55 protein-coding genes (1 of these 55 cut by a window edge) are annotated in these 55,039 nt (G+C 67.4%); 30 read left to right on the top strand and 25 right to left on the bottom strand.

Annotation, left to right across the window (positions count from 1 at the left end):
• The 4 genes from N5J73_RS11625 to N5J73_RS11610 all read left to right on the top strand — a co-directional run.
• On the top strand, nt 1–216 hold the 3' portion of the coding sequence (locus tag N5J73_RS11625) for a roadblock/LC7 domain-containing protein (RefSeq protein ID WP_049446748.1). It extends 201 nt beyond the left edge of the window; 216 of the gene's 417 nt are visible here — the last part of the coding sequence; the start codon falls outside the window, past its left edge; the stop codon is at nt 214–216.
• Nucleotides 217–269: 53 nt separating this feature from the next.
• Nucleotides 270–629, top strand: coding sequence for a hypothetical protein (locus N5J73_RS11620; protein ID WP_005419760.1), 360 nt, complete (start codon nt 270–272; stop codon nt 627–629).
• 167 nt (nt 630–796) lie between these two features.
• Nucleotides 797–2,527: a bifunctional isocitrate dehydrogenase kinase/phosphatase gene (aceK, locus tag N5J73_RS11615; RefSeq protein WP_049446746.1), complete on the top strand. Its 1,731-nt coding sequence runs from the start codon at nt 797–799 to the stop codon at nt 2,525–2,527.
• Nucleotides 2,528–2,607: 80 nt separating this feature from the next.
• Nucleotides 2,608–3,498, top strand: a complete 891-nt coding sequence (locus N5J73_RS11610; protein ID WP_049446745.1) for a TonB-dependent receptor — start codon at nt 2,608–2,610, stop codon at nt 3,496–3,498.
• 39 nt (nt 3,499–3,537) lie between these two features.
• Here N5J73_RS11610 and N5J73_RS11605 read toward each other — a convergent pair whose 3' ends face one another.
• From N5J73_RS11605 to trxA, 3 genes are all read right to left on the bottom strand, one after another.
• Nucleotides 3,538–5,112, bottom strand: a complete 1,575-nt coding sequence (locus N5J73_RS11605) for a sensor domain-containing diguanylate cyclase (protein WP_049446743.1) — start codon at nt 5,110–5,112, stop codon at nt 3,538–3,540.
• Between the two features lie 209 nt (nt 5,113–5,321).
• The gene (rho, locus tag N5J73_RS11600; protein ID WP_049446741.1) at nt 5,322–7,079 is read right to left on the bottom strand and encodes a transcription termination factor Rho; all 1,758 of its coding nucleotides are present in this window, start codon (nt 7,077–7,079) and stop codon (nt 5,322–5,324) included.
• Nucleotides 7,080–7,308: 229 nt separating this feature from the next.
• The gene (gene trxA / locus N5J73_RS11595; RefSeq protein ID WP_005411275.1) at nt 7,309–7,638 is read right to left on the bottom strand and encodes a thioredoxin; all 330 of its coding nucleotides are present in this window, start codon (nt 7,636–7,638) and stop codon (nt 7,309–7,311) included.
• 510 nt (nt 7,639–8,148) lie between these two features.
• Between trxA and rhlB the strand changes: the two genes are divergently transcribed.
• From rhlB to N5J73_RS11555, 8 genes are all read left to right on the top strand, one after another.
• On the top strand, nt 8,149–9,873 hold the full coding sequence (rhlB, locus tag N5J73_RS11590; RefSeq protein WP_049446740.1) for an ATP-dependent RNA helicase RhlB: 1,725 nt from the start codon (nt 8,149–8,151) through the stop codon (nt 9,871–9,873).
• Nucleotides 9,874–9,977: 104 nt separating this feature from the next.
• Complete coding sequence (gene ftsE / locus N5J73_RS11585; RefSeq protein ID WP_005419728.1) at nt 9,978–10,664, top strand: cell division ATP-binding protein FtsE; 687 nt, start codon at nt 9,978–9,980, stop codon at nt 10,662–10,664.
• Nucleotides 10,665–10,667: 3 nt separating this feature from the next.
• The gene (gene ftsX, locus N5J73_RS11580) at nt 10,668–11,615 is read left to right on the top strand and encodes a permease-like cell division protein FtsX (RefSeq protein ID WP_049446738.1); all 948 of its coding nucleotides are present in this window, start codon (nt 10,668–10,670) and stop codon (nt 11,613–11,615) included.
• Nucleotides 11,616–11,622: 7 nt separating this feature from the next.
• Nucleotides 11,623–12,465 carry a response regulator gene (locus N5J73_RS11575; RefSeq protein WP_005414663.1) on the top strand — a complete coding sequence of 281 codons (843 nt, stop codon included), beginning with the start codon at nt 11,623–11,625 and terminating at the stop codon, nt 12,463–12,465.
• Nucleotides 12,462–13,175: a uracil-DNA glycosylase gene (gene ung, locus N5J73_RS11570; protein WP_080354849.1), complete on the top strand. Its 714-nt coding sequence runs from the start codon at nt 12,462–12,464 to the stop codon at nt 13,173–13,175. The genes N5J73_RS11575 and ung overlap by 4 nt, the downstream gene beginning before the upstream one ends.
• Nucleotides 13,176–13,453: 278 nt before the next feature.
• On the top strand, nt 13,454–14,329 hold the full coding sequence (rpoH, locus tag N5J73_RS11565) for an RNA polymerase sigma factor RpoH (protein WP_032129545.1): 876 nt from the start codon (nt 13,454–13,456) through the stop codon (nt 14,327–14,329).
• A 177-nt stretch (nt 14,330–14,506) separates the two neighbouring features.
• A complete protein-coding gene (locus N5J73_RS11560; protein ID WP_049446761.1) occupies nt 14,507–14,890 on the top strand; it encodes a type II toxin-antitoxin system RelE/ParE family toxin in 384 nt (127 codons plus the stop codon).
• A complete protein-coding gene (locus N5J73_RS11555; RefSeq protein ID WP_019338970.1) occupies nt 14,874–15,206 on the top strand; it encodes a DNA-binding transcriptional regulator in 333 nt (110 codons plus the stop codon). The genes N5J73_RS11560 and N5J73_RS11555 overlap by 17 nt, the downstream gene beginning before the upstream one ends.
• A gap of 76 nt (nt 15,207–15,282) precedes the next feature.
• Here N5J73_RS11555 and purD read toward each other — a convergent pair whose 3' ends face one another.
• The 3 genes from purD to purH are packed head-to-tail and all read right to left on the bottom strand — an operon-like array spanning nt 15,283 to nt 19,103.
• Nucleotides 15,283–16,566 carry a phosphoribosylamine--glycine ligase gene (gene purD, locus N5J73_RS11550; protein WP_049446734.1) on the bottom strand — a complete coding sequence of 428 codons (1,284 nt, stop codon included), beginning with the start codon at nt 16,564–16,566 and terminating at the stop codon, nt 15,283–15,285.
• Nucleotides 16,567–16,624: 58 nt separating this feature from the next.
• Nucleotides 16,625–17,503 carry a hypothetical protein gene (locus N5J73_RS11545; RefSeq protein WP_010481053.1) on the bottom strand — a complete coding sequence of 293 codons (879 nt, stop codon included), beginning with the start codon at nt 17,501–17,503 and terminating at the stop codon, nt 16,625–16,627.
• A gap of 16 nt (nt 17,504–17,519) precedes the next feature.
• Complete coding sequence (purH, locus tag N5J73_RS11540; protein ID WP_049446732.1) at nt 17,520–19,103, bottom strand: bifunctional phosphoribosylaminoimidazolecarboxamide formyltransferase/IMP cyclohydrolase; 1,584 nt, start codon at nt 19,101–19,103, stop codon at nt 17,520–17,522.
• A gap of 223 nt (nt 19,104–19,326) precedes the next feature.
• Here purH and N5J73_RS11535 point away from each other — a divergent pair, with 223 nt between their 5' ends.
• Genes N5J73_RS11535 through N5J73_RS11510 form a run of 6 tightly spaced genes read left to right on the top strand, consistent with a single transcriptional unit; the run spans nt 19,327 to nt 25,127 of the window.
• The gene (locus N5J73_RS11535) at nt 19,327–19,944 is read left to right on the top strand and encodes a CDP-alcohol phosphatidyltransferase family protein (RefSeq protein WP_010481057.1); all 618 of its coding nucleotides are present in this window, start codon (nt 19,327–19,329) and stop codon (nt 19,942–19,944) included.
• Nucleotides 19,945–19,978: 34 nt separating this feature from the next.
• Nucleotides 19,979–21,730 (top strand): bifunctional alpha/beta hydrolase/class I SAM-dependent methyltransferase, encoded by a 1,752-nt coding sequence (locus N5J73_RS11530; RefSeq protein ID WP_049446730.1) that lies wholly within the window; start codon nt 19,979–19,981, stop codon nt 21,728–21,730.
• Nucleotides 21,731–21,753: 23 nt separating this feature from the next.
• Nucleotides 21,754–23,058: a phosphatase PAP2/dual specificity phosphatase family protein gene (locus N5J73_RS11525; RefSeq protein WP_279940963.1), complete on the top strand. Its 1,305-nt coding sequence runs from the start codon at nt 21,754–21,756 to the stop codon at nt 23,056–23,058.
• A complete protein-coding gene (locus N5J73_RS11520; protein WP_049446727.1) occupies nt 23,055–23,492 on the top strand; it encodes a hypothetical protein in 438 nt (145 codons plus the stop codon). Before N5J73_RS11525 ends, N5J73_RS11520 begins: the two co-directional genes overlap by 4 nt.
• 13 nt (nt 23,493–23,505) lie before the next feature.
• Nucleotides 23,506–24,135 (top strand): lysophospholipid acyltransferase family protein, encoded by a 630-nt coding sequence (locus N5J73_RS11515; protein WP_049446725.1) that lies wholly within the window; start codon nt 23,506–23,508, stop codon nt 24,133–24,135.
• Entirely contained in the window at nt 24,132–25,127 is a 996-nt protein-coding gene (locus tag N5J73_RS11510; protein WP_049446723.1) for a phosphatidate cytidylyltransferase, read from the top strand. Before N5J73_RS11515 ends, N5J73_RS11510 begins: the two co-directional genes overlap by 4 nt.
• Before the next feature lie 136 nt (nt 25,128–25,263).
• Here N5J73_RS11510 and fis read toward each other — a convergent pair whose 3' ends face one another.
• The 3 genes from fis to prmA all read right to left on the bottom strand — a co-directional run bounded on the left by fis (nt 25,264) and on the right by prmA (nt 27,378).
• A complete protein-coding gene (gene fis / locus N5J73_RS11505; RefSeq protein WP_005419706.1) occupies nt 25,264–25,539 on the bottom strand; it encodes a DNA-binding transcriptional regulator Fis in 276 nt (91 codons plus the stop codon).
• A gap of 114 nt (nt 25,540–25,653) precedes the next feature.
• On the bottom strand, nt 25,654–26,415 hold the full coding sequence (locus tag N5J73_RS11500) for a DUF3426 domain-containing protein (protein ID WP_049446722.1): 762 nt from the start codon (nt 26,413–26,415) through the stop codon (nt 25,654–25,656).
• 42 nt (nt 26,416–26,457) lie between these two features.
• Entirely contained in the window at nt 26,458–27,378 is a 921-nt protein-coding gene (gene prmA, locus N5J73_RS11495) for a 50S ribosomal protein L11 methyltransferase (protein WP_049446720.1), read from the bottom strand.
• A gap of 164 nt (nt 27,379–27,542) precedes the next feature.
• Between prmA and N5J73_RS11490 the strand changes: the two genes are divergently transcribed.
• Both N5J73_RS11490 and N5J73_RS11485 read left to right on the top strand, forming a co-directional pair.
• Nucleotides 27,543–28,511 (top strand): hypothetical protein, encoded by a 969-nt coding sequence (locus N5J73_RS11490; protein ID WP_049446718.1) that lies wholly within the window; start codon nt 27,543–27,545, stop codon nt 28,509–28,511.
• The gene (locus tag N5J73_RS11485) at nt 28,508–28,882 is read left to right on the top strand and encodes a hypothetical protein (RefSeq protein ID WP_049446717.1); all 375 of its coding nucleotides are present in this window, start codon (nt 28,508–28,510) and stop codon (nt 28,880–28,882) included. Before N5J73_RS11490 ends, N5J73_RS11485 begins: the two co-directional genes overlap by 4 nt.
• A 133-nt stretch (nt 28,883–29,015) precedes the next feature.
• Here N5J73_RS11485 and accC read toward each other — a convergent pair whose 3' ends face one another.
• The 5 genes from accC to N5J73_RS11460 form a co-directional block, all read right to left on the bottom strand.
• Complete coding sequence (gene accC / locus N5J73_RS11480; protein ID WP_049446715.1) at nt 29,016–30,383, bottom strand: acetyl-CoA carboxylase biotin carboxylase subunit; 1,368 nt, start codon at nt 30,381–30,383, stop codon at nt 29,016–29,018.
• Between the two features lie 10 nt (nt 30,384–30,393).
• Nucleotides 30,394–30,873, bottom strand: coding sequence for an acetyl-CoA carboxylase biotin carboxyl carrier protein (accB, locus tag N5J73_RS11475; protein WP_049446713.1), 480 nt, complete (start codon nt 30,871–30,873; stop codon nt 30,394–30,396).
• Nucleotides 30,874–30,926: 53 nt separating this feature from the next.
• Nucleotides 30,927–31,352, bottom strand: a complete 426-nt coding sequence (locus N5J73_RS11470) for a lysozyme inhibitor LprI family protein (RefSeq protein WP_049446711.1) — start codon at nt 31,350–31,352, stop codon at nt 30,927–30,929.
• Nucleotides 31,349–31,798, bottom strand: a complete 450-nt coding sequence (aroQ, locus tag N5J73_RS11465; RefSeq protein WP_049446709.1) for a type II 3-dehydroquinate dehydratase — start codon at nt 31,796–31,798, stop codon at nt 31,349–31,351. Before aroQ ends, N5J73_RS11470 begins: the two co-directional genes overlap by 4 nt.
• A gap of 350 nt (nt 31,799–32,148) precedes the next feature.
• Nucleotides 32,149–32,877, bottom strand: a complete 729-nt coding sequence (locus N5J73_RS11460; RefSeq protein ID WP_049446707.1) for a DOPA 4,5-dioxygenase family protein — start codon at nt 32,875–32,877, stop codon at nt 32,149–32,151.
• A gap of 165 nt (nt 32,878–33,042) precedes the next feature.
• Between N5J73_RS11460 and N5J73_RS11455 the strand changes: the two genes are divergently transcribed.
• A complete protein-coding gene (locus N5J73_RS11455) occupies nt 33,043–33,870 on the top strand; it encodes an isocitrate lyase/phosphoenolpyruvate mutase family protein (protein ID WP_049446704.1) in 828 nt (275 codons plus the stop codon).
• Nucleotides 33,871–33,903: 33 nt separating this feature from the next.
• On the opposite strand, the gene N5J73_RS11450 is transcribed toward N5J73_RS11455, so the two are convergent.
• Nucleotides 33,904–34,434 (bottom strand): hypothetical protein, encoded by a 531-nt coding sequence (locus N5J73_RS11450; RefSeq protein WP_049446702.1) that lies wholly within the window; start codon nt 34,432–34,434, stop codon nt 33,904–33,906.
• Nucleotides 34,435–34,560: 126 nt separating this feature from the next.
• Here N5J73_RS11450 and N5J73_RS11445 point away from each other — a divergent pair, with 126 nt between their 5' ends.
• Nucleotides 34,561–35,157: an NAD(P)H-dependent oxidoreductase gene (locus N5J73_RS11445; protein WP_049446700.1), complete on the top strand. Its 597-nt coding sequence runs from the start codon at nt 34,561–34,563 to the stop codon at nt 35,155–35,157.
• A gap of 16 nt (nt 35,158–35,173) precedes the next feature.
• Nucleotides 35,174–35,767, top strand: a complete 594-nt coding sequence (locus tag N5J73_RS11440) for a TetR/AcrR family transcriptional regulator (RefSeq protein ID WP_049446699.1) — start codon at nt 35,174–35,176, stop codon at nt 35,765–35,767.
• Between the two features lie 5 nt (nt 35,768–35,772).
• On the opposite strand, the gene N5J73_RS11435 is transcribed toward N5J73_RS11440, so the two are convergent.
• Nucleotides 35,773–36,567, bottom strand: a complete 795-nt coding sequence (locus N5J73_RS11435; RefSeq protein WP_049446697.1) for a D-alanyl-D-alanine carboxypeptidase family protein — start codon at nt 36,565–36,567, stop codon at nt 35,773–35,775.
• A gap of 118 nt (nt 36,568–36,685) precedes the next feature.
• On the opposite strand from N5J73_RS11435, the gene N5J73_RS11430 reads away from it, so the two are divergent.
• Complete coding sequence (locus N5J73_RS11430; protein ID WP_049446695.1) at nt 36,686–38,239, top strand: alkaline phosphatase; 1,554 nt, start codon at nt 36,686–36,688, stop codon at nt 38,237–38,239.
• Between the two features lie 42 nt (nt 38,240–38,281).
• Nucleotides 38,282–38,848 carry a GIY-YIG nuclease family protein gene (locus N5J73_RS11425; protein WP_049446694.1) on the top strand — a complete coding sequence of 189 codons (567 nt, stop codon included), beginning with the start codon at nt 38,282–38,284 and terminating at the stop codon, nt 38,846–38,848.
• A gap of 7 nt (nt 38,849–38,855) precedes the next feature.
• Here the strand turns inward: N5J73_RS11425 and N5J73_RS11420 are convergent, their stop codons facing one another.
• Nucleotides 38,856–38,999: a hypothetical protein gene (locus tag N5J73_RS11420; protein ID WP_162838398.1), complete on the bottom strand. Its 144-nt coding sequence runs from the start codon at nt 38,997–38,999 to the stop codon at nt 38,856–38,858.
• Between the two features lie 98 nt (nt 39,000–39,097).
• On the opposite strand from N5J73_RS11420, the gene N5J73_RS11415 reads away from it, so the two are divergent.
• On the top strand, nt 39,098–39,997 hold the full coding sequence (locus N5J73_RS11415; RefSeq protein WP_049446692.1) for a LysR substrate-binding domain-containing protein: 900 nt from the start codon (nt 39,098–39,100) through the stop codon (nt 39,995–39,997).
• A 60-nt stretch (nt 39,998–40,057) separates the two neighbouring features.
• Here the strand turns inward: N5J73_RS11415 and N5J73_RS11410 are convergent, their stop codons facing one another.
• The 3 genes from N5J73_RS11410 to N5J73_RS11400 all read right to left on the bottom strand — a co-directional run bounded on the left by N5J73_RS11410 (nt 40,058) and on the right by N5J73_RS11400 (nt 42,809).
• On the bottom strand, nt 40,058–40,774 hold the full coding sequence (locus N5J73_RS11410) for an ABC transporter substrate-binding protein (RefSeq protein WP_049446691.1): 717 nt from the start codon (nt 40,772–40,774) through the stop codon (nt 40,058–40,060).
• A 62-nt stretch (nt 40,775–40,836) separates the two neighbouring features.
• On the bottom strand, nt 40,837–42,360 hold the full coding sequence (locus N5J73_RS11405) for a carotenoid oxygenase family protein (RefSeq protein ID WP_049446689.1): 1,524 nt from the start codon (nt 42,358–42,360) through the stop codon (nt 40,837–40,839).
• 26 nt (nt 42,361–42,386) lie between these two features.
• Nucleotides 42,387–42,809 carry a DUF2141 domain-containing protein gene (locus N5J73_RS11400; RefSeq protein ID WP_049446759.1) on the bottom strand — a complete coding sequence of 141 codons (423 nt, stop codon included), beginning with the start codon at nt 42,807–42,809 and terminating at the stop codon, nt 42,387–42,389.
• A 156-nt stretch (nt 42,810–42,965) separates the two neighbouring features.
• Here N5J73_RS11400 and N5J73_RS11395 point away from each other — a divergent pair, with 156 nt between their 5' ends.
• Genes N5J73_RS11395 through N5J73_RS11385 form a run of 3 tightly spaced genes read left to right on the top strand, consistent with a single transcriptional unit; the run spans nt 42,966 to nt 45,095 of the window.
• Nucleotides 42,966–44,066, top strand: a complete 1,101-nt coding sequence (locus N5J73_RS11395) for a histidine kinase (protein WP_049446687.1) — start codon at nt 42,966–42,968, stop codon at nt 44,064–44,066.
• The gene (locus tag N5J73_RS11390; RefSeq protein WP_088479103.1) at nt 44,063–44,701 is read left to right on the top strand and encodes a response regulator transcription factor; all 639 of its coding nucleotides are present in this window, start codon (nt 44,063–44,065) and stop codon (nt 44,699–44,701) included. Before N5J73_RS11395 ends, N5J73_RS11390 begins: the two co-directional genes overlap by 4 nt.
• 22 nt (nt 44,702–44,723) lie before the next feature.
• Complete coding sequence (locus N5J73_RS11385) at nt 44,724–45,095, top strand: VOC family protein (protein ID WP_049446683.1); 372 nt, start codon at nt 44,724–44,726, stop codon at nt 45,093–45,095.
• A gap of 65 nt (nt 45,096–45,160) precedes the next feature.
• On the opposite strand, the gene N5J73_RS11380 is transcribed toward N5J73_RS11385, so the two are convergent.
• Nucleotides 45,161–46,000 carry an arylamine N-acetyltransferase gene (locus tag N5J73_RS11380; RefSeq protein ID WP_049446682.1) on the bottom strand — a complete coding sequence of 280 codons (840 nt, stop codon included), beginning with the start codon at nt 45,998–46,000 and terminating at the stop codon, nt 45,161–45,163.
• Between the two features lie 202 nt (nt 46,001–46,202).
• On the opposite strand from N5J73_RS11380, the gene N5J73_RS11375 reads away from it, so the two are divergent.
• A complete protein-coding gene (locus N5J73_RS11375; RefSeq protein ID WP_049446680.1) occupies nt 46,203–48,743 on the top strand; it encodes a methyl-accepting chemotaxis protein in 2,541 nt (846 codons plus the stop codon).
• Between the two features lie 121 nt (nt 48,744–48,864).
• Here N5J73_RS11375 and N5J73_RS11370 read toward each other — a convergent pair whose 3' ends face one another.
• The 4 genes from N5J73_RS11370 to cutA form a co-directional block, all read right to left on the bottom strand.
• The gene (locus N5J73_RS11370) at nt 48,865–51,387 is read right to left on the bottom strand and encodes a sulfite reductase flavoprotein subunit alpha (RefSeq protein ID WP_049446679.1); all 2,523 of its coding nucleotides are present in this window, start codon (nt 51,385–51,387) and stop codon (nt 48,865–48,867) included.
• 406 nt (nt 51,388–51,793) lie between these two features.
• Entirely contained in the window at nt 51,794–52,357 is a 564-nt protein-coding gene (locus N5J73_RS11365; protein ID WP_049446677.1) for a TlpA disulfide reductase family protein, read from the bottom strand.
• A complete protein-coding gene (locus N5J73_RS11360) occupies nt 52,354–54,738 on the bottom strand; it encodes a protein-disulfide reductase DsbD (protein WP_049446676.1) in 2,385 nt (794 codons plus the stop codon). The genes N5J73_RS11365 and N5J73_RS11360 overlap by 4 nt, the downstream gene beginning before the upstream one ends.
• On the bottom strand, nt 54,735–55,039 hold a 305-nt coding region (gene cutA / locus N5J73_RS11355; RefSeq protein ID WP_279940958.1), incomplete at its 5' end, for a divalent-cation tolerance protein CutA. The genes N5J73_RS11360 and cutA, both read right to left, overlap by 4 nt.

Below are 55,039 nucleotides of genomic sequence, written 5' to 3'. Positions count from 1 at the left end.
GCTGCAGCGGTCGGGCGCGAACTGGTGCTGGGCGATCTGCAGACACTGATGCTGGAAGCCGCAGGCGGCAAGGTGCTGATGCTGGCGATCCAGGCCGACGGGCGTGCACCACTCCTGCTGATGGCGGCCTGCGACCAGCGCAGCGTGATCGGCCAGGTGCTGTGGCAGAGCAGGGAATGTGGCCAGGCGATCCTGGCCGAACTCGGCGGATCGTGAGCCCGGCCGCAGGGGAACGAGGGGCTCGAACCAACATCGACAAGGGGTGCGACGTGGCTGGATTGAATGAATCGTTGAACGCACTGATGGGCATCGACGGCGCGCAGGCGGTGGCGCTGGTTGACTACGAAAGCGGCATGCTGCTGGGCGAAGCCGGTGCCGGCATGGACATGGAAGTGGCCGCCGCCGGCAACACCGAAGTGATCCGCGCCAAGATGAAGACCGCCGCGTCGCTGAACCTCAACGACAGCATTGAGGACATCCTGATCTCGCTGGGCAAGGCCTACCACATCATGCGCCCGGTGGCGAAGAAGAAGGGCCTGTTCTTCTACATCGTGCTGGACCGCACCAAGTCCAACCTGGCGCTGGCCCGGCGCAAGGTGCAGGACGTGGAGGCCGAACTGGCGATCTGAGCCGCCGGCTCTTGTAGAGTCGAGCTTGCTCGACTGCTTCTGCCCCTGCCTTCTGTAGAGTCGAGCCATGCTCGACTTCGGCCGAAAGCAGTCGAGCATGGCTCGACTCTACACAAGTCACCCCACGCCGGCGTATGGTGGATGCCCGTCTCCCTGCCGAGCCGTGCATGTCCCAGCCTGACATCGCTGCCGAACTCGCGCCGCGTATCGCCGGCGCCATCCGCGATGGTTTCGAGCAGTACCACGCCCGCTTTGCGGCAATCACCGCCCGTGCACGGCTGCGTTTCGAGCAGCGCGACTGGGCCGGTGCGCGTCAGGATGCGGTCGAGCGCATCGCCCTGTACGACCTGTGCATTGCCGAGCAGATGGATGCGCTGCGTCGCCTCGCCGGTGACGCGATCGGCGAGCGCGCGTTGTGGCTGCAGGTGCACGCCCAGTACAGCGCGCTGCTGCAGGGCCTGATCGACGCCGAGCTGTACAAGACCTTCTACAACACGCTGTCGCGGCGCCTGTTTGCTACCCGCGGCGTGGACCCGGCGCTGGAATTCATTGCTTTCGACGTCGAGCCATCCGATGCCATCACCCATCCGGTGGCACGGCATACCTATGCGGTCTCGCCGACGCGGCCGGTGGAGGCGTTGCAGCGGGTGCTGGCCGACTATCGCTTCGACATCCCCTATGCGCACCAGCTGCGCTGCGCCGCGGCCATCGTGGTGCGCCTGCAGGATGATCTGGCCCACTGGGGTGACACGCCGGTACGCAGCATCGAGCTGCTCGACACCGTGTTCTACCGCGAGCGCCGCGCCTACCTGGTCGGTCGCGTGTTCGGCGAGCATCGCTTTTCGCCGTGCGTCATTGCCCTGGTCAACGACGAGCGTGGCCTGCGTGCCGATGCAGTGCTGACCCGTCGTCGCGATGTCGCCCACCTGTTCGGCGTGTCGCGCAGTTATTTCCAGGCCGACCTCGCCACGGTGGGTGACGCGGTGGTGTTCCTGCGCAGCCTGCTGCCGGGCAAGCCCATCGATGAGATCTACACGGTGCTGGGCCGCGCCAAGCAGGGAAAGACCGAGCGCTACCGCACCTTCTTCCGCCACTTCAATGAGCATCCGCAGGAGCGGCTGGTGCACGCCGAAGGCACGCCGGGCATGGTCATGGCGGTGTTCACCCTGCCCAGCTACCCACTGGTATTCAAGCTGATCCGCGACCGTTTCGCCTGGCCCAAGGCGATGTCGCGGCAGCAGGTGGAAGAAAAGTACGCGCTGGTGTTCAACCTTGATCGTGTCGGCCGCCTGCTCGATGCACAGCCCTATCGTCATCTGCGCTTCCCGCGCGAGCGCTTCGCGCCGGCCCTGCTGGGTGAACTGCAGCAGCAGTGTGCGCAGAGCGTGCGCGTCGATGGCGACCAGGTGGAGGTTTCACTTTGCTACGTGCAGCGCCGCTTCCGTCCATTGAACCTGTATCTGCGCGAGCAGGGAGGCGAAGCCGTGCGCGCGGCGGTGCTCGACTACGCTCAGGCCATCACCGACATGGCGCGCAACAACATCTTCCCCGGTGACATGCTGCCGAAGAACTTCGGCGTATCGAGGCATGGTCGGGCCGTGTTCTACGACTATGACGAGCTGTGCCTGGTCAGCGACTGCGTGTTCCGCGCGTGGCCGCAGCCGCGTACGCCGGAGGAGGCCATGGCCGACGAGCCTTGGTTCCATGTCGGTCCGCGCGATGTGTTCCCGGAGCGCTTCGGCCCGTTCATGGGCCTGCCGGCGAGCGAGTTGGCCGCGGTGCGCGAGCACTACCCGCACCTGTTCGATCCGGGCTGGTGGCAGGGCCTGCAGGAACGCTTCGCCCGTGGTGATTATCCGGATACGCCGCCCTACGCGACGGCCCATCGCCTGGCCTGAACGGATTGGCGTGAACCGCCTGCCGGTCCGGTCCGGACTGCGGTACGCTCGGCGCTGACTTCATCACCACGGATCCGGCAATGATGCGTTCCCCCCTGTTCCTTGCGCTGGCCCTGGCGTTCTCCGCCGGTGCCCCCCTGCTGCCAGCCGATGCCGTCGCCCAGAACGCGCGCGCCGTGCGCGCCACGGCCGAAATGAGCATGGCACTGTCGGGCAGTATCGACGTCGCGGCCGACGGTTCGGTCAGCAAGCTGGTCCTGGACCAGCGGGCAATGCTCGCACCAGGCATCGCGTCGTTCGTGGAGGGCGCCATCCGTGGCTGGCAGTTCGAGCCGACCCTGCACGATGGCAAGCCGGTGGCCGTCCACGCGCCACTGCGGGTTCGCCTGCGTGGCAAGGAGCAGAACGACGGCAGCTACCAGATCAGCATGACCAGTGTTGATTTCAGTGAATATGATCCGAAGGCTACCGATTCGGTGACCCAGAAGCACACGCCGGCACCGCGCTATCCCGAGGATGTTTTCCGCAATGGCGGGCAGGGTGACGTGCTGCTGCTGGTCAAGGTGGCCCGCGACGGCACCGTGGCCGACGTCATTGCCGAACAGGTGAACATGACCGTCGTAGCGCCGGAGAGGACCATGGCCAAGATGCGCGACCTACTCGCCAAGGCCAGCATCGGCGGCGCGCGCAAGTGGACCTTCGTCCCCCCGACCACCGGCGAGGACAGCACGCTGGATTCCTGGACCGTGCGTGTGCCGGTCACCTTCGCCCTGAACAACAGCGACAACGGCCAGCCGGAACGCTATGGCCGCTGGCGTGCCTTCATCCCCGGCCCGCGCCAGGCGGCACCGTGGCGCAAGCCGGACGCTATCGAACAGGCGGGCAGTGATCTGCTACCGGCCGGGGGCGTGTACATGGTCGATGGCACCCAGCGCGGCCTGCGCCTGCTGACGCCGCTGGCCCAGCGCTGAGCCCGCTGCGGTGAAGCGGTCGGCCAGGCCGGTCGCTTCTCAGTCCGCGTACGGGTAGACCACCACCCGGTTGCGGCCCTGTTCCTTGGCCATGTACAGCGCCTTGTCGGCCAGCCGCAGCGCCTGCTCGGCATCGACATGGAAGCTCGGGAAGTGGGCCACGCCCAGCGACACGGTGATGGTGCCGACCGGTTCGAACGGATGATCGGCGATGTGCTGGCGCAGGCGCTCGCCAGCGTGGCGCGCCGAGTCGGTACTGATGCCCGGCAGCAGCAGCAGGAATTCCTCGCCACCGGCGCGGCAGAGCAGGTCGCTGTCGCGCGAGTAGCGGCGCATCTGGTCAGCAATGTGGACGATGGCGTTGTCGCCGACGTCATGCCCGTAACTGTCGTTGATCGACTTGAAGCGATCGATGTCCAGCGCAAGGATCGCGAACGGGATGCCCTGCACCTGCAGCGCATCCAGCGCCTGCTGCAGGCCGCGACGGTTGAGCAGGCCGGTCAGCGGGTCGGTACGGCTGGCACGGTTGAGCGTGCCGATACGATCCTGCAGGGCGTTGAAGCTGTGCAGCACCGCCTGCTTGAGCTGGGCAACCTCGAAGTACCACGCGCGGATGCCGCTGACGTGGTTGATCGCGTTGCCGGTGTCCTCGCCCCCCTGCACGTTGCGCGCCAGCTGCCACAGCGGCATCGAAATGCGGCGCGCGAACCACCAGGTGACCAGCAGCGACAGCAGGCCGAGCGGAATCGCATTCCAGATCACCGCGGTCATCAGCCGCGACAATGGCTGCAGGGTGGCCTCGGTCGGGCGCTGCGCGATGATACCCCAGCCGGTGGCCGTTACCGGTGCGTAGCCGGCCAGCATCGAAACGCCCAGGTTGTTGCGCACCTGCTGCGCACCGCGTTCACCGCGTACCACCGCCTTCACCGCCGGGTTGCCAACCACGTAGTCACCCACGCGCTTGCCATCGGCGTGGTACAGCAGGCGGCCATTGCGGTCCACCACGTATAGATAGGAACCGTCGCGGTAGTAGTGCTTGCCCAGCAGCGTGTGCAGTGCGCTGCGCTGGCGTAGGTACAGCGTGCCGCTTACATAGCCGCGATAGCGGCCCTGGCGGTCGAAGATCGGGTGCGACAGCGACACCAGCAGCTTGCCGGTGGCCGACTGGTAGGGATCGCTGATCATCGGCTGGCGCGCTGCAAGTGCTGCGTTGTTGCCGACACTGTGCAGCACCTCACCCTGCAGCTGCAGGGTCTGTGGCGAGGTGGCGATCACCAGGCCGTCGGCGTCCACCACCAGCGAGGAGTTGAAGCTGCTGGACTGCAGCTGAAGGCGGCTGGCTTCATCCTGGGCCTGCTTCGGATCAAGGTCGTCCTCACCCAGGCGGGTCGCGGCATAGGCCAGCTGCTGCTGTGCGGCCAGCAGGAAGTTCTGGGTGGTCTCTGCCAGTTTGGTGGCATAGACGCGGTTGGCTTCCAGTGTGTTGCCGACCAGCTGGTCCCGCTGCACGCGATAGCTGGCCAGCAGAGTGTTGGCCAGGGCGATGATGGCGCTGAGCAGGGCCAAGGCGAGGATCAGCTTGCCCAGGTTGAGGCGGGGAGACAGCGTTCGCATGCGTCGACGGATCCGGCAGGAGGCTGGACCCGACCGGTTCTCCGGAAGGGGCGACAGCGGGAATCGGTGGCCGGGCCCACGGGGGCCGGGCAGGGTATCGCGCGGATTATCGCCAAAAGCGGGCGCCAGCGAAGTGAAGTGCGTCGCCCTGCAGGCAAAAAAAAACCTGCCGCAGCGAGCGGCAGGTTTCTTCCGATGCAGCGCCGGGGTCAGCGCTTCATCGAACCGAAGAACTCGTCGTTGGACTTGGTGTTCTTCATCTTGTCGAGCAGGAACTCCATCGCGGCCATTTCATCCATCGGATGCAGCAGCTTGCGCAGGATCCAGATCTTCTGCAGCAGTTCCGGTTCGATCAGCAGGTCTTCTCGGCGGGTGCCGGAACGGTTGATGTCGATGGCCGGGAACACGCGCTTTTCAGCGATGCGGCGGCTCAGGTGCACTTCGCTGTTGCCGGTGCCCTTGAACTCTTCGTAGATCACCTCGTCCATCTTCGAGCCGGTGTCGACCAGCGCGGTAGCGATGATGGTCAGGCTGCCGCCTTCTTCCACGTTGCGCGCGGCACCGAAGAAGCGCTTCGGGCGGTGCAGGGCGTTGGCGTCCACACCACCGGTCAGCACCTTGCCCGAGCTCGGCACCACGTTGTTGTAGGCGCGGGCCAGGCGGGTGATCGAGTCGAGCAGGATCACCACGTCCTTCTTGTGCTCGACCAGGCGCTTGGCGCGCTCGATGACCATTTCGGCCACCTGCACGTGGCGCGCGGCCGGCTCGTCGAAGGTCGAGCTGATGACTTCGCCGCGCACGGTGCGCTGCATTTCGGTCACTTCTTCCGGGCGCTCGTCGATCAGCAGCACGATCAGGTGCACGTCCGGATGGTTGGTGGTGATGGCGGTGGCGACCTGCTGCATCATCATGGTCTTGCCGGCCTTCGGCTGCGACACGATGAGCGAGCGCTGGCCCTTGCCCTGCGGTGCCATCAGGTCGAGGATGCGGCCGGTGATGTCTTCCGACGAACCGTTGCCACGCTCCAGGGTGAAGCGGCGGCGCGGGAACAGCGCTGTCAGGTTCTCGAACAGCACCTTGTTCTTCGACGCTTCGATCGGCTCACCGTTGATGGTGTCGACGATGTTCAGCGCGAAGTAGCGCTCGCCGTCCTTCGGGAAGCGGATGCGGCCGGAGATGTGGTCACCGGTGCGCAGGTTGAAGCGGCGGATCTGGCTGGGCGAGATGTAGGTGTCGTCCGGGCCGGCCAGGTAGCTGGCTTCGGCCGCGCGCAGGAAGCCGAAGCCGTCCGGCAGGATTTCCAGCACGCCATCGGCGGCGACGCCGTCACCGTGGCGGGTCAGCACCTTCAGCAGGGCGAAGATCACATCCTGCTTGCGGGCGCGCGCCACGCCTTCGGAGATCTGCAGCTGCTCGGCGATTTCCAGCAGCTTCTGCGCCGGCATGCGCTTGAGGTCGCTCAGCGAGTAGACCGGGAAGCCCTCAGGCACGTTGGCGTGCGGGCGCGGCACGAACGGCTGCTGCTCGCCGCCATCGTTGGGCAGGCCGTCGTCGCGGAAGCGGTTGTTGCGGTCACGGTCGCGGCGGTTGCGGAAGCGGTCGCGGCGGTTGCCCTGACCTTGCCCCTGGCCCTGGCCCTGCTGGCCGTTCTGGTTGTACGGGTTCTGGCCCTGGTTCTGGCCACCGCCCTGGGGGTTCTGCTGGCGCGGCTGGCCGGATTCGCGACCCTCACCGCCTTCGCCGCCGCCACTGCTGGCAGGGGCCTCGGCGGCGGGCGCGCTCGGTGCGGGGGCGGCTGCAGCCGGTGCCGGCGCTTCGGGCGCGGCGGCCAGCGGCAGGGTCGGCTGCGCCGGAGCGGCGCTGGTTTCGGCGGCTGACGGAGCGGCAGCCTTGGCTACGCGGGGCTTGCGCACGCGCTTTTCGGCGGGCGCATCGGCGCTGCCGGTTTCGGAAGTGTTATCGGACAAGAGCGTTATTCCTCGCTTGAAGGTGCGAGCGCCCGGCTGGGGCGGCGAACGTTGGGAATGGGTCTGGAAGAAACTGCGTCCAGAGGGTGCGGCACGCGAACGCGGCCGGATATGCCGACACTATCATCGGCCTGCGGCGCCGTGCAAGGGTCACCGGGAACAACATTCATCATGGGCGCGGGGCGCCCCGCCGGCAGCCGTGGTCCACGGCTGCCGGGGAACAGCAGGATCAGGCCAGGGCCTTGTCCAGCAGGCCGGCCAGCTGGGCCTTGCCCACCGCACCGATCTGCTCGCCGACCTTCTCGCCGTCCTTGAACACGACCAGGTACGGGATCGAACGCACGTGGTACTTGGCGGCCAGCGCGCGGTTGTGGTCGACGTTGACCTTGGCGATCTTGGCGCGGCCCTGGTAGGCATCGGCCAGCTCGTCCAGCGCCGGGGCGATCATCTTGCAGGGGCCACACCACTCGGCCCAGAAATCGACCAGCACCGGTTCCTTGGAATTCAGCACTGCGCTATCAAAGTCGGCGTCGCCGACATGTACAACCTTGTCGCTCATCTTGGTTTCTCGTCTTGGATTGCACCCGGCCATGCCGGAGGTGGGTGAACTGGGCCATGCCCGGTGGCGCGACCCTCGTCGTTGCCTCGCGGCGCACTGCCGCGGTGCGTTCGGCGGGATGCCTGGACGCTCACGGCCGGAAGTGTACCCCTATCGCAGGGCAGGGACAGGCGCCGGCTGGAACCCAGCGTATCGTGATCGCTTCGATGCCCGGTATGTGTCGGATTTCACTGTCTTCCTGTAGATGGGGCTGGCAGTGGGCGACACCAGCGGCCCTGGCCGGGCCGTTCAAGTCCGGTGTGGTTGGGTGAAGGTCGCCGTCTCTTTGTCTTATGAGACGGGTCATTCCGGTTTGCTGGCCCGAGTGCGTTAAACTGGGGCATTGTGCGGCGCGCGGACCGGGTGGTCCCAGCCTGCCAACCCGCCGCAGGGGCCGCAGTTTGCGACGGTGCCCCTAGACGATGAAGTGCCAGCCGCCCTACGGGCCGGCGGCCATACCAAGACGGACACATGAGCGACAAACCGCTGACCGATTTGACCTTCTCCTCCTTCGAGCTGCATCCGGCCCTGCAGGCCGGCCTTGAAGGAGCCGGATTCACCCGCTGCACGCCGATCCAGGCGCTGACCCTGCCGGTCGCGCTGCCCGGTGGTGATGTTGCCGGCCAGGCCCAGACCGGCACCGGCAAGACCCTGGCCTTCCTGGTCGCTGTCGTGAACCGCCTGCTGACGCGTCCGGCCCTGGCTGACCGCAAGCCGGAAGATCCGCGCGCGCTGATCCTCGCCCCGACCCGCGAACTGGCCATCCAGATCCACAAGGATGCAGTGAAGTTCGGCTCCGACCTGGGCCTGCGTTTCGCGCTGGTCTACGGCGGCGTGGATTACGACAAGCAGCGCGAACTGCTGCAGCAGGGCGTGGACGTGATCATCGCCACCCCGGGCCGCCTGATCGACTACGTGAAGCAGCACAAGGTGGTATCGCTGCACGCCTGCGAGATCTGCGTGCTGGACGAAGCCGACCGCATGTTCGACCTGGGCTTCATCAAGGACATCCGCTTCCTGCTGCGCCGCATGCCCGAGCGCACCACCCGCCAGACCCTGCTGTTCAGTGCCACCCTCAGCCACCGCGTGCTGGAGCTGGCCTACGAGCACATGAACGAACCGCAGAAGCTGGTGGTTGAAGCCGAGACCATCACCGCCGCGCGCGTGCGCCAGCGCATCTATTTCCCGGCCGACGACGAGAAGATTCCGTTGCTGCTGGGCCTGCTGTCGCGCAGCGAAGGCGCGCGCACCATGGTCTTCGTCAACACCAAGGTGTTCGTCGAACGCGTTGCCCGTTCGCTGGAAAAGGCCGGCTACCGTGTCGGCGTGCTGTCCGGCGACGTGCCGCAGAAGAAGCGCGAGAGCCTGCTCAACCGCTTCCAGAAGGGCCAGCTGGAAATCCTGGTGGCCACCGACGTGGCCGCGCGCGGCCTGCACATCGATGGCATCAAGTACGTCTACAACTACGACCTGCCGTTCGACGCCGAAGACTACGTGCACCGCATCGGCCGCACCGCGCGCCTGGGCGAAGAAGGTGATGCGATCAGCTTCGCCTGCGAACGCTACGCCATGGGCCTGCCGGACATCGAGGCCTACATCGAGCAGAAGATTCCGTCCGAGCCGGTCACCAAGGAACTGTTGACCCCGCTGCCGCGCCCGGAACGCCCGGCTCCGGCTGCAGGCGAGGAAGGCGAGGACAACGAAAGCGTCGGCCAGATCTTCCGCGAAGCGCGCGAAGCCCGTGCCGCCGAGGAAGAGCGTCGGGGCGGTGGCCGTAGTGGTGGCCGTTCCGGCGGTGGTGGTGGCCGTGGTGGCCGTGACGGTGAGCGCAGCGGCGAACGCCGCTCGCGTGGCCCGCGCAAGCCGCGCGTGGAAGGCGAGCAGGGCGCTGCCGCCCCGGCCGCCGGCGCCGAAGGTGCCACCGCCCAGGCTCCGCGTCCGCCGCGCCCGCCGCGTGCCGAAGGCGCACCGGAAGGTGCGGTGGACGGCGAGCACAAGCCGCGCAAGCGCCGTCGTCGTCGCCATGGCCGTCCGGTCGAAGGTGCCGAGGGCGTGCAGAGCGCCGCCGGCAATGGCGCCAGCCCGGTCACCCCGGTGCAGGTGGTGGCCAAGCCGGTGCGTACGGCTGCCGATACTGGCGATTCGTTCCTGACCCGCATTGGCCGCAAGATCCGCCGGATGCTGTCGGGCAGCTAAGCCGGTGGCACCCGACCGTTGGTCGGGTGGCTTGAAGGGCGTGCCGACCAACGGTCGGCACCCACCGTCTCCACGACGTCGCGCCGGTCCTGCATAATCGGGGCATGAGTGTCCTGCGCTTCGACAATGTCAGCAAACAGTACGCCGGTGGCCACGAGGCGCTGACCGATGTCAGCTTCGAGGTCGCACCGGGCGAGATGCTGTTCGTCACCGGCCATTCCGGTGCGGGCAAAAGCACCCTGCTCAAGTTGATCCACCTGGACGAGCGGCCCAGCCGCGGCGCGGTGGTGTTCGACGAGCGCAACCTGCTGAAGGTGCGCGGCGGCGACGTGCCCCGGCACCGACGCGCGGTGGGAGCGGTCTACCAGGACCATCGCCTGCTGATGGATCGCTCGATTGCCGAGAACGTGGCGCTGCCCCTGATCCTGCGCGGCACCCGCCGCGGCGACATCAACAAGCGGGTGCGTTCGGTGCTGGAGCGGATGGGCCTGGGCCATCGCGAGAAGGCGCTGCCCTCGCAGCTGTCGGCCGGCGAGCAGCAGCGCGTCGGCATCGCCCGCGCCATCGTCGGTGAGCCCAAGCTGCTGGTGGCCGACGAGCCGACCGGCAACCTCGACCCGACCCTGGCGGCGGAGATCATGGCCCTGTTCGCCGAGCTGCCCTCGCGCGGCACCAGCGTGCTGGTGGTCAGCCACGACCTGCCGCTGCTGCGCCGCATGCGCAAGCGCGTGCTGATCCTTGACCACGGCCGGCTGGTGGATGACATCTCGCCGCAGGACCTGGCGGAGTAATCGATGGCGAAGAACGAAAACAGCGAAGCCGCCGCCCCGTCCCGCGTGGGCGTCTGGTTCCAGCATCACGTGCACAGCGTGGTGTTCAGCCTGGGCCGCGCCTGCCGCAAGCCGTGGGCGACCCTGCTGACGGTGATGGTCATGGCGCTGGCGCTGGCCCTGCCGCTGGGACTGTCGATCGCGCTGGACAACCTCAAGCAGTTCGCCGGCAGCGTGCAGCAGTCGCGCGACATCAACGTGTTCCTGAAGGGCGACGTCGATGGTCCCGGCGCGCTGCGCCTGGCCGGCCAGCTGCGCGACCGTGATGACGTAGCCGAGGTGAACGTGCGCACGCCGGAGCATGGCCTGCAGGAACTGCGCGATGCCGGGCTCGGCGAGGCGATTGATGCACTCAACGACAACCCGCTGCCGTCGCTGCTGGTGATCACCCCGGGCCAGGGCAAGGACGACGCGCGGCTGGCGCGCGCGCTGGAAAGCCTGCCCGAGGCCGACCTGGTGCAGCACGACGCACTGTGGCGCCAGCGCCTGGATGCCTGGCTGGCGTTCGGCGCGCGGCTGGTGCAGGTGCTGTCGGTACTGCTCGGCGTCGGCGCCGCGCTGGTGGTCGGCAACACGGTGCGCCTGGACATCCAGGCCCGTCGCGAGGAAATCGGCGTGCTGCAGCTGCTGGGCGCCAGCGATGGCTTCATCCGCCGCCCGTTCCTGTACCTGGGCGCCTGGTACGGCCTGGGGGCCGGTGCGGTCGCGCTGGCCCTGATCGCCGCCGCCGGTGCCGCGCTGCGCGTGCCGCTGGCCGAACTCTCGCGCAGCTACGGCAGCCCGTTCGTGCTGCATGGCCTGGACCTGCTGCATGGCGGTCTGGTTCTGCTCGGCACGCTGTTGCTGGGCTGGCTGGGCGCATGGCTGGTGACCGGCCACTTCCTCCGCCAGACCCGCCCGACCGACACCTGAGACCGGCATGCAACCGCAAGCGTTGAAGCACCTTGAAGGGCCCGCGACGCGGGTGATGGTGGTCGATGGCTCGAAGCTGGTGCGCAAGCTGATCGCCGACGTCCTGCAGCGTGACCTGCCGGGCGTGGAAGTGATCGGCTGCGACAGCATCGAGGACGCGCAGCAGGCGCTGGCGCAGGGCCCGGTGGACCTGGTGACCACCTCGTTGACCCTGCGCGATGGTGACGGCCTAGCTCTGGCGCGGATGGTCCGCGAAGCGGCCGGCCAGGCCTACGTGCCGGTGATCGTGGTTTCCGGCGATGCCCAGCAGCATCTGGAGCAGCGCCGCTTCACCGAGTACGTCACCGATTATTTCGACAAATCGCTGGGCCATGAGGCACTGGCAACCTTCATCCGTGGCTACGTGCAGCCGCAGACCATACCCGGCGCGACCATCCTCTATATCGAGGACAGCCGCGTGGTCGCCGAGGCCACCAAGCGCATGCTCGAGCGCCAGCAGTTGAACGTGCTGCACGTGGTCAGCGCCGAAGAAGCATTCACCCTGCTCACGGCCGAGTCGCTGGGCCGCAGCCGCCACCGCATCGACCTGGTGCTGACCGACGTCACCCTGAAGGGTGAACTGAGCGGCCGCGATGTTGTGCAGCGCGTGCGCGTGGACTTCGGTTACGGCAAGCGCCGCCTGCCGGTGCTGGTGATGACCGGCGATGGCAACCCGCACAACCAGACCGGGCTGCTGCAGTCCGGTGCCAACGACCTGGTGCTCAAGCCGATCGAAGAACGGCTGCTGGTCACCAAGGTGCTGTTCCAGCTGCGCCTGGCCCGCTTGAACGATGGACCCCTGATTCGATGATGGATGAAGCAGCCGACACCCCGACGATCCAGCTGGAACCGAGCTGGAAGCAACATGTAGGCGATTACCTGTTGCAGCCGCAGATGCGCGAGCTGTCCAGCTTCCTGCGCCAGCGCAAGGCCAGCGGTGCGGCGGTGTTCCCGCCTGGCCCGCAGATCTTCGCCGCGTTCGACGCTACCCCGTTCGAACAGGTGAAGGTGGTGATTCTCGGCCAGGACCCGTACCACGGTCGTGGCCAGGCGCACGGCCTGAGTTTCTCGGTGCCGCCGGGCGTGCCGGTGCCGCCGTCGCTGCTGAACATCTACAAGGAGATCGAGAGCGATCTCGGTATCCCGCGCCCGGACCATGGCTGCCTGATCCCGTGGGCACAGCGTGGCGTGCTGCTGCTCAATGCCGTGCTGACGGTGGAAGAGGGCAAGGCAGGTGCGCACCAGGGGCGTGGCTGGGAAGGCTTCACCGACCACGTGGTGGATGTGCTCAACCGCGAACGCGAAGGACTGGTTTTCATGCTCTGGGGCGCCTATGCGCAGCAGAAGGGCAAGGTCATCGACACCGGTCGCCATCGCGTGCTGAAGTCGCCGCACCCGTCGCCGCTGTCGGCCCATCGTGGCTTCCTCGGCTGCCGTCATTTCTCAATGGCCAACGAGTACCTGCAGCGTCGCGGCCAGGCCCCGATCGACTGGTCGCTGCCGCCGCGTTCGGCGCTATGAGCACGGGCGCCCGGCCCAGGCTGAACACCTGGCAACGTTGCTGGCCCTGAATGGGTCCCCAGAACGGCCCGTTCAGCTCCGCTTGACCGGAATCGGCCGCTTTTCGGCAGGTAATTGCTTGAATTCCAAGGGATTGTGAATCCCGAAAAGCGTGCTCGCCACTGTCATCAAATCGCGCTACGGTAGGGCTCTGTTTGGGACCAGTGTTGCATCAATAGGATGCTGGAACTTTTTCCTCCTTTAGCAGTCCAAATCCCGGACTGCTAAGATGGGTGCCTATGAGCCAGAACACCTCTACTGCCCTTGTGGCAAACAATCTCCCGATTCCCAGTGCGCTCGGTTCGCTGGACGCCTACATCGGTGCCGTGCACCAGATCCCGGTGCTGTCGGTCGATGACGAACAGGACCTGGCCCGTCGCTTCCGCGACGGCAACGATCTGGACGCTGCCCGCGAGCTGGTGCATTCGCACCTGCGCTTCGTGGTGCACGTGGCCCGCGGCTACAACGGCTACGGCCTTGCCTTGGGTGACCTGATCCAGGAAGGCAACATCGGCCTGATGAAGGCGGTCAAGCGCTTCGACCCGGATATGGGCGTGCGCCTGGTCTCCTTCGCCGTGCACTGGATCCGCGCCGAGATGCACGAGTTCATCCTGAAGAATTGGCGCATCGTGAAGGTCGCCACCACCAAGGCGCAGCGCAAGCTGTTCTTCAACCTGCGCAAGTCGAAGACGCGCCTGGGCTGGATGAACGCGGCGGAAGTCAGCGCGGTGGCCAAAGACCTGAACGTGTCCGAGCGCGAGGTCATGGAAATGGAGTCGCGCCTGTCCGGTCGCGATATCGGTTTCGATGCGCCGACCGATGAGGACAACGAGCATGCGCCGCCGTCGCCGGCTGCGTACCTGGTCGCCAACGACGAAGATCCGTCGATGGCATACGAACGTGCCGACAGCGAAGACAACCAGATGCAGCTGCTGCGCGAAGGCTTGGCTGAGCTGGATGCCCGCTCGCGCGACATCATCCGCCGTCGCTGGCTGGATGCCGACAGCAAGGTGACGCTGCAGGAGCTGGCCGACGAGTACGGCGTGTCGGCCGAGCGTATCCGCCAGGTGGAAGCGAACGCGCTGAAGAAGATGAAGGCGCTGTTCACCGCGTAAGGCGGGGTGGCGTCGCAATTGTGAAAGGCCCGGCAGCAGTGCCGGGCCTTTTTCGTTTGTGGGGCTTAGCCACGCATGGCGTGGCTCTACTCTGACGCCAGAGCGGTGATTGTGCCGACCGGGTCATGTGCTGGATGCTGATGTTCACGCCGTACCACGCAGTGGCACGGTATGATCATGCCACGCGTCTTCCGCACACGAAGTTTCAATCGCAGTATGCGTAGGACCACCCTGTCCGAAGCTGCGCTGTACCGGTCGGTACGTGAAATGGAAGCGGGTCTGGTGGATGCTGATCTTGGCGGCGGAATCTTCAAGAAGCGCGTTGCGTTACCGGGGCGGGGAAAGCGTGGGAGCGTTCGAATCATCGTCGCCACACAGCGAGGCGGGCATTGGTTCTTCCTTTTCGGCTACGAGAAGAATGAACGTGCTGCGATCACGAATGCGGAACGGGATGCGCTGCAGTTGTACGCATCGGAGTTCCTGAGAATGAGTACGGCGCAGCTGAATCGCGCCGTGGAGTACGGGGATCTACAGGAGATCGGCCATGACGAAGACCCCTGAGCGACGGCGCGCGAAAAGTGCGCTTCTTGAAGCGGTGCATGATGCTGCTGTGAGTCTGCACGCGCATGGCTTCATCGATAAACGTCGGTTGAGCAGCTACGAAGCACTTTGCCTTGAGCCGGTCCCTGAGTACAGCAGTGCCCAGATCCGTGCCCTGCGTACGTCACTGCAGCTCAGTCAGCCGGTCTTTGCGGGGGTTCTCAATACCAGCGTTTCCACCGTACGCAGCTGGGAGCAGGGCGAAAAGAAACCCAGCGGACCGTCACTGAAGTTGCTTAACCTGATTGATCGGAAGGGTCTCGAAGCAGTCCTGTAAAGCAAAGGCCCGGCAATGCCGGGCCTTTGCTTTACCGTGGTATTCAATCCGCGCCATGCATGGGAGCGGGGGAGCCTCACCCCTCGCGTGCGATCGCGCGCCAACCAATGTCGTTGCGGTGGAATTCGTTGGCCCAGGTCACCTTGGCCACGCCGGCATAGGCGTTGGCCTGCGCGTCGCGCACGCTGTCACCCAGCGCCGCCACGCACAGCACGCGGCCGCCGGCGCTGACCACCTGGCCCTGCGCGTCCAATGCAGTCCCCGCATGGAACACCTTGGCACTGGCCGGCACGTCGTCCAGGCCGGAAATCACGTCACCGGTGATCGGCGCTTCCGGGTAGGGCTTCGCGGCCAGCACCACGCCCAGCGACGGGCGTGCGTCCCACTGCGCCTGCACCTGGTCCAGGCGGCCATCGATGGCGGCTTCCACCAGCTCGACCAGATCCGACTCCAGGCGCAACATCACCGGCTGGGTTTCCGGGTCGCCGAAGCGCACGTTGAATTCGATCACCTTCGGCGCGCCGCTGGCGTCGATCATCAGGCCCGCGTAGAGGAAACCAGTGAACGGGATACCGTCGGCGATCATGCCCTGCACGGTCGGGTTCACCACCTCGCGCATCACGCGTGCATGCACCTCCGGCGTCACTACCGGCGCGGGCGAGTAGGCGCCCATGCCACCGGTGTTCGGGCCGGTGTCGCCGTCGCCGACGCGCTTGTGGTCCTGCGAGGTGGCCATCGGCAGCGCATGCACGCCGTCCACCATCGAAATGAAGCTGGCTTCCTCACCATCGAGGAACTCTTCGATCACCACGCGCGCACCGGCATCGCCGAACGCGTTGCCCGACAGCATGTCACGCACGGCATCTTCGGCTTCGGCCAGGGTCATCGCCACGATCACGCCCTTGCCGGCAGCCAGACCATCGGCCTTGACCACGATCGGCGCGCCCTTCTCGCGGATGTAGGCCAGGGCGGCATCCACCTCGGTGTGCACGGCATAGAACGCGGTGGGGATGTTGTGGCGGGCCAGGAAGTCCTTGGCGTAGGCCTTGCTGCCTTCCAGCTGCGCGGCGGCGGCAGTCGGCCCGAAGATGCGCAGGCCGGCGGCGCGGAAGCGGTCGACCACGCCGGCCACCAGCGGTACTTCCGGGCCGACCACGGTCAGCGCCACGCCTTCGGCCTGGGCCAGCGCCAGCAGGCCGTCGATGTCGGTCACTTTCACCGCCACGTTGCGGCACTTGTCTTCGCTGGCGGTGCCGGCGTTGCCGGGCGCCACGATCACTTCGGTGACACGGGAGGACTGGGCCAGCTTCCATGCCAGGGCGTGTTCGCGGCCGCCAGAGCCGATGACAAGTACGTTCATCACGAGATTCCAGATTGCGTGGGAAGGGAAGATCGATATCCCCGGCGGCGCGCGTGGCTCACTCGCAGCCTTCGCGTCGCAGTGATTCGGGGAAGGAATAGGCCCAGGTCTTCGGGTCCAGGGTAAAGCGGTGTTCCTGCCGGACCTGCTTGCCACCGCAGGTGGTGCCGGTTTCCTCGATCAGCAGCGGCCAGATGCGCGCGCTGCGATCGCTGTCGTCGAAACGCAGGGCGAAATCGATGCTGAAGCGACGGGTACGGCAGTCCTCGACAGTCTCCGGGTCGCTGCTGGCGCCCAGGTTGTCGCACTCGTACTGGGCGTCATTGTCGATATGGCTGCGCACGCTGCCACTGGACACCAGGCCGTTCGGGCCTGGCAGGATCAGCGACTGCGAGAGCAGCGAGAAGCCCTGCCCGAACCAGCCGTCCTCGACGCGGAAACCATAGAAGTCGCTGCCTGCGCGGATGATGCTGGCGGTGCCGGGCTGGCCGCCGCTGCCAAAGCGTTCGCCAGTCAGTTCACTGGTCACGTCGAAGCCCTCGCCCTTCGGATGCAGCACGAAGAAGTCGATCATGCCTGCGTCGATGTGCGCGCCTTCGGACAAAGCACCGCAGACCGCCAGCAACTGCTGCCAGCTGTCACCGCTCACCACCGGTTGCTCGGCGCAGACGTGCCAGTCCATCGGGCGGGTTTCGCCGTCGTCGTTCCAGCTGCCGTGCCATTCACCGGAGAGCCTGGCGTTCTTGCCGTAGCGCTGGACCAGGAAGGCCTGCAGTCGCGCGGTGCGGCTCACGTGCGCCGTCGGCTCGGCAGGGGCCGACGTGGCGGCCTGCGGCGACGACGCAGGCACCGGGGCGGCCGCAGGCTTGCAACCGGCCAGCGCGGCCGCGCCCGCGAGGGCGAGCAAGGCCAGCGATTTCAGTGAGACTGCGGACATCCGTGTCGCTCCAGTATCAGTGGCGGAAGTGGCGAACACCGGTGAACACCATGGCCAGGCCGTGTTCGTCGGCGGCGGCGATCACTTCGGCATCGCGCATCGAACCGCCCGGCTGGATGACCGCCTTGATGCCGGCGGCAGCAGCGGCATCGATGCCGTCGCGGAACGGGAAGAACGCATCGGAGGCCATCACCGAGCCCTCGACCACCAGGTTTGCATCGGCGGCCTTGATGCCGGCGATGCGCGCCGAGTACACGCGGCTCATCTGGCCGGCGCCGACACCGATGGTGCGGTTGTCCTTCGCATAGACGATCGCGTTGGACTTCACGAACTTGGCCACCTTCCAGGCAAACAGCAGGTCGGTGAACTGCTTGTCGGTCGGCACCAGCTTGCTGACCACCTTCAGCTCATCGCGGGTCATGCCGCGGTTGTCCGAGGACTGCAGCAACAGGCCCGAGCCGACGCGCTTGCTGTCGAAGTTGTTCAGGCCATCACCATGCGGGATGCGCAGCACGCGCACGTTGGCCTTCTTCTGCGCGTATTCCAGCGCGGCCGGCTCGTAATCCGGGGCGATCAGCACTTCCACGAACTGGCGGTCCAGGATGACCTTGGCGGTGGCAGCGTCCAGCGGCGTGTTGAAGGCGATGATGCCGCCGAAGGCGCTGGTCGGGTCGGTGGCGTAGGCCAGCTCGTAGGCATCGCCGTTGCCGGCACCGACGGCCACGCCGCACGGGTTGGCGTGCTTGACGATGACGCAGGCCGGCGCGTCGAACTGGCGCACGCACTCCCACGCCGCATCGGCATCGGCCAGGTTGTTGTAGCTCAGTTCCTTGCCCTGCAGCTGCTGGAACGTGGCCAGGGTGCCCGGCACCGGGTACAGGTCGCGGTAGAACGCGCCGCTCTGGTGCGGGTTCTCGCCGTAGCGCAGGTCCATCACCTTCACGAAGGTGGAGTTCATCTGCGCCGGGTACTCGGCACGGGCCGGCACGGCGGCGTCGGTGGCGGTGACCGCCGACAGGTAGTTGCTGATCGCCGCGTCGTACTGGGCGACGCGGTTGAACGCGGCCACCGAGAACGCGAAGCGGGTGGCGGCCGACAGCTGGCCGTCGTTGGCGTCCAGCGAGGCCAGCAGCTCGGCGTACTGCGACGGGTCGGTGGCTACTGCCACGCGGGCGAAGTTCTTGGCCGCCGAGCGCAGCATGGCCGGGCCGCCGATATCGATGTTCTCCACCGCATCAGCCAGGGTGCAGTCGGCCTTGGCGGTGACCGACTCGAACGGGTACAGGTTCAGCACCAGCAGGTCGATGGCACCGATGCCATGCTCGGCCATCACCGCATCATCCAGGCCCGAACGGCCCAGCAGGCCACCGTGCACCATCGGGTGCAGGGTCTTGACGCGGCCGTCCATCATTTCCGGGAAACCGGTGACCTCGGCCACGTCCTTCACGGCCAGGCCCGCATCGCGGATCGCCTTGGCGGTGCCGCCGGTGGACAGCAGCTCCACGCCGCGTGCCGCCAGCGCAGTGGCCAGCTCGACCAGACCGGTCTTGTCGGAAACGGAGAGGAGGGCCCGGCGGACGGGCAACAGATCAGCAGTCATGGGACAGAATCGGCAGCGGAGCGGGGTCGATATTGTAGGCGGTGGGGGCCCGTGGCGGGCGCTGGAAGGGGTAATTTGCCGTGGCAATCGGCGTAAGGCCGGGTCGGGCACACCGATCCGGCCCGATCCGGAGTCTGGGCTGCGGACCAGAGCCGGGTTGTCGGAATCTGCCAACGATGGGGTAGGCTGTGCCCGCACTGCCAAGGATCAGCGGGTACGGATCATGTCGATCTATGCATTGAAGGGACGTTTCCAGGACCTGTTGCGTCCAGCCGTACGCGGTCTGTTCCGCATGGGGATCACTGCCAATACGGTGACCGTGGCTGCTGCCGTGGTCTCGCTGCTGGTGGCCGCAGCCGTGTGGTGCTGCGCGCCTGCCCAGCCTCTGCTGTACCTGCTGCTGCCGTTGTGGATGCTGCTGCGCATGGCGCTCAACGCGGTGGACGGCATGCTGGCGCGCGAATTCGGCCAGCAATCGCGGCTGGGCGCCTATCTGAACGAATTGTGCGATGTGATCGCCGATGCGGCGCTGTACCTGAGCCTGCTCAGCGTACCCGGCGTGCGCCCGGAGGCGCTGTGGCTGCTGGCCTGGACGGCGGCGCTGAGCGAGTACGCCGGCGTGCTGGGGCTGATGGTCGGTGCCAGCCGCCGCTATGACGGCCCGATGGGCAAGAGCGACCGCGCCTTCGTGATCGGTGCACTGGGCTTGCTGCTGGCCTTCGGCTGGGGCGGTGCACTGACGGTCAGCGGCGTGGCTGCAGCCATGGCAGTGTTGTGCGTGCTGACGATGATCAACCGCGTCCGTCGCGGACTGCGGGAAGCGGCGGTTTCGCCGAATTAATCAAGCAGATACAAAAAGACAATCAGGAGATTGCATGCGTCAGGCGCAGGAACGGGAATTCCACAGCTTCGACCAGGTACCGCTGTTCTACCGGTACTGGGCGGGCACCACCGCAACCCCGGCCACCAAGGCCATCGTGCTGCTGCACCGCGGCCACGAGCACTCCGGCCGGGTCACCCACCTGGTCGATGAGCTGGACCTGCCCGACACCGCCTTCTTCGCCTGGGATGCGCGCGGCAATGGCCGTTCGCCGGGCGCACGTGGCGATGCACCGGGCTTCCCGGCGCTGGTGCGTGACCTGGACAGCTTCATTGCCCACATCGGCGCCGAGCACGGTATCGCGGTGGAAGACATCGTGGTGATCGCGCAGAGCGTGGGGGCGGTGGTCGCCGCGACCTGGGTGCACGATTACGCGCCGCGCCTGCGTGCGCTGGTGATGGCTTCGCCCGCCTTCAAGGTGAAGCTGTACGTGCCGTTCGCACGCGCTGGGTTGGCGCTGATGCAGAAGCTGCGCGGCAATTTCTTCGTCAACAGCTACGTCAAGCCGCAGTGGCTGACCCACGACCCGGCACGGGTGGAAAGCTATCGTACCGATCCGCTGATCACCCGCCCGATCTCGGTGCGCGTGCTGCTGGGCCTGTACGAAGCGGCCGACCGCATCGTCGCCGATGCGCAGGCGATCAGCGTGCCGGTGCAGCTGTTGGTGTCCGGCTCGGACTTCGTCGTGCATCGTGGCCCGCAGGACCGCTTCTACGAGCGCCTGTCCAGCCCGATCAAGGAGCGCGTGCACCTGCCGGGCTTCTTCCACGACACGCTGGGCGAGCGTGATCGCGCACCGGCACTGGCGCGCATCCGCAGTTTCATCCAGGCGCGCTTCGCCGAACCCCTGCGCGAGTTGTCGCGTCGTGACGCACACCGGCATGGTCCGACCTTCGAGGAATCGGAGATCCTGGCCTGGCCACCGGAACGCAACAGCCTGGCCGACCTGCGCTGGCGCGTGGTGCGCGGCGGCCTGCGCGTCGGCGGCACGTTGTCCGAAGGCATCGCACTGGGCCTGCAGACCGGTTTCGATTCGGGCAGCACGCTCGACTACATCTATCGCGACCAAGCGCGTGGCAAGGGCCCGCTGGGCCGCATGGTCGACCGCAACTATCTCGATGCGATCGGCTGGCGCGGCATCCGCATCCGTGGCCAGCATTTGCAGGAACTGCTGCGCGATGCCGCCCAGCGACTGCGCGGGGAGGGCACGCCAGTGCGCGTGCTGGACGTGGCCGCTGGCCATGGCCGCTATGTGCTGGAAGCGCTGGGCCAGGGCGAACAGCGTGCCGAGCGCATCGTCCTCCGTGATTTCAGCGATCTGAACGTGACCCAGGGGCAGGCCTTGATCGAGCGCCTGGGCGCGGCCGACATCGCCCGCTTCGAGCAGGGCGATGCGTTCGACCCGGTGCAGCTGGCGCAGGTCGACCCGGCGCCGACGCTGGCGGTGGTTTCGGGCCTGTACGAACTGTTCCCCGACAACGATGCGGTGCTGCGTTCGCTGCAGGGCATCGCCGCGACCGTGCCGGTGGGCGGCTACCTGGCCTATACCGGCCAGCCCTGGCACCCGCAGCTGGAATTCATCGCGCGGGCCTTGACCAGCCACCGTGGCGGCGCGGCGTGGGTGATGCGTCGCCGTACCCAGCAGGAGATGGATGAGCTGGTACGCCTGGCCGGGTTCGAGAAGGTGGCGCAGCGTATCGATGACTTCGGCATCTTCACCGTGTCGCTGGCACGCCGGACCGCGTGATGGCGACACTCGCTGCAACCCCGCTGGCCGCGGAAGGGCGCCCCTGGCGGCGCGCCCTGCTGTGGCTGGCCCTGCTGGGCCCGTTCTTCTTCGCCAGCTATGGCTTCGCCAACTGGATGGCCGGTCGCCACGCCACGTTGCCGGTGATGGCGTTCGCGTGGGAGACACGCATCCCGTTCGTGCCGTGGACGATCGTGCCGTACTGGTCAATCGACCTGTTCTACGCGATCTCGTTCTTCCTGTGCCGGCAACGGCTGGAGCTGGACCGGCACGCGTTGCGGCTGTTCAGTGCGCAGGTCATCGCGGTGGCCTGCTTCCTGCTGTGGCCGCTGCGCTTCAGCTTCGAGCGTCCGGAGATCGGCGGTGTGTTCGGCTGGCTGTTCGATGTGCTGCTGGGCTTCGACAAGCCGTTCAACCAGGCACCGTCGCTGCATATCGTGCTGCTGATCGTGCTGTGGGTGAAGTTCGCGCAGTACCTGCACGGGGTGTGGCGCCGGGTGCTGCACGTGTGGGCGCTGCTGATCGGCGTCTCGGTGCTGACCACGTTCCAGCATCATTTCATCGATATCCCGACCGGCCTGCTGGCCGGCTGGCTGTGCGTGTGGCTATGGCCCGAGCAGGGCACGCCACCGTTGCATGCGTGGCGCACGACGCAGGATGCCAAGCGCTGGCGCCTGGCGGGGCTGTACCTGCTCGGGGCAGCGCTGCTGCTGGTGCCAGTGATCCTGCTGCGGGGTGTCGCGTTGTGGTTGCTGTGGCCGGTGGTATCGCTGCTGCTGGTGGCGCTGGCCTATGCCGGGCTGGGTACGGCGGTGTTCCAGAAGCGCGCCGACGGACGCCTGACCATGGCGTCACGTTGGCTGCTGGCGCCGTACCTGGGTGCAGCCTGGATCAATTCGCGGCTGTGGACGCGGCGTGCGCCGCAGCCGGTGCCGGTGATGGATGGCGTGTGGCTGGGGCGCATTCCCTCCGAGGCATTGGCGGCACCCCTGGTGGGGGTGGTCGATGCCTGCGCCGAGCTGTCCTGTCGCGCGCAGGGCGCAGCGTATGCCAGCGTGCCGATGCTGGACCTGGTGGTGCCTGCTCCGGAACAGCTGCGCGAGGCGGCCGAGGCCATCGAGCGGCTGCATGCGCACGGACCGTTGCTGGTGTGTTGCGCACTGGGTTATTCGCGCAGCGCCGCCAGCGTCGCCGCGTGGCTGCTGCGTAGTGGTCGTGCGGCTGATGCCGATGCGGCGGTGGCGATCGTGCGTGCTGCGCGACCTGGCATCGTGCTGGGCGCAGCGCATCTGCATGCCATCACTGCTGCGGCAGGAGCGCGCGCATGAGGACGGTTCCCGATCTGGCAACCATGCAGCTGCTGCTGCGGCAGGGGCGTTGGCCGGCGCTGCTGTCGCTGGGCCTGTTGCTGGTGGCGTTGCTGCTGCTCGGCATCGAGCCGGGGCTGGCGATGATCGCTGCCGGCCTGTTGCTGCTCAGTGTTGCCGCGGGCATCGCACAGGCCTATCACGCGTGGAGGGTGGCGCTGGACGCCAGCCTGTTGCAGCTGCTGCGCGATGAGGGCCTGGACGGCGATGCTGCCGCGCGCCGCACCGATCAGCTGCTGCAGGACAGTGGCCTGCGCCGCGCGTCACCCGATGCGCAACTGCGGGGCTGGGACGCGCGCTGGGCCGGCATGCGCCGCCTGCTGCTGCGCCAGTACCTGCTGACCGCGGTGCAGTTCGCACTGCTGGTGCTGGCCGTGTTGTGGCCGCAGACGTGAACCGGAGGGGCCAATGTTCGCCGAACTGATTGCCCGCGCCTGCAGTGGCGCGATCCATGTGGTGACCGGCGCCCGTGCGCTGTGGATCGGCTGTGCGCCGTCCAGCGAGCGACGCGTGTATTACGGCAACCACGCCAGCCATGGCGACTTCGTGCTGATCTGGTCGTCGATGCCACCGGCACTGCGGCGGCAGGTGCGCCCGGTGGCCGCGGCCGAATACTGGCAGCGCGATGGCCTGCGCCGCTACCTGATCGATGCGGTGTTCAACGGTGTGCTGGTCGAGCGCGAGGCCGGGCATCGCCATCAGGATCCGCTGCAGGTACTGCGCGATGCCGTGGACGAAGACTGCTCGCTGATCCTGTTTCCGGAAGGCACGCGCAATGTGGGCGATGAGCCGCTGCTGCCGTTCAAGAGCGGCATCTACCACCTGGCGCGGCAACGGCCGGAACTGGAGTTCGTGCCGGTGTGGATCGACAACCTGAAGCGGGTCATGCCCAAGGGCCGGTTCCTGCCGTTGCCCCTGCTGTGCACGGCCACCTTCGGCACGCCGTTGCGGCTGCAGGCCGACGAGGACAAGGCCGCGTTCCTGGCGCGCAGCCGGCAGGCGCTGCTGGACCTGGCGCCGAATGGAGGTCGTGCATGAGTTTCGTGTTGGATGTATCTGGCGATCTGGCAACGCAGAGCGTCGGCCAGCAGACCGGCCTGCTGTTCGCTGGCGTGGGTGCGGTGCTGGTGCTGGCGACACTGGTGGCTGAGACCCTGCGCTGGCGCCAGCGTGGGCGGCCCAGCGCGGTGATCGCCAACCTCGTCTCGCGCATCCGCGCGTGGTGGGTGATGGCGATCGTGGTCGGGCTGGCGCTGTTCTTCGGCCGTGCCGGGGTTATCGTGCTGTTCGCGATCATCTCGCTGTTCGCGCTGCGCGAGTTCATCACCCTGGCGCCGACCCGTTCAGGTGACTACTACGCGCTGCTGGCCGCGTTCTACATCGTGCTGCCTTGGCAGTACTACCTGGTGTGGATCGACTGGTACGGCATGTACACACTGCTGATTCCGGTCTATGCGTTCCTGTTCCTGCCGATCCTGTCGACCATCGGCGGCGACACCACGCACTACCTGGAGCGCACGGCGAAGGTGCAGTGGGGGTTGATGATCTGCGTGTTCTGCATTTCGCATGTACCGCTGCTGCTGAACCTTCACGTGCCGGGCCATGACCCGTCGCGCAACGTGTTGCTGTTCGCCTTCCTGGTGATCGTGGTGCAGTCCTCGGACGTGCTGCAGTACATCTGGGGCAAGCTGCTGGGCAAGCACCTGATCGCGCCGAAGCTGTCGCCGTCGAAAACGGTGGAGGGCTTCGTCGGCGGCGTGCTGAGTGCCAGCGCGCTGGGCGCGGCGCTGTGGTGGATCACCCCGTTCACGCCGCTGCAGGCGTTCGGCCTGTCGCTGCTGATCAATCTGATGGGGTTCTGGGGTGGCCTGGTGATGTCGGCGATCAAGCGCGATCGTGGCATCAAGGACTGGGGCCACATGATCGAGGGCCATGGCGGCATGCTCGACCGGCTGGATTCGGTGTGCTTCGCCGCGCCGGTGTTCTTCCACGTGGTGCGGTATTACTGGAAGGCGGGCGGGGGCGGTTGATTCTGCCGGGCTTTCATCCACGCATGGCGTGGTGACCCGCTTCTGTAGAGTCGAGCCATGCTCGACTGCTTCTGCGCCAGGCAATCCGTAAACGACAGTCGAGCATGGCTCGACTCTACAAAGGCGGCATCGGCGCTCAGGCGCTGATGCCGTATTCCTTCAGCTTCTTGCGCAGGGTGGCGCGGTGGATGCCCAGCATCGCGGCGGCCCGGCTCTGGTTGCCTTCGCAGTGGTTGAGCACTTCCACGAACAACGGGATCTCCATCTCGCGCAGCACGATCTCGTAGACATCGTCCGCGTCGCAGCCATCAAGGTCACGCAGGTAGCGGCGCACGGACTGGGCGACGTGTTCACGCAGCGGTGGCCGGGGAGCGCCACGACTGTTGTCAGGACGAGAAAGGACAGCGTTCAAGGGGGTTCCCGATTCGGTTGGCCCGTGCGCGCGAAGCGCGCGGCCGGACGAGGTGGTGGCGGTCAGTCTAGCGCGAGCGTGCCCGGCCTGCCATGACCGGGCGGCCACTTGCGATCAAAGGAAGTCGAAGGTGAATGCGACGGTGGACGCCGCAGGCTCCTGTACGCGGAAGGCGATGCGTGCGCTCTGGCCCGGTTCCAGCAAGGCCGCACCGGGGTTCTCGCCCAGGTACTGCGCAGGCGTGAACACGCTGCTGCCGATCACCCGGCCATCGGCATCGGACAGCGACAGGCGCAGGTCCGGCCATGCTTGTGCCCAGCGGGCGTCGTTGCGGATGCTGGCCTGTACCTGCAGCACGCCGGCCTGCCCGGGCAGTGGCCGGATCTCGCGACTGGTCATGGTGAAGGCGGTGGGTTCATGCCAGGCGGGCAGGCTGCAGCGCAGCACGCCACAGAGCGTGCCCAGCCATGCGCGGTTGCCGGCGTCGGCGGCCAGCCGCGCTCGGTCGGCAAGCACGCTCTGCAGTACCAGCAGCAGCGCCAGCGCGGCGACCAGCGCCCAGTGCCAGCGGGGCGTCGGCAGGGCGCGCGGGCGCACATTGCCGAGGAAACTGGGTGCATCGGCAGTACCCGTCGTTGCCGGGGGTACGACCCGCGCCGGTTCAAGGGCCGCAGTGTCATCAACGATGACCGTGTCATCGTCGCGTTGCATCTCCGCAGCCGGCGCAGGGGCCAGCTCGACGGGTGCGACCGGCACCTGCGTTGCAGGCCCAGCTTCGTCCTGCGTGCGCGTATCGGTCGCAGGCGCGGCCTCACCTTCCGGCGTCGTGCGCAGGAAGGTCGCCAGGGGACGGCGCGGTGGGTTCGGCTCGGACATGCTCAGGGCGCGGGCTCGGATCCAGCGGTCATTCAACCACGATCAGGCGCGGCGTACGCCGGTGATGCGCATCCAGTCGCCATCCTGGGTGGCCTGCAGGTCGTCGAACCACGCGGCATAGCGCTGCAGCAGTTCGCCTTCCTGGCCATGCAGGATGCCGGACAGGGCGATGCGGCCGCCGGCGGCGACGCGCGCGGCCAGCAGTTCGGCCAATGCATCCAGCGCCGAAGCGAGGATGTTGGCGACCACGATCGGGTAGGTTGCCACCGGTTCGTCCTGCGGCAGGTACACGTGCATGCGCGCCTGTTCGCCGTTGCGCTCGGCATTGTCGGCGGTGGCGACCAGGGCCTGCGGATCGTTGTCCACGCCGATGGCTTCAGCGGCACCCAGCTTCAGTGCGGCCAGCGCGAGAATGCCCGAGCCGCACCCGAAGTCGAGCACCCGCTGGCCCTGCAGCAGGCCGTCCACGGCAAGCTGGTCCAGCCAGCGCAGGCACAGGGCCGTGGTCGGGTGGGTACCCGAGCCGAAGGCCAGGCCCGGGTCCAGTCGCACCACGGCCGCATCGGCGGCTTGGGCGGCTTCCGGCAGTTCATGGTTCCACGGCACGATCCAGGTACGGCTGCCGAAATCCATCGGCTGGAACTGGTCCAGCCAGGCGCGTTCCCAGTCTTCGTCCTCGACCGCACGGAAGCTGCCACCACTCCAGTCCAGCTCCGGGTCGAACGATTCCAGCGCGGCCAGCAGCAGCAGGGCGTTGCTGTCGGCGGGGAACAGCGCGCTCAGCACCAGGGTGTCCCACAGCGGGGTCTCGCCCACGCCCGGCTCGAGGATGGCCTGTTCGTTGCTGGTATCGGCCTCGGCATCGAGCAGGGTGACGGCCAGTGCGCCGACGTCCTCCAGCGCGTTTTCATAGCGGGGCTGGGTGGCTTCGGTGCAACGCAGGGTCAGTTCCAGGAACGGCATGGCGGTGGGGGCAATCACGGGAAAGGGGGCCATGCTAGACCATCAGGGCGTCTCCGTATTGCCTGAGATGCTGCCCCTGGATGAACGGAGGTGGTTCAGACAGGCCTGTCGGGCCTTGCTAAACTTGGCGCTTTCCTGTGTGCCGTGAACGCTCACTGCCGCCAATGGCCTTTGCTCCGACCCTGAAAACCTGGTTGCTCGTGCTGCCGGCGGTGGCCGTGCTGGGCGTGGCCGGGTATCGGGCCAGCGGCCATGCCGGGTCGGCGCAGGCGACGGCGGACGAGCTGCCGGTGTCGTCGCTGGCAGCGGTGGATGCGGCGGTGCCGCTGCCGGTGATGCCGGAAGCGCTGGCGCGTCGCCTGGCGGCATTCGAGCGCGGCAATGCGCTGCCCTCGGGCCTGCCGCTGGATCTGCGCGCCGACATCGAGGATGCCACCGATCTCTACGCCTATGCGCAGCGCCTGCGCGTGCAGGCCGACGACGGCAACCACGAGGCGCGCTGGATGCTCAGCCGGGTTTACGACTACTGCGCTCAGTACGCCATCGACCCCGGCGGCTACCGTTTGGACAACAACGTGCTGGCGGGGTTGGGTCTGACCGCCGCACCGGCGATGGTGCAGGCGCGTGAGCGCGTGGCGCAGCGCTGCGGTGGATTCGTGCCGGGCGACAAGCTGGGGTCCGCCCTGGTGCTGGCGGAGCGTCGCAAGGCGGCCGCGCAGGGCAACCTGGCAGCGGAAGCATCGCTGTTTGCCGAAGGCGAGCCATTGCAGGACAGCCCCGAGTATCGCCGTGACCTGGTCGAGCGGGTGCGCACCTCACGCGACCCGGAAGCGTTCATGGCGATCGCCCCGGGCATGGGCGTGCGTGCGGCAGGGGACCGCGCACTCAATGGCCTGGTGGCCGGCGAGCAGCTCAGTGAACTGGCATGGCGGCTTGCGGCCTGCGAACTCGGTCTACCGTGTGGGGCCGACAGTGTGCTGGTCAACAGTTTTTGTGCGAATGGAGGGATCTGTTCGCAGGATGGGACGCAGGATTTCCGGGATTTTGTGTATGACGCTGCGGTTTCGCGGCAAGGTGCGGGGAAAATGAAGCAGTGGATCAAGCGATTGGTTGGAAAGAGGGACGGGCAATGAATTACCGTCGATTCCTGCATGGGGCCAAGTTCTGGTTCTGGGTGGCGCTGTTCGTGGCTTACTCGGCCGGCGCGGTCGGGCTGTTGATGATCGACACGTACGAAGATCGTTACCGGCATCTGTCGAAAGTGGAACTGACCACGGTGAAGACGCACGAAGACGTGCGCCGCGCGGGTGCCAGCCAGGTCGCCGCGGTCTATCGCGCGCAGAGTGGCATGCCGTTCGCCTCGTTGCCGGCCGGCAGCACCTTCCAGGTGGTGTGGCCCGACGGCTCGACGGAGACCATGGTGATCATCGACCCGAGCTCACCCAACGGTATCCGTCCGCTGGCGAACTCGCAGATTCCTGCGACGGCGGCCGACGCGCGCTGAACCTGCATGTGTAGAGCCGAGCCATGCTCGGCTGCTCTTGCCGGCATGCCGAGCGTAGGCTCGGCTCTACAGAAGAGATACGGAAAAGGGCGGGGATTTCCCCGCCCTTTTCATGTCCAGCACCTGCCGCCGATCAGGTCAACGCGATCGGCTTGTTCTTGCGCTCGGCAAGACGCTTTTCCAGGTAGTGGATGTTCTGGCCACCGGCCTGGAAGCCCTTGTCGCGCATGATCCGCTGCTGCAGGGCGACATTGGTCTTGATGCCATCGACCACCATTTCGCTCAGCGCCACCTGCATGCGGGCAATGGCGGTTTCGCGGTCCGGGCCGTGCACGATCAGCTTGCCGATCATCGAGTCGTAGTTCGACGGCACGCGGTACCCACTGTAGATGTGGGTATCCACGCGCACGCCGGGGCCGCCCGGCGGATGGAAGCCGGTGATGGTGCCCGGGCTCGGCACGAAGGTCTCGGCGTCTTCGGCGTTGATGCGGCACTCGATCGCATGACCGTTCAGCACCACGTCGCTCTGCTTGATCGACAGCTTCTGGCCAGCAGCGATCTTCAGCTGCTCGGCCACCAGGTCGATGCCGGTGACCATCTCGGTGACCGGATGCTCCACCTGGATGCGGGTGTTCATTTCGATGAAGTAGAACCGGCCGTCCTCGTAGAGGAACTCGAACGTGCCAGCGCCGCGATAGCCGATGCGGATGCAGGCTTCCACGCACACCTTGCCGATCTGCTCGCGCTGTTCGGCGGTGATGCCCGGTGCCGGCGCTTCTTCCACCACCTTCTGGTGGCGGCGCTGCATCGAGCAGTCGCGCTCACCCAGGTGGATGGCGTTGCCCTGGCCGTCGGCCAGCACCTGGATCTCCACGTGGCGCGGATTCTCCAGGAACTTCTCCATGTAGACCTCGCCATTGCCGAACGCGGCCTTGGCCTCGCTCTTGGTGGTTTCGATCGAGGTCTTCAGCGAGGCTTCGGCGTGCACCACGCGCATGCCACGGCCACCGCCGCCACCGGCTGCCTTGATGATGACCGGGTAGCCGATCTCACGGGCGATCTTGGTGTTGGCGACGATGTCCTCGCCCAGCGGGCCGCCCGAACCGGGCACGCACGGCACGCCGGCGGACTTCATCGCGCGGATGGCTTCGACCTTGTCGCCCATCATGCGGATGGTGTCGGCCTTGGGGCCGATGAAGATGAAGCCGGACTCTTCCACGCGCTCGGCGAAGTCGGCGTTCTCGGACAGGAAGCCGTAGCCCGGGTGGATCGCCTGGGCGTCGGTGACTTCGGCGGCGGCGATCAGTGCCGGGATGTTGAGGTAGCTCTGCGGCGACGGCGCCGGGCCGATGCAGACCGACTCGTCGGCCATGGCCACGTGCTTGAGGTTGCGATCGACCGTGGAGTGCACGGCCACCGTGCGGATGCCGAGGGTGTGGCACGCGCGCAGGATGCGCAGCGCGATCTCCCCTCGGTTGGCGATGACGACTTTGTCGAGCATGGCGTGCCCCTCAGCCGATCACGAACAGCGGCTGGTCGAATTCGACCGGCTGGCCGTTCTCGCCGAGGATGGCGACGATGGTGCCGGACGTGTCGGCTTCGATCGGGTTGAACATCTTCATCGCTTCGATGATGGCCAGGGTCTCGCCTTCCTTGACCTGCTGGCCAACGGTGACGAAGGCCGGCTTGTCCGGAGCGGCCGACGCATAGAAGGTGCCGACCATCGGCGAACGCAGCACGTGGCCTTCCGGCAGGGCCGGGCCCGGCTTGGCGGTGCCGCCGGTGGAGGCTTCGGTCGGCGACTGCATCGGCATCGCCTGCGCAGCCGGGGCGGCCGGCGGGGCGTACACCGGGGCCGGCATCGGCGCGGCGTAGCCGGCAACCGGGGCGCGCGACAGACGCACCGACTCTTCGCCTTCCTTGATTTCGATTTCAGCCAGGTTCGACTCTTCCAGCAGGTCGATCAGCTTCTTGATTTTGCGGAGATCCATGGTGGCCTCTTTGCTCTTGATGTCAGTGTGGTGGGGAGCGCATCGCGCTCGGGTCAAAGCAGTTCGTAGAACTCGCGCAGCTGCCGTGTGCGGTCGCGCGTCTGGGTGATCAGGCATTGCATCTTCGCGGGGTTGCGCGAGGTGCCGTCTGCATTGAAGGCATACACCGCCTCGCAATCTGCATCGCGCAAGGTGATCCAGATGCGCTGGGCCTTCACCAGCTGCTGTTCGGCCACCGCGCAGCGGCTGCAGCTGCCATCGGTTGCCTGCGCCTTCAGTTCGCCACGCGCCTGCGCGTAGACGGCGTTCAATGCGCTGTCGGCATCATCCAGGCGATCGGAATCGCACATGTCGCGCTCGTAGCCGCCGCTTGCCTGTGCGCAGTCGATGCCCGCGGCCGCGCGCTCGGCAGCGACACTGGCGCCGCACAGACCGGCCCACGCCAGAACGCCGGCAATCACGCGCGGCAGCATCTTCACGCGCGGGCCGCCTGCACGCGCAGCAGCGCCGCGTCCATCGCGTAGCGGTAGCTGTCGGCGCCGAAGCCGCACACCACGCCCACGGCCTTGTCACTGAAGTAGCTGTGCTGGCGGAACGGCTCGCGGGTATGCGGGTTGGACAGGTGGATCTCGATGAACGGCACCGCCACCGCCGCCAGCGCATCGCGCAGGGCGACCGAGGTGTGGGTGAACGCGGCCGGGTTGATCAGGATGAAAGCGGTTCCGTCATTGCGCGCGGCCTGCACGCGGTCCACCAGCACATGCTCGGCGTTGGACTGCAGGCTCTCCACGGCGTGTCCGGCGGCCGATGCCTGGGCGGCCAGGGCCTGGTCGATGTCGGCCAGCGTGGTGTGGCCGTAGACCTCCGGCTCGCGGGTGCCGAGCAGGTTGAGGTTGGGGCCGTGCAGGACCAGCAGCTTCGCCATGGGATCCGGAAGACGGGAAAGGGCGGCAGTCTGGCGGAACCGGCGGATGCTGTCCAGTTCGACGAAGTTTGCAGCGTTTCAATCGTTTGTTTGAAATCTGCCGGAGCGCTTGTGGCTGTACGGCGGGCGGTGGATCAAGGCGCGCTGAACGTCGTGCTGGCCGGGGATGCGGGCACGTAGGCCGACGATGGCGGCAGGCACGGAGAAGGCTGATGCCGCCATGGGCCGTGATGCGGTTGATCCACGCCATGCGTGGATGAAGGAAGTTCGGTGCGCAGCAAGCTATTCCCCCATCGAGGGGCAGCCCAAAGTACGCAGCACGCCGGCCACCGCAATTGCCATACACCCGCTCAGGTCTCCAGTGGCACCGTCGGCACCACGTTCGGGAACACCTCCTCCAGTGGCTCCCGTTCCCCCGGCTTCGGTGCCGGCCAGTTGTAAGCGTTCACCGGCTGCGCGCGGTTTACCCATAAGGCGTAATACAGATGGTCGGCGCGGCCATCACCGGTATTGGGGTGGATCAGGATGGTCAGGCCCAGGCTGTTGAGTTGCAGCCAAGGTACCAGCACCGGCAGCAGGTCGTTGGTGAAGCCGAAATAGAACGACGGGGTGACGTGCGGGCCGCGTGGCTCCAGGTTCCAGTTGCCCAGTTCCACCGGGAAACGCTCGGCCGCCCAGCGCCGCAACAGGGCCGCCTTCTCGAAGCTGTCCTCGTCGAAGTAGATATGCGCGTGATAGCTCTTGATGTCGGTGTAGGCGCGTGGAGTCGCGGGCAGCGTGGCCTCGCCGGGGCGCACGCTGGCCGGGCGCGGGGTCGGTTCGCTGGCCGTGGCGTGGCCCCAGGGGCTGCTGCCCTCGGGCGCGGGCGGAACGATGGCGCGGAAGCCGGGCCGCCCAGGTTCGGTGGTGTTCGCCGCGCCGTTGCCGCGCGGGGCTGCGGTGGCGGTCGATGCACTGGCCAGGCCGCCAGCGGCCAGACCTGCCGAAGCGATCAGGCGGCGCCGTGCGGGCGAAAGCAGGTCGGCCCAGTGGGCGTCATCGTCGCCGGTGTCGGTGAGGGGCTGCGGGTCCGAGTGCATGAGGGGCTCCGTGGCGGCATCGTGTGGGCAGGCAAGCACGCTCGGACAGGGCTGCCGGTGGCGTCCAATAAGCAGGGGGCATCACCTCATGCAGGGGCGCCTTCGTCGCCTTGAGCGCGACCGGACGGCGGGCTAGGGTGCAGGTCTGCCGCCCTGGAACCCGCCATGACCTCGCTCGATGCCGACACCCCGCGCAAGCGCGCGGCCTTCCGCCAGCTGCATGCGCAGGGTTGCTTCGTGTTGCCCAATCCGTGGGATGTGGGCAGTGCCCGCTACCTGCAGCGGCAGGGCTTCCAGGCCCTGGCCACGACCAGTGCCGGCTGTGCCTGGAGCGAAGGGCGGCCGGATGGCGCGGTTTCGTTGCCGGCCACGCTGGAGCATCTGCGCCTGATGGCGGCGGCGACCCCGTTACCGATGAATGCCGACTTCGGTGATGGCTTCGGCGCTACGCCGCAGGCGGTGGAGGAGGCGGTGGCCGCGGCGCTCGACACGGGCATCGCGGCGTTGTCGATCGAGGACGCCAGCGGCGTGGCCGATGCACCGCTGAGACCCATCGACCAGGCGGTCGAGCGCCTGCGCGCTGCCCGTGCAGCCATCGATCGCGCGGGCGGCGACGTGCTGCTGGTCGGGCGTGCCGAGAACTTCTTCGTCGGCGTGCCGGATCTGCAGGACACGCTGCAGCGCCTGCGCGCCTATGCCGAGGCCGGTGCAGACGTGCTGTATGCACCGGGCATCACCACGCGCGAGCAGATCAGCGCGGTGGTTGCCGCCGCGGGGTCGAAGCCGGTGAACCTGCTGGTCGGTGGACCGACGCCGCTGCGCCTGCAGGACATTGCTGCACTCGGCGTTCGCCGGGTCAGCCTGGGCGGCGCACTGGCCCGTGCCGCGTGGGGTGGGCTGATGCAGGCGACCCAGCCGATCATGCAGGACGGATGCTTCGATGGCCTGCAGCAGGCGGCCTCCGGGGCTGCCTTGAACGCGCTGTTCCACTAGCTCCACACCCTGCAAGGCGGGAGCGGCCGGCGACTACAGCGCCTCGATCTCCCGCTTGGGCAAGGTCACGCCGGGTTCCAGCGCTGGCAGCAGTTGGCGAAGCAGGTGTGGATTGCCCTGCAGCCCGGTGCCATCCAGATACGTCCAGCCGGAACCGCCAACGCGGCGCACGGCCACCATGAACGTGGTGCTGCGCATCGGGGTTTCACGCACCCGTATCAGGGATTGGCGTGGCACGAAGCAGACTTCTTCCTCCCCGGCAGCATAGGTCCGGGTCGGCACACCTACATCTTCGCTGATGACCACTACGCCGGCGCTGTGCTGCTTCTTCAACGCATCACGGGTGATTGCCTGGAAGGCGTCATCGCCGCCGGCCAGCCGCTTGAGGCTGGGATGGGTGCGCTTGATGAGGAAGTCCGCATCGCCGCGGGCGTACGCAGCCATCATGGCGCGCACATCTTCGCGCAGCGACTTCGCATCACTGGGACTGAGTTCACCTGCGAAGGCGGATGGCAGCAACAGCGACAGCAGCATCAGTATCGTCAGGGGCAGGCGTCGATGCATGTTCGGGTGTCTCACAGGGCACCGCCGCACTATACGGTGGATGCGAAAACAGCGTCCCACCGATGGCGCTGGTTTCCCCGGAACCTCTACTTACTATTGGTAGGTAGTGATTCCCGGAGACCCCCCATGCACAGCCTCATTGTCATCGCCCACCCTGAACCCGACTCGCTGACCCATGCGATGGCACATCGCATCGGCGATGCCATCACTGCGGCCGACGCCCGCAACACCGTGGCCTACGCCGACCTGATGGCCGAAGGCTTTGATCCGCGCTTCAATGCTCAGGACCAGGCCTTGTTCCGCAGCACTGGCGCGGTACCGGCCGACATCGCTGCCGAGCACGCACGGCTGGAGGCCACCGATACGCTGGTACTGGTGTTTCCGTTGTACTGGTGGTCGTTCCCGGCACTGCTGAAGGGCTGGATCGACCGCGTCTTCACCAACGAATGGGCGTACGCACAGGATGCACAGGGCAAGCTGGTGAAGAAGCTGCAGCGCCTGAACGTGCATCTGGTGGGGCTGGGCGGCGCCGATGCAGCGATGGTCGAGCGACGCGGCTACGATGCGGCGATGAAGACGCAGATCGACATGGGCATCTTCGACTACTGTGGCGCACGCGTGCTGACGTCAGACCTGCTGCTGGATGCCGATACCGGTGCGGCCGAAACGCATCTGCAGACCGCGCTGGCAATCGGCCGTAAAATAGGCACTCCGATGCGCTGATCGCCGTGTACCGCCGATGCCCGCCAACGCCGTTCCCACGCGCCGCCGATTGACCCGCGAGCAACGCGCTCGCCAGTTGCTGGACGTGGCCTGGACGCTGGTTGGCGAAGAGGGTACCGACGCGCTGACGCTGGGACGGCTGGCCGAGGCGGCCGGTGTGACCAAGCCGGTGGCCTACGATCACTTCGTAACCCGCAACGGCCTGCTGGCTGCGCTCTACGATGACTATGACGGGCGGCAGACGGTGGTCTTCCACGAGCGTATCGGCCGCGCCCGGGCGCAGCTGGCTGATCGCGCGGCGGCCATCGCCTCCGGCTACATCGACTGCATCCTCAGCCAGGGCAGTGAAGTGCAGGGCATCCTCGCCGCATTGGTGGGCGCGCCGGAACTGCACGAGGTGCGGCGGCGTTACCAGCAGGACTTCATCGACAACTGCCAGGTCTGGCTGGGCCCGTTCGCTGCCGACGGCACGGTGTCGCTGGCGGGACGCTGGGCGATTCTCGGTGCGGCTGAAACCCTTTCAGAGGGCGTGGCTGCGGGCGCGCTGGACAAGACCGGCGCCGAGGCCGAGCTGCAGCGGCTGATCGTGGCGACGGTCAAGCGTCGCTGAGCCGCTCAGGCGTCGGCGGTGCTGTCGGCCAGCGTGGCGAATCCTGCCGCCAGCTGTTCGCGCACCAGCGCATCGCGTGCGTCGCGGCTGTCGGCGCCCAGCACCACCGTGATCAGCCGAACCGGATGCGCGCGTCCCTGCACTGCCCGGCATGCGGTGGCGGCCAGGCAGAAGCCTGCGGCCTGGGTGTAGCCGGTCTTCAAGCCATCCACGCCGTCATCGTCCAGCAGGCCGTTCTGGTTGTTGCGGCTGAAGCTGCCGTGCGCGAACGCGCGCTGCGCGGTGATTGCCAGTATCTGCGGATGGTCATTCATCAGGCAGGCGGCCAGCACCGCCATGTCGTGTGCACTGGACGCATGATGCGGCGTGGTGATGCCGGACACGCTGGCGAACCACGTGCTGCGCAGGCCAAGCAGGCGTGCGTGCTGGTTCATGCGTTCCAGGAATGCCGTCTGTGATCCGTCCAGATGGCGCGCGATGGCCAGCGCCGCGTCATTGCCGGAGACGATCATCAACCCTTCCAGCAGGCGCGCGAGCGTGACCGTTTCGCCGGGCACCAGGCCCATGCGCGTTTCATCATCGGCGACCGCGTGCACGTCGTCGGCGGCGATGGTGACGTCGTCGTCCCACGAGCGCCCGCACTCCTCGACACATTCGTAAGCCGCGTAGGCGGTCATCAGCTTGGTCAGCGAGGCCGGTTGCCTGGCGATGTCCGCGTTGTGCTGGTGAATCACCGCGAAGGTTGCCGCATCGAGGGTGATGGACGACAGCGGCGCACGCGCAGGGGCAGGAGACGGCATGAACGCGTCGACGAAGGAGGGCCTGCAGGATAGCCCGTGGCAGCTGCATGAAGTTGCAATATTGAAACGATATAACGTACCAGTATTGAGGGCCGCCGCTGGCCCGATTGGATCTGCGATGACTGCACGCACGCCACGCCGCTGGTTTCATTCCTCTTTGCTGCTTGCGTTGGCGGCTCTGGGCGGCTGTCAGACGAGCCCCCGCGCCGAGGCCGTTGCTTCTGGCCAAGCGCGCCCGCACAACGTGATCGTGATGATCAACGACGGCGCTGGCTGGGGCACCTGGGATGCGGCGGCCTACTGGCAGTACGGCAGCCGCGAAGGCGCGCCGTATGCGGATTTCCCGCAGCGCCTGGCGGTCACCACGTTCCCGTTGAACAGCAGCAGCCAGCCGACCGGCGACAACGCGCAGACCCTCGGCTACGACGCGGGCAAGGCCTGGGATACCGGGCCGGTGCCGGCGCAGGACCTGCCGTTCGCCGGCTACCAGTACCTGGCAGCGGTGGCGACCGACAGCGCCGCAGCGGGCACGGCGTTGTCCTCGGGCATCAAGACCTACAACAACGCCATCAACTTCAACAACGATGGCCAGCCGGTCGAGTTCAACACGCTGCGCGCCAAGCGCCTGGGCATGGCGACCGGTGTGGTGACTTCGGTACCGTTCGCGCACGCCACGCCCGCCGCATTCGCGGCGCAGAACGAGTCGCGCAACAACTATCACGCCATTGCGCACCAGATGCTGGCGCAGGGCCACCTGGACCTGGTGATGGGCACCGGCGGTCCTGGCTACAGCGTTGATGGTCGCGCCTGTGACGAGGGTGCCGGCGCGGCGAAGGCCGAAGGCTGTGCGAACCCGTGGGAATGGGTTTCGCAACAGGATTGGCAGCAGCTGGAAGCGGGCAGCACCATTGCCGGCAACCCGTCGGGACCGTGGCGCCTGATCCGCAGCAAGGAGGATTTCGCCGCACTGGCGCAGGGACGGCTGCCGGCCGACCGGCCGCTGATCGGCGTGCCGCGCGTGGCCAACACGCTGCAGCAGGCGCGTCAGCTGCAGGTGCTGGGCAGGGATGCGGCCATGCCTTCAGGTGTGAGGAAGATCGACAGCGTGCCGGATCTCGCGACCATGACCCGCGGTGCGCTGCGGTTCCTGCTGCAGCGTTCGTCCAACGGCCTGTTCCTGATGGTGGAGGGCGGTGCCACCGACTGGGCCGCGCATACCAGCGCCTGTGGCACCGAATGGCACTACGGCCAGTGCGGCGACCAACCGCAGTACGGCCGGCTGATCGAGGAAACCGTGGAGTTCAACGACGCGGTGGCGGCGGTGGTTGAATGGATCGAGCGCAACGGTGGCTGGGAGCACAACCTGCTGATCGTCACCACCGACCACGACAACAGCATGCCGATGGGCCCGGAAGCACAGAACGTTGCCTTCGCGCCGGTACGCAACAACGGCCGTGGACGCATGCCGGGGATGAGCTTCCGTCCCACTGGCAACCATTCCAATGCACTGGTGCCGTTGTGGGCCAAGGGCGCCGGGGCGGAATTGCTGGGCCAGCGCGTGCGGGGCGTCGATGCCGGCTACCGTCAGCACGTGCGCTGGAACGACGGCAGCTACATCGACAACACCGACGTGGCTGCGGCAGTGCAGGAGGCGCTGCAGCGCCCACGGTAACGGCCGGTTGCACCCGGGCTGTTGTCGGGGCAGCCTGCGCACATGCAGTCAGATATCCGCATCGACGGTCGTGTCTTTGCCTACTTCTTCCCCTGTGCGTGGGAAGACTACGCCAAGATCGGCTTTTCACGTGACCCGCTCGGACGCATCAGCGCATTGCACCGGCGTTGGTTCGAGTTCTTCGATCTTGGCGCCGGTGCGCTGGTGGAAGCGGAAAGCGAACGCGATGCGCGGGATCTGGAACTGCAGCTGCGTTCGCCGTTCAAGGCGCACCGCGCGCCGGCGCCGATGACGGTCCAGGACAAGGCTGGCGGTCGCACCGAATGGGTACGCGGTGCCAACCAGGCCCTGTCGCTTGCGGTTGCCGCGTTGGGCGAGCAAGGTTATCGCTGCTATCCACTGAAGGCGTGGCTGCGGGCCGCCCTGCGCCTGCGCATGGACCGGCTGCACGACTGGGCTGCGGTGCAGCTTCCGGAAGAGGAAGGCCTGCGGATGCCCGGTGGCCCCGGCGAGGGCGTGCTGCGTGACACTCTCGATGGTTGCAGGGCGCTGGATATCGATCCAATGCCGTGGCTGCCTGCACACGTCCAGCGCTGGTACGCAGGTTGAGCCGCGTTCAACGGGGGCACGGCGGTTGAGCCGGCGCGGCCGGCTGTGGCGCGCATTGCGGGGCAGGGGTTGACGCGCTGGCCAGCTGGCGTGCCAGCTCGGCGCTGGCCACATGGCCGTGCAGGAACAACAAGCCGCTGAAGATGTTCATGAGCGTGCTTCCACTTGAGTGGATTGCACGATACGGGCAGCATGGACGAGCAAAAAGCGACATTTCCGCAAGCATGCCTTGAGACGAATTCAAGCCTGATGTCCCGCCCTCCGCTCCATGCCCTGCAAGGCTTCGTGGCCGCCGCCCGGCTCGGCAACCTGTCGCGTGCGGCGGCGTCGATGAACCTGACCGTCAGCGCGCTCAGCCACCAGATGCGGCAGCTGGAAGAGCGGCTCGGGCAGCCGCTGCTGATCCGCCAGCCACGTGGTGTCACCCTCACCCTTGAGGGGCAGCGCCTGCTCGATCAGGTGGGTCCGCATCTGGATGCGATCCACGAAGCCTTCCAGCCCTACGCGGCACGTGCCGAGCACGTGCTGACGATCAGCGCGGTGCCGTCGATGGCGTCGGCCTGGCTGGTGCCGCGCCTGGGTCAGTTCGTGGCTGAGCACCCACAGATCGAGATCAACCTGCAGTCGAGTGAACGCCTGATTGATTTCGAGCGGCAGCGCCAGTTCGACGCGGCGCTGCGGCTGGGCAGCGGGCAATGGCCGGGCCTGGTGGTGGAACCGCTGTTCGATGAGTGGTTGGTGCCGATGGCGAGCCCGGCGTTGATCGAACGCATGGGAGGCGTTGACCGTGTGCCGTTGACCCAGTGGCCGCTGCTGGGCGATCCCGACGGGGCGTGGGGCGCCTGGTTCGCGTTGAGCGGGCAGAGGCCGCCGTCGCGCTTCGTGGCGGTGCTGGATGATTCGGAGGCGCACCATCGGGCCGCTCTGGATGGCGTGGGCGTGGCTCTTGGCCGGGTGACCCGGGCACGCCTGCTGCTCGATTCAGGCCAGCTGGTGGCACTGTCCAGCCAGCGCCTGAAGACGGCGTGGCCGCATTGGCTGGTGTACCCGCAGCGCTCGGCCAGCCATCGCGGCTTCCTCGCGTTCCGCGACTGGCTGCATGCGCAGGCCGCCGAGCACGTACGGCACATGGCAGACGCGCATTTGTAGAGTCGAGCCATGCTCGACTGACTTTTCGCAGGAGCAGTCGAGCATGGCTCGACTCCACAGTCACCGGACCAGCGTAACCGCCTGCCCGGCACGCGCGAACGCTTCCTCCAGCAACGGGCCTGCCTTGATCGCCTCCACTGCCTCGAACAAGGCCTGCAGCGCGTCGGCCGGGCGTGAGGCCGGTGCCGCCACTGCCTGCTGGATCGCGGTGAAACGGTCGGCCAGCACGCGATGGCCGGAATGCGTCTGCGCCCATGCGTCCAGCGGCTGGCGTACACCGGCTGCGGCATCCAGACGTTGCTGATCGAACAGGGTGATGGCCGCAGCAGAGGTCTCCGCCCGCTCGATCGTGGCGTGGCGCAGTTCACGGCTCAGGAACAGGTCATAGGCCGCGCCACGCCCCACCGCGATGCGCAGCCCCTCGCGGTCGAGGTCGGCCACCTGCTGCGCAGGGCTGTCCTCGCGAACCAGATAGGTGCCTTCAATCTCCACGTACGGGGCACTGAAGGCAATGCGGTCGGTACGTGCCGGATCGATGGCCAGGAAGGCCAGATCCCAGCTGTCTTCGCCCGCTGCGGCGACCACCGAGGCTGCGGCATCGTGGCAGGTGAAGCGTGCCTGCACCCCCATCCGCTGCGCCAATGCGGTAGCCAGTTCCAGCGAAGGGCCGCGCGGTGAGCGCGCATCGCCCTGTGCCAGCACCGGGTTGCCCAGGTTGATCGCCACGCGCAGGAAACCGTGCGGTGCCAGCGTATTTCGATGGTCGGCCAGGGACATGCAGGACTCCACGGGGCGGGGGAGACCCAGCATGCCAACAACGGTGTCCGTGTGGCGTGGAATCAGCCGCGCGCGGCGAAGGTGCCGTGGAAGCCCAGTGGCACCGCATACGGCAGCCAAGCCTGTGCCAGCGGACCGTCGTCCAGGTGGCGTGCATCCAGCACCGCCAGGCCGCTGCGCTTGTTCACCGGATCAAGCAGGGTACCGATCAACCAGCCATCATCGGCGTTGCGGCTGCCCGGACGCGGTACGAACACATGCTCCTCGGCCATGATGTCCGGCCCGTAGTTCCACAGCTGGCGGCGCCCGCGCTCGATGTCGAACGCGGCTACCGCGTTGAAGTACGGTGCGGTGGCCGGGCCGTCGATGGTCGGCGCGTACAGACGCGCCCCCCGGGTGTTGACCGAGCGCGGATCGAACAACGGGAACTCCACCGCACTGATGCCCAGTGGCTGCCAGCGCGCCTGTCCACGACGCAGGTCCAGATGCAGCTCGACCAGGCTGGCGCCACTGTTGGCCGCATGTGCGCCGTCACCGGCCATCGCTTCCTTCATCGGCGAGCGTGCCTCGTTGATGTCGTCATGGCGCACGGCGCGCAGCACGATGCCGCCATCGCGGGTGAACGCGTCACCGAAGTGGTAGATCGCCGCGAAAGGAGCCTCGAACCATTGCGCCTTGTCTGGCGCATCCTTGGCGACCACCGCGATACGCACAGGACGCTGCGGTGCAAACTGCATGCGCTCGAAGAAGCTGCCACCTGCGCCGGTGAAATCGAACGGCATCATCACGAACACCAGGTGCTGGTCGGTCATCGCGAACGCGTGCAGATAGCCGTGTTCGGGGGTTTCGATCACATTGGCGCTGCGCAGCTGGCCGTCCGCACCGATGTGCCAGACCAGCAGGCCATGTCCCCCCATCAGGCTGATCGAGCCGAAGTTCCAGAGGCTGCCATCGCGGTCGCGCAGCGGGTGCGCCGAGAACGGCAGCGCGGCCAGATCCGGGCGCCAGGTGACAGGGCCAAGCGTCTGCAGCGAATCGGGGTCCACCTCGAACGCCGAACCGGATTCGCACAGCGCGAACAGGCGGCCATTGATCATCGTCACCGAGGTGTTGGCCACGTTGGCATCATCGTTGTTGCGTACCGCCAGCGCGCCGGGAACGCTGGTGCCGGCAGCCGGATACTGGAAGCGGCCGGCCTTCTGTTCACGGGTGAATTTCGGCGTGGCGACCATGCGCCCGTGATGGGTCAGGCTGCCATCACCATTGAAACGCCAGCCATGCACCATGCCATCGCCGTCGAACCAGTGGTCGTAGCGGAAGCCATCGCGCTCGGTCCACGCCGGGCCGTTGCGGTACAGCGTGCCGGCCAGGCCTGGCGGCAGCGTTCCCTGCAACTGCACGGTGGCCGGGCCGAGGCATTCGCTGCCGACGCTGCGCCAGCCGAGCAGCCACGGGTGGTCCTGCATACCCTGCGCGAAACGCGCCGGGTCGCCGGCGAAGGCGGGAGCGCTGCGCAGCGCGGTGGCACCCAGGGCCAGGCAGGCACTGCTGCTGAGCAGGGTACGAAGGAAGCGGCGACGGTCCATGGTGGCCTCGGGTCTGGATGCGGGAATCAGCGCAGGGTGATGTCGATGGCGGCGCCAGCGGCCGGCACATTGACGCGTGCTTCGTCGAAGGTCGGCTTGCGCATCACCTGCGGGTTGTTGCTGAAGCCGTAGCCTTCCACCGGCATGCCGACCAGGTTGGTGTCGAGCTTGCCGTTGTCGTTCTCGTCGTGGGTGAGCAGTACGGCGTAGCTGCCGGCCGGTACGCCCTTGAACGTGAAGTGGGCGCTGTCGCCGCTGGGCGCCGCCTGCTGGGCCTGCACGGGCTTGGCCTTGCCGTCCCAGGCGGCGGCGCTGTCGACCAGCGCAACGCGCAGGGTGCCGGTCTGCGCGCGGACGTCGTGCACGGTCACGGCCAGGTCGGCGGCATGGGCACTGCCGGCCAGAGCCAGGGCAGTCAGGGCGGTGCTGAGCAGGGCGGTGCGGATCATGGCAGTGGCTCCGGAAGTGTGCGTGGCGGTGTGGAGCCAGTCTGCGCGGGGCGCTGCACCGGGTTCAGGGCCAGTGGTCATCGATTCGACGTGCCAGAAGTCACTTTCTGCGCGGGACCCATTGCCGCCGGCGCGCGCGCCGGTCAGCATCTGGCCATGCCCAGCCTGTTCCGCCATCTCTTGCGTCCTCTCAGGCTTGCCGGCCTGGTCACCGTGCTGGCGGTGGGCCTGTCGTTCGCTGTACAGCGCAACGGTGCCGGGCTGAGCCTGCTGCTGCTTGCCGTGTTCCTGCTGCTGTTCGTGGTTCACGGCTGGGCGTCGATGCCTTCCCGCGTGCGTGCCGTCGCTGCGGTGTTGCAGGCGCTGCTGGCGGTTGCGCTGGTTGCGCTGCAGCCGCGCACTGGAACCGCTCCGGTGCTGCTGGTGGTGTTGGTCGCTCAACTGGCCGAGCACTGGCCGCCGCGCTTCGTGCTGGGTGTTGCGCTGCTGGCCAACCTGGCGGTGTATGCCGTGCTGCGCCACAGCGGCTTCAGTCAGCCGCTGCTGGTGGTGCTGTTGTATGGCGGCTTCCAGGCGTTCGCCGCGCTGACCGCGCACTATGCGCGCAGCACGGCGCTGGCCCGTGATGACCTGGCCCGGGTCAACGCCGACCTGCTGGCCACCCGCGCGCTGCTGGCCGACAGCGCACGTGATGCCGAGCGCCTGCGCCTGGCCCGCGAACTGCACGATGTGGCTGGGCACAAGCTCACCGCGATGCGGCTCAACCTGCGCGCCCTGGCCGCTGACCCTGCGCTGGCCGGCCGCGAAGGGCTGGTCCTGGCGGAAAAGCTGTCTGGCGAACTGCTGGCCGATATCCGCCAGGTGGTGCAGTCGATGCGCGATGATCGCGGCCTCGATCTGGCTACGGCGTTGCACGCGCTGGCGGCGCCGTTCCCGCGACCGAGACTGCAGCTGCAGATAGGAGAGGGCGTGCGCGTGGGGGATCCGCTGATCGCCGAGACGGTGCTGCGGCTGGTGCAGGAAGCGCTGACCAATGCGGCACGGCACGGCAATGCAGAAACCGTATGGCTGACGATCAACGAAGAGGATTCACGGTTGCGTATCGATATCCGCGATGACGGTCAGCGCGCCGAGCGCATCCGCGAAGGCAATGGCATCGCCGGCATGCGCGAGCGCCTGGCTGCGGTGCGTGGCCGACTGGAATTCGCGCGCACCGCACAGGGCGGCATGCACCTGACCGCATGGTTGCCGGCATGAGTGGCGCCGCGATCCGCGTTGCCCTGGCTGATGACCAGGCACTGGTGCGTGCAGGCCTGCGTGCGCTCCTGCAGGGCTTGGGGGTAGACGTAGTGCTGGAGGCCGAAGATGGCCAGATGCTGCTGGACGCGTTGACGGCCCAGCGGGTGGATGTGGTGCTCAGCGATATCCGCATGCCCGGGATGGACGGGATCGAGGCACTGCGCCAGCTGCGCGCGCGCGGCGATGCCACGCCCTGGCTGCTGCTGACCACCTTCGATGAAAGTGATCTGCTGCTGCGCGCCAGCGAGGCCGGTGCTCAGGGCTTCCTGCTCAAGGACGCTGCACCCGCAGACCTGCGCGAAGCAATCGAGCGCGTCGCCGCTGGTGAAACCCTGCTGCTGCCGGTCAGCACCGAGCCGGTGCGCGCCCGTTACCGCTTCCACGACGAAGCACCGCCCACCGATACTTTCGGCGAGCGCGAAGTGGCGATCCTGCGCCTGCTGGCCGGGGGTTACAGCAACAAGGAGATCGCGCGCAGCCTGTTCCTGGCCGAAGGCACGGTGAAGAACTACGTGTCCGCCATACTCGACAAGCTGGGCACCCGCGATCGCACCCGTGCAGTGCTGAAGGCGATTACCCTGCGCATCATCTGAGTGGACGGAGCAAGGAGTGCCAGTGAACCCGATCCTGCATGTAGAGATCCCGGCCAGTGACCTGGACCGGGCCATCACGTTCTACCAGCGATGGCTGCAGGTCGCGATGGACGAACCTATCCTGCTTCATGACTGCCGGATGGCCTACCTGCCGTTCTCCGATGAGGCCGCCGGTGCCAGCATTGCGCTGGTGCACGGCGCGGACTACCAGCCGTCCGAGCAGGGGGCGCGCATCTATATCGGCGTCGATGACCTGGATGCCAGCCTCGACCGTGCGCTTCAGGCCGGGGCCGAGCTGCGCTTCGGCCCGGCCGACGCGGGTGACTGGCGTGTGGCCGAGATCCGCGACAGTGAAGGCAACCGGATCGCAGTGCAGGCGCGCGCGATTCTGTAGAGCCGAGCCCATGCTCGGCTGCTGTTGGCCCAGCCGCTCCAGCTCAGCCGAGCATGGGCTCGGCTCTACAAGGGCGCGGCGCGCGAGCGCTGCAGCCAGTCATTGATGGCCGGGTCCAGCCGCGGGTCGTCCGGCAGCTGCATGCCGAAGCGCTGCTGCAGCACGTCGCGTACATCACCGACATCATGCAGCGGGCGCTTGTCCGGTGCATGCCCGGGGCGGTACTCGGTGTAGTTGCCGCTGCCGATGGTCCGGCGCCAGTTTGGCCCGGTCAGCGATGCACGCAGCTGACCAGGGAAACTGGAGTCGGGATGGGTGCATACGTACCAGTTGCCCACCACGTTGTCGATCGGGGCCGGCGCCTGCAGGTCGAACCGATACATCGCCCGCCAGCCCTCGTTGGACTCGGCCGACAGCACGAAATCACCCTCGTCGGGCAGGCGCTGCAGCAGGTAGCGCTCGTGCGGCGTGGCCTGTGGCTGCGGATCGTGCAGGCGCAGCGGCACGGTCGGGGTCAGGCTGCCGAAACCGGCATCCACCAGCCAGTCATCGCCATCCACCTGCACGCGTAGCAGCAGGTGGGTACGCGCGGTCAGTTCGCCGTCTTGGGCGGCCAGCAGTACGCGCGCGCTCAATGGCTGCGCGTCGAAGCCCAATGCCTGCAGCAGCGCCAGCAACCCGCCATTGAGTTCGAAGCAGTACCCGCCACGGCGGTCGTCAAGCAGCTTGCGTTGGACGCTGTCCAGATCGATCGGCACCGCATCGCGCAGCAGGCAGCTGAGGGTCTCGAAGGGCAGCAGTGCGTTGTGGCGCTGCTGCAGCAGGGTCAGGCCGGCCAGGGTCCGCGGTGGCGGCGCATCCAGCTGCAGGCGCTGCAGGTAGCGGGGGACATCGAGCGTCGTCATGGAGGCACCGGGCGGGGGAGGGGCGTCCACTGTGCTCCCCAAACCGGGGTTGAGGTCAAGCGCGGCGGCCGTGTCATGCCTCCGTCGCCTGCACCCGGTACAAAGGCCGCGTCCACCAGCGATGGGGGACGCAGACGAAGAAAGTTCTAAAGTTATCCTGAATCCGGCCGATACAGGTGCGTCTTTCCGCCTGGAGTCTGTCATGTCGGCCGTTGTCCCCCACCTCCGGTCCCTGCGCACGCGCCTTGCCGCGTTGCACTCGGCGTCCCCCGGCCTGCTGCGCTGGCTGCAGCCGCATCGGCTCAGCGTGGCCAACAAGCTCAAGGCGACCCTGTGGGTCTGTGGCCTGGGCCTGGTCGCGATCGCCGCTGTCTACGCCTGGACCGGCCATGCCAACGCACTGGCTGCGCGCAGCCAGGCCAGCTACCAGCGCGGCAGCGATCTGGCCGCCAGCCTGTCCACGCGGGTGGCCGAAGCGCGTCGCCTGCAGACCCAGTATGCACGCAGTTTCGATGATGCCGACCGCGCGCAGCTGCTGGCCACGCAGAAGGCACTGCAGGTCGATCTGCAGGCGCTGCGCGCGACGCCGATGGATGCTGGCCGGCGCAAGGCCCTGCAGGCGCTGACCGAAGCCGCCGACGCGTTCTCACAGGGTGTGGCCGCCCTGTTCGAACGTGTCGACGAGATGGGCCGTGGTGATGCCGGCCTCGCCGCGCAGCTGCAGCAGGCCGCCGATACCCTGCAGGTACAGGTGGATGCGCTGCAGCGGCCGTCGTTGGCGTTGTCACTGCAGAAGATGCGAAGGCAGGAGGCACTGCTGCTGCTCGACGGTGACTCCACTCACGCCGACCGCGCCAGCGAGGAAAAGCTGCCGTTCGACCTCGCGCTGGCGGGCCTTCCCGCAGATGCGCAGGACACCCTGCGCACCGGGATGGAGGCGTATCAGGCCGCATTGCTGGGGTATACCGCTGCCCGGGTCGGGCTGGATGTGGAAGCACAGTCGTTGCTGGATACTGCCGCGGGTGTAGCGCCGGCGTTGGCCGCATTCCAACAGGCGCAGGTGGCGGCGCTGGCCAAGGCGCAGGCGCGCCAGCAGGCCGGCGCGCGCACGATGAGCGTGCTGTTCGCATTGACCCTGCTGCTGGTGGCCGGCGTGCTGATCACCAGCCTGGTGCTGGTCCTGCGCGCGGTACGCCAGCCGATCCAGGACACCCTGCGCTTCGCCAGCGACATCGCCGACGATCGCCTGGACACCACCCTGCGCGTCTACAACGCCAATGATGAGATCGGCCAGCTTGCCCAGCGTCTGGTGGACATGCAGCAGCGCCTGCGCGCGCGCATCGAGACCGAGCGTGCCGTGGCGCGCGGCAACACCCGCGTGCGCCAGGCCCTGGACAGCGCGCAGACTGGCCTGATGGTGATCGATGCCGAAGGCCTGGTTGCGTATGCCAATCCAGCCCTGCTGCTGCAGCTGGAACTGCGGGCTGAAGACCTGGTGGGCAGCGATGCGGTGCGCCTGCATCCGGCCCTGGCCGCCCTGGCCGGTGTGCGACAGCGCGAAGAGCGCGAGATCGGCCATGGCGGTGTGCGCTATCAGCTGATCGCCAATCCCATCGTCGATGAAGGGCACTTTCTCGGCGTGGCAGTGGAGTGGCGCAGCCGCGCGCTGGAGACCCTGCTGGAAACCGAAGTGGCGGCGCTGGTCGACGCCGCCGCGCACGGTGACCTGCATGGCCGCATCGCGCTGGAGGGAAAACAGGGCTTCGTGCGCACACTGTCGACCAGCATCAACCGCTTGCTGGCCACCTTCGAGACCAACCTCGGCGATCTGCAGGCGCTTCTGGCTGCGCTGGCCCGCGGCGACCTCAGCGTGCGCATGGAAGGTGAGCTGCAGGGCGTGTTCGCACGCATGCGCGATGATGCCAACGCCACCGTCGCGCAACTGGGCCGCATCGTCACCCGCATCCAGCACGCCACGTCCAGCCTGGATGCCGGCGTTGGCGAGATCGTTGCCGGTCACCATGACCTGTCGCAGCGTACCGAACAGCAGGCGGCCAACCTGGAAGAGACGGCAGCGTCGATGCACGAGCTGACCGACACCGTTGGCCGCAATGCTGATGCCGCGGGCCGTGCCGACGTGCTGGTCAAGGGCGCGGCGGCAGTGGCCCAGCGCGGTGGCGAGGCCGTTGGCCAGGTGGTCGCGACCATGCAGGGCATCAGCGAGGCCTCGCGACGGATCGGCGACATCACCCAGCTGATCGATGGCATCGCTTTCCAGACCAACATCCTCGCGTTGAATGCTGCGGTGGAAGCCGCGCGCGCGGGTGAGCAGGGCCGCAGCTTCGCCGTGGTGGCCGCAGAAGTGCGCCTGCTGGCACAACGCAGCGCGGAGGCGGCCAAACAGATCAAGGGCCTGATCGAGGATTCGGTGGCGCGTGTGGGCCAGGGCAACCAGCAGGCCGAACAGGCCGGCACCACGATGGGCGAGATTGTCGGCAGCGTGCAGCAACTGGCGGATCTGCTGGCCGGTATCCGCAGCGCGTCGCAGGACCAGCATGCCGGCATCGCCCAGGTGAACCAGACCATCGTGCAGATGGAAGGCAGTACCCAGCGCAACGCCAGCCTGGTGGAAGAGGCGGGTGCTTCGACAGCGCAGATGCAGGCGCAGGTGCATGCGCTGGCGGAAGCGGTGGGCGCGTTCCGTCTGCAGTCGATACCACGAGCGCGCGCTGCGGCGGCTTAGCTTGCGGTTCCTTGTCGGCTGGCCGGGAATCAGCCGAGCGTAGGCTCGGCTCTACATCGGCTGCAGGAACACTGTAGAGCCGAGCCTATGCTCGGCTCACGCCAGCGTTCGGCGGCAGGAATCAATACACGTCGCGTCGGTAGCGCCCGTTCTCCAGCAGCGTTTCCACAACCTCATCGCCCAGCGCAGCGCGCAGCACCTGGTCCACGCCTTCGGCCATGCCCTGCAGCGAGCCGCAGACATGAATCACCGCGCCACGCTGCATCCATTCGCGCAGCGCATCGGCGGCTGCCTGCAGGCGATCCTGCACGTAACCACCTTCGCCATCGCGCGAGAACGCCAGGTCCACCCGCGCGAGATGGCCCTCGGCCTGCCATGCTTCGATCTCGTCGGCGAACAGGAAGTCGTGTGCACGCTGGCGTTCGCCGAACAGCAACCAGTGCCCGTGCTCACCTGCATGCGCGGCTTCGCGCAACAGGCTGCGCAGGCCCGCGATGCCGGTGCCATTGCCGATCAGCACCATCGGCGCACCGCCAATGCGATGGAAACCGGGGTTGCGGTGCACGCGGGCCACGATGCTGGCACCGACCGGGGCATGCAGCGACAGCCAGCCCGAGCCCAGCCCGGCGCGCCCGGAGGCGTCATGCACCAGGCGTACCACCAGCTCCACCACACCGTCATCCGTACAGGAGGCAATGGAGTACTCGCGGCCGGGCAGCAGCGCCAGCCCGGCCAGCCACAGGCAGGCGTCCTGCACCGCCAGCGCGGTATCCGCGTCGGGCAGCTCACGCTCACTGGCCAGCGCCAGCAGCGTACGTGGTGTGCCGTCCACAAGCAGTGGCTGCTGCGGATCCAGCCCATGCGCCTTCAACACCGCGCTGGCGTGCCGCGCGTTGTGGCGGGGGGCGATATGCAGGATGTCGCCCGCCTGCCACTGCACCTCGGCCGGCGCCGCAAGACGGATGCGCCAGATGGCGCCGCCCATGCTGCCCGGGTTGAGCCGATCGCGGCCGAGCAGCCGCCAGTCATGCATCTGCGTGGCCGCCGGCAGCACGCTGTCATCGGTAGTGATGCCGGTCAGCGCGCCCAGCTGCAGCTGCCATTGGCGCAGCGCCGCGACCGAGGCGGCATCGACTTCGATGCGGTCGAACAACGGGCGCGCGCCGTTGCCGAGCAGCCAGCCATCAACCTGGCGGCCGAAGCCGCAGTAGTGCGGGTACTGTCGATCACCCAGCGCCAGCAGTCCAAACTGCAGGCCTGACAGGTCGAGTGTCTGTGCGATCAGCCGTCGTGCAGCGCCTCGCGCCGCATCCGGTGGTTCGCCATCGCCGAAGGTGCTCAGTACCAACAGCGCCTGCGCGGTGCGCGCCAGCTGCGCCGCATCGACGCGGGCCAGTGGCAGCACCTGCACCGCATGACCGGACGCCTGCAGCTGTGCCGCTGCGCGCCATGCGAGTTGTTCGCCCAGTCCGCTCTGGCTGGCGTGCATCACCAGCCACGGCGTGCCATCGCCATCGACAGGCATCGCTGGCAGCGACTGACGCAGGCCACGCGCGGCGCGCTGGCTGCGACGGCGGTCCAGGTAGAGCATCCAGCCGGTGATGAAGAACAGGCTCATGCCCAGACTGCTGAGCATCACCACCACGCGCCCGGGCACGCCGAAGTAGCTGCCCGAGTGCAGCGCGAATACGCTGGTGGCCAGCTGCGCGCCCGCGCCCTGGCGCGCGTAGGGGCGGGCATCGAGCGTGGCACCCGTGCCCGGGTCGAGCTGCAGCAGATCATGCGCGCGGTCATGCTGGCCGCCGCGCTGCGACGGATCACCGGCCATCACGCGGACATTCAGTGCCTGCCCGGGCTTCTCCGGCAGGCGCAGGTCGATGTACCCGGTGCGCACGCCGGGCAATGCATACAGCGTGGCTTCGATGCGCTCCAGGTTCAGGGCGGCGTCGGTGGCGACCTTGTGCTTTGCGGCCTGTGCGACGCCCAGCAGGGTGTTGGCGGCACTGCGATACCAGTCGAACGACCACCAGAGGCCGGTCAGCGCACTCATCAGGTAGATCAGCAGCACCCAGGTGCCGATCACCGAGTGCAGGCTCCACAGGAAGCCTCGGCCGCTGCGTTTCCATTCCACCGCCAGCCAGCTGCGCCAGTGCCACCAGCGTCGCGGCCAGCGCAGGTACAGCCCGGACAGGGTGAAGAACAGCAGCGCGATGGCGCAGCTGCCGGTGATCCATTTGCCGCGCTCGCCGGCGGCGAGATGCCGATGCAGGTCCTCGACAAAGTCGAAGAACCGCTGTCCGCGCAGGGCACTGAAGCGCTCACCGCTGTACGGATCGAAGTACACCCAGTTTTCCTTGCCGCCGGCAAAGCGCGCAACCGAGGGCCGTTGCCCGGTGGCATCCACGCGCAGGCGCTGCAGCGGGCGTTCACTGCCGGCCTGCAGCAGCGGTACCAGTTCGCTGAGCGCAAGTGGAAGCTGGCCATCGGCATGGTGCTCGGCGATCTCGGCGAAGCCGGGATTGGCCGCCCGCAGCAGTTCATCCTCGAAGGACAGCACGGCGCCGCTGAGGCCCATCACGGCCAGTACGGCACCGGCGGTGATGCCCAGCAGCCAGTGCAGTTGGAACAGGACGTTCTTGAACATCGAAGGAGGAGGGCCCAGAAGGCTGCCGCCCGCATCCTGCGCAACAGCAAATGAGAATTAGTCGCGTAATTCTCCGTGGCGGACGGGCTACGGTCAAGGAGGGTTTTGTTGCAGGGCTTTGCAGCCCTGCACCCGCTACAAGCCGGAGCAACGTCAACGTCAAAAGCTGGCTTTCCGTGGGTTGGCGGGGTGGGTCCGGTTGAGGGGGACGCTGCAAGTCCCCCTCCGGGGCCCGGCCCAGCCGGTGGCGGCTGTGCCGGACCGCGGAGCGGGGTTTACGGCGTGTCCTGACCACCCACAGTGCCCCCGCCATCCCACGAAATGCCCGCTTTGGCTTTGGCTTTGGCTTTGGCTGTTGCCGTTGCATTGAGCAGGGTGCAGGGCTGCAAGCCCTGCAACAACACCCTCACTTCACCCAGCCGTCGATCTCGCCGTGGGCGAACGGCCCCAGCTTTGCCTTCACCAGCCGCCCCTGCGCATCGAACAGCACGCTGTAGGGCAGCAGGCCCTGTGTATTGCCCAGCTGCACGCTGGCATCGCGCGGCCCCGGGGTCTCGATCACGATCGGATAATCCACCGGGACCCGCTGCAGGAAACCGCGCACGTCTTCCGGCGTATCCAGCGCCAGGCCCAGCACCTGCACGCCTGAGGCGCCCTGCGCAGCGGCAAAGCGCGCCAGCTCGGGCATTTCTTCAACGCAGGGCGCGCACCAGCTGGCCCAGACATTGATCAACAGCGGGCGACCGGCAGCGTGCTGGCGCAGGTCCAGCGGCCGGCCTTCAAGATCGGGCAGCGACAACGCAGGCAGGCGGTCGCCAACCCGCAGGACCGGTACCGCAGCCGCGACAGCAGGCGCCGCTGGCACGGCCTCAGGCGCAGCCGGCGCCGGTGCCAATCGATGGCCGGCCCACAGGCCAAGGCCGGCGGCCAACACCGCTGTCCACAGCAGCGCTGGCCGTTGCCACTTCATCGCGCGGTGCGCAGCAGCGCTTCCTCGACCACCGCCTGGGTCAGCAGGGTCGGCAGCACCGTCGGCGGCGCGCCGGGGCCGTACACCACGTACAGCGGCACGCCGACGGCCTTGTGCTCTTCCAGGAACGTGGTGATCTGCGGATCGACGTTGGTGTAGTCACCGCGCATGTACACCGCGTTGGTGCGCTTTAGCAGTTCCTTGAACTCCGGCCGCGACAGCACGGCGCGCTCGTTGGCCTTGCAGCTCACGCACCAGTCCGCGGTCATGTTCACGAACACCACGCGCTTGTCAGCACGCAGGCGGTCCAGCAGTTGCGGCGAGTATTCGACCACGTTGTCAGTGGCCGCCTGCGCGGCGCGCGCCGGCGGTGCCAGCTGGGTCACACCCCAGGCCGGCACCAATGCGCCGATCGCCAGCAGCACGCCGAGCAGGGTCACTGCTCGCGAGCCGGTCCAGCGGTTGCGCTCGAACAGCCACAGGCCGAAGGCGAGCAGCAGCAGGCCGCCCAGCACCAGCGCCATGCCGTCCACGCCACGCTGCTTGCCCAGCACCCACAGCAGCCACAGCGCGGTGGCGTACATCGGGAAGGCCAGCACGTGCTTGAGCGTTTCCATCCACGGGCCGGGCTTGGGCAGGCGGCGCGCCAATGCCGGCACGAAGCCGATCAGCAGGAACGGCAGCGCCAGGCCCAGGCCGAGGAACAGGAACACGGTCATCGCCTTCAGCGGCGGGGCAATGAACGCGTAGGCAATTGCGCCGCCCATGAACGGTCCCACGCAGGCACTGCCGACCACGCAGGCCAGCGCACCGGTGAAGAAATCACCGGCCGGGCCACTGCGGCTGGCCAGCGACTGGCCCAGATTGCCGATGCCACCGCCCAGGGTGAACACGCCGGACAGGCTCAGGCCTACCGCGAACATGATGTAGGCCAGCGCCGCCACCACACCCGGGTGCTGCAGCTGGAAGCCGATGCCGACGGCGTTGCCGATCGCGCGCAGACCCACCATCAGCGCACCGATCACCGCGAATGCGACCAGCACGCCCAGCGTGTACCAGAGGGCATGGCTGCGTGCGCGCTGCGGGCTTTCGCCACTCTGCGCCAGGCTCAGAACCTTCAGCGACAGGATCGGCAGCACGCAGGGCATCAGGTTCAACACCAGGCCACCGGCCAGCGCCAGCAGCAGCACCCAGACGAACGAACGGTCCGGGTTCGGCGTACTCGCCGGCGGGCGCGTACGCAGGGCGTTGTCACCGCGTGCGTCCGGGGCGAATTCATTGCCTGCGTCTTCACCGCCGACGGTTGCCGGGGCCGCTGCATCATCGTTGGGCACGGTCGGCAGCAGACGCAGCGGAGCGCCGTTTGCGGCTTCGCGTGGTGCGCCGTTGGCGGCAGGCAGCGGGCTGATCACCTCGTTGCGCGGTGGCACCTGGTCGGCGCTGGCGTTGACCTTGCCGGCCGGAATGGACAGCTTTACCCGGCGGGTCATCGGCGGGTAGCAGATGCCATCGGTCTGGCAGCCCTGGAAAGTCACCACCAGGGTGCTGTCTACCGCATCGGTGACGGAGCGGCGCAGCGGCAGCGGCACTTCCACTTGATTGAAGTAGACCGAGACGTCGCCGAAGTGCTCGTCGCGATGCGACTGTGCGGCAGGCCAGCGCGGTTTGTCGGCCAGCACGCCGGTGCTGCCCTCCAGCTTCAGCGAGGTGCGGTCGCGATACAGGTAGTAGCCCGGCGCCGGGCTGAAGCGCAGCAGCAGGGTGTTGCCGTCACTGGCGATGGCGTCGAAGCCGAACGCTTGTTCCGAGGGCAGTGGCAGCGCCTGGCTGTTGCTGGCTGCACCTGGCAGGCGCAGGCCGCCGCTGTTGCCGGCACCGGCCAGCGGGTTGTTGAACGGGCTGGCGCCGGCGGGGCGCGCGGCAGGAGCGGTGGCCTGTGCCCCGGCACCCGGCAGCGTGACCTGCACCACGCGCTTCTGCGGCGGGTAGCAGACACCGGCATCGGCGCAGCCCTGGTAACGGACTTCCAGACTGATGGTGCCGGCGGCCTCGGTCGGCGTGCCGGGCAGGGTGGCCTGCAGGCGCTCGCGATAGGTTTCGACCTCGCCGAAGAAATCGTCGTGGTGCTTGTCGCCCCTGGGCATCTGCAGCGCGCCGGCATTGAAGGCCGGGTCGGCCTTGACGCTGGTGCGGTGGCGATACAGGTAATAGCCCGGTGCGATCTTGAACTGCAGTTGCACCTGGCCACGTTCGGGGGCGGTCGCGGTCAGCGCGAACGCCTGGTCCACCGGCAGCAGGTCCTTCTCATCCAGAGCGAAGGCGGGCAGCGAGAGCCACAACAGGGCGCACAAGGCGGCGCCACGCGCAATCAGAGTCTTCAAACAGTGTCCTCCCGGGTCTGTGCCCGGATCCAATCCAGATATGCCGGCAGGCCGGCCCGGGTTTCGACCGCGATGCACTCCGGGAGTTCATACGGATGCAGTTCGACGATCCGGGCAATCGCGTCATCAACGCGGCTCGCAGTGGTCTTCACCAGCAGCTGCAGTTCGCTGTCGGTAGTCACCTCGCCCTGCCAGCGATAGGTCGACTGCGCGCCATCGAGGCGCGTCACGCACGCGGCCAGGCGCTCGCCGACCAGCGCGTGCGTGATGCGCTCGGCACTGGCCCGGTCCGGGCAGGTGG

This window comes from Stenotrophomonas sp. GD03654, assembly GCF_029845105.1.
GTDB lineage: Bacteria > Pseudomonadota > Gammaproteobacteria > Xanthomonadales > Xanthomonadaceae > Stenotrophomonas > Stenotrophomonas africana.
Note: the sequence above shows the minus strand (reverse complement) of the source record. Positions and strands in the feature narration are given on the sequence as shown.

Coding starts and splice junctions, on each gene's coding strand:
- aceK (WP_049446746.1), top strand. CDS start 797: ATGTCCCAGCCTGACATCGCTGCCGAACTCGCGCCGCGTATCGCCGGC.
- N5J73_RS11610 (WP_049446745.1), top strand. CDS start 2,608: ATGATGCGTTCCCCCCTGTTCCTTGCGCTGGCCCTGGCGTTCTCCGCC.
- N5J73_RS11605 (WP_049446743.1), bottom strand. CDS start 5,112: ATGCGAACGCTGTCTCCCCGCCTCAACCTGGGCAAGCTGATCCTCGCC.
- trxA (WP_005411275.1), bottom strand. CDS start 7,638: ATGAGCGACAAGGTTGTACATGTCGGCGACGCCGACTTTGATAGCGCA.
- rhlB (WP_049446740.1), top strand. CDS start 8,149: ATGAGCGACAAACCGCTGACCGATTTGACCTTCTCCTCCTTCGAGCTG.
- ftsE (WP_005419728.1), top strand. CDS start 9,978: ATGAGTGTCCTGCGCTTCGACAATGTCAGCAAACAGTACGCCGGTGGC.
- ftsX (WP_049446738.1), top strand. CDS start 10,668: ATGGCGAAGAACGAAAACAGCGAAGCCGCCGCCCCGTCCCGCGTGGGC.
- N5J73_RS11575 (WP_005414663.1), top strand. CDS start 11,623: ATGCAACCGCAAGCGTTGAAGCACCTTGAAGGGCCCGCGACGCGGGTG.
- ung (WP_080354849.1), top strand. CDS start 12,462: ATGATGGATGAAGCAGCCGACACCCCGACGATCCAGCTGGAACCGAGC.
- rpoH (WP_032129545.1), top strand. CDS start 13,454: ATGAGCCAGAACACCTCTACTGCCCTTGTGGCAAACAATCTCCCGATT.
- N5J73_RS11560 (WP_049446761.1), top strand. CDS start 14,507: ATGCCACGCGTCTTCCGCACACGAAGTTTCAATCGCAGTATGCGTAGG.
- N5J73_RS11555 (WP_019338970.1), top strand. CDS start 14,874: ATGACGAAGACCCCTGAGCGACGGCGCGCGAAAAGTGCGCTTCTTGAA.
- purD (WP_049446734.1), bottom strand. CDS start 16,566: ATGAACGTACTTGTCATCGGCTCTGGCGGCCGCGAACACGCCCTGGCA.
- N5J73_RS11545 (WP_010481053.1), bottom strand. CDS start 17,503: ATGTCCGCAGTCTCACTGAAATCGCTGGCCTTGCTCGCCCTCGCGGGC.
- purH (WP_049446732.1), bottom strand. CDS start 19,103: ATGACTGCTGATCTGTTGCCCGTCCGCCGGGCCCTCCTCTCCGTTTCC.
- N5J73_RS11535 (WP_010481057.1), top strand. CDS start 19,327: ATGTCGATCTATGCATTGAAGGGACGTTTCCAGGACCTGTTGCGTCCA.
- N5J73_RS11530 (WP_049446730.1), top strand. CDS start 19,979: ATGCGTCAGGCGCAGGAACGGGAATTCCACAGCTTCGACCAGGTACCG.
- N5J73_RS11520 (WP_049446727.1), top strand. CDS start 23,055: ATGAGGACGGTTCCCGATCTGGCAACCATGCAGCTGCTGCTGCGGCAG.
- N5J73_RS11515 (WP_049446725.1), top strand. CDS start 23,506: ATGTTCGCCGAACTGATTGCCCGCGCCTGCAGTGGCGCGATCCATGTG.
- N5J73_RS11510 (WP_049446723.1), top strand. CDS start 24,132: ATGAGTTTCGTGTTGGATGTATCTGGCGATCTGGCAACGCAGAGCGTC.
- N5J73_RS11500 (WP_049446722.1), bottom strand. CDS start 26,415: ATGTCCGAGCCGAACCCACCGCGCCGTCCCCTGGCGACCTTCCTGCGC.
- prmA (WP_049446720.1), bottom strand. CDS start 27,378: ATGCCGTTCCTGGAACTGACCCTGCGTTGCACCGAAGCCACCCAGCCC.
- N5J73_RS11490 (WP_049446718.1), top strand. CDS start 27,543: ATGGCCTTTGCTCCGACCCTGAAAACCTGGTTGCTCGTGCTGCCGGCG.
- N5J73_RS11485 (WP_049446717.1), top strand. CDS start 28,508: ATGAATTACCGTCGATTCCTGCATGGGGCCAAGTTCTGGTTCTGGGTG.
- accC (WP_049446715.1), bottom strand. CDS start 30,383: ATGCTCGACAAAGTCGTCATCGCCAACCGAGGGGAGATCGCGCTGCGC.
- accB (WP_049446713.1), bottom strand. CDS start 30,873: ATGGATCTCCGCAAAATCAAGAAGCTGATCGACCTGCTGGAAGAGTCG.
- aroQ (WP_049446709.1), bottom strand. CDS start 31,798: ATGGCGAAGCTGCTGGTCCTGCACGGCCCCAACCTCAACCTGCTCGGC.
- N5J73_RS11460 (WP_049446707.1), bottom strand. CDS start 32,877: ATGCACTCGGACCCGCAGCCCCTCACCGACACCGGCGACGATGACGCC.
- N5J73_RS11455 (WP_049446704.1), top strand. CDS start 33,043: ATGACCTCGCTCGATGCCGACACCCCGCGCAAGCGCGCGGCCTTCCGC.
- N5J73_RS11450 (WP_049446702.1), bottom strand. CDS start 34,434: ATGCATCGACGCCTGCCCCTGACGATACTGATGCTGCTGTCGCTGTTG.
- N5J73_RS11445 (WP_049446700.1), top strand. CDS start 34,561: ATGCACAGCCTCATTGTCATCGCCCACCCTGAACCCGACTCGCTGACC.
- N5J73_RS11440 (WP_049446699.1), top strand. CDS start 35,174: ATGCCCGCCAACGCCGTTCCCACGCGCCGCCGATTGACCCGCGAGCAA.
- N5J73_RS11435 (WP_049446697.1), bottom strand. CDS start 36,567: ATGCCGTCTCCTGCCCCTGCGCGTGCGCCGCTGTCGTCCATCACCCTC.
- N5J73_RS11430 (WP_049446695.1), top strand. CDS start 36,686: ATGACTGCACGCACGCCACGCCGCTGGTTTCATTCCTCTTTGCTGCTT.
- N5J73_RS11425 (WP_049446694.1), top strand. CDS start 38,282: ATGCAGTCAGATATCCGCATCGACGGTCGTGTCTTTGCCTACTTCTTC.
- N5J73_RS11420 (WP_162838398.1), bottom strand. CDS start 38,999: ATGAACATCTTCAGCGGCTTGTTGTTCCTGCACGGCCATGTGGCCAGC.
- N5J73_RS11415 (WP_049446692.1), top strand. CDS start 39,098: ATGTCCCGCCCTCCGCTCCATGCCCTGCAAGGCTTCGTGGCCGCCGCC.
- N5J73_RS11410 (WP_049446691.1), bottom strand. CDS start 40,774: ATGTCCCTGGCCGACCATCGAAATACGCTGGCACCGCACGGTTTCCTG.
- N5J73_RS11405 (WP_049446689.1), bottom strand. CDS start 42,360: ATGGACCGTCGCCGCTTCCTTCGTACCCTGCTCAGCAGCAGTGCCTGC.
- N5J73_RS11400 (WP_049446759.1), bottom strand. CDS start 42,809: ATGATCCGCACCGCCCTGCTCAGCACCGCCCTGACTGCCCTGGCTCTG.
- N5J73_RS11395 (WP_049446687.1), top strand. CDS start 42,966: ATGCCCAGCCTGTTCCGCCATCTCTTGCGTCCTCTCAGGCTTGCCGGC.
- N5J73_RS11390 (WP_088479103.1), top strand. CDS start 44,063: ATGAGTGGCGCCGCGATCCGCGTTGCCCTGGCTGATGACCAGGCACTG.
- N5J73_RS11380 (WP_049446682.1), bottom strand. CDS start 46,000: ATGACGACGCTCGATGTCCCCCGCTACCTGCAGCGCCTGCAGCTGGAT.
- N5J73_RS11375 (WP_049446680.1), top strand. CDS start 46,203: ATGTCGGCCGTTGTCCCCCACCTCCGGTCCCTGCGCACGCGCCTTGCC.
- N5J73_RS11370 (WP_049446679.1), bottom strand. CDS start 51,387: ATGTTCAAGAACGTCCTGTTCCAACTGCACTGGCTGCTGGGCATCACC.
- N5J73_RS11365 (WP_049446677.1), bottom strand. CDS start 52,357: ATGAAGTGGCAACGGCCAGCGCTGCTGTGGACAGCGGTGTTGGCCGCC.